Here is a 57,671-nt window from a genome sequence, read left to right on the forward strand (position 1 = left end):
AACTCAAGAAGGCTTGGCTGTTTATTCGGAATATATGTCTGGTTGTTTAACCATTGAGCGCTTAAAAGAATTAGCGTATCGTGTCATTGCTGTAGATACTTTGAATAAAGGATATAATTTTTCGGATACATTTGATTTACTTTACAATCAATACAAACTCAACAGAAATAAGGCATTTACGATTACGCTTCGTGTACATAGAGGTGGTGGTTTTACTAAAGATCATTTATACCTGTCAGGCATTAACAAGGTATATAAATATGCTAAAGAAGATGGTGATTTAGATATATTGTTAACTGGTAAAGTGTCGCTTGAGTACAAGGATAGTATTCTTGAATTACAAAAACTTGGCCTGGCTCACACTTCGAAGTATTATACCGATTCCTATTTAACAAATGACAACTCAAATAAGAATTTGGATTTTATTTTGAAAAGTCTGAAATAAAAACCTCAAAGCAGATATTTTGTCTGATAGCTAAAGCTAAAACTAATTCTGAGGGTAGACTAATGCACAGAAATAAGAACTTGATTCATTCCTGATTAACGGAAACCAGGGTCAAATTAACCAATCTACTTTAAGGTTTTCTAACCTGAAGATATTTTAAAACCTCATGTTTTAAAAGCACCAATGAGTGAATGGTGTTTTTGAATGAGAAAGAAGGACTTCTGAAGGTGTTTTAGGTAACTTGTTTTAAATGAAATAATTAGCATTTCATAGATGATTTTTGCAAAAAATAAATTCTAAACAATTAATTCTACCATTTCATCGAGAAATTAACTGCTTTTTGCAATGTATTTGTAAATTTAATATCAAAATAAGAGTGCTAAAAGCCTAAATATCAGCACTATTTTTTGTTTGTTTAATTTTTTTGGTTAGTTAAGTTATGAAAAAGGTCTTGAGATTATCAAGACCTTTTTCTATTGCTATAACTTTACACTTATTACTTTCTCAATGCATCAGTAATCTTTTTGGTATACTCTGCAGCATTCTTTTGAACGTCTTTAGGATCTTCTATTTGAGAAGTTACTACAACAGCCAATTGTTTACCGTCCTCCTGACTTAAATCATAAGCAACGGTTTCTAATATATACGTTTTAACCGTATAGGTTGTAGACGACATGGGTACATAACTACCATAAGTAGAATAAGAAAATGGATGGTAATAATAACCATAAAAGCCTCCGTAATAAGATGGGTAATAAGAAGGCATGTAAGTAGCACCTGCATAATAACCACCATCTTCCGTAGTTCTCGTGCTTTCTTGATAATCTTTAATGACAGTTAGTACAATGCCATTATAACCCTCGTTATCTAAAAAATCTCGAAAGTTCTTTTTTTGTTCTTCGGTTAATTCCTTATCCGGATTTAAGTTAGGCAATTCTCTAAAGCTTTCTGTGGCTTTCATACCAATATCGCGCATTTGATTAGAAATCTCTTGCTCAAAAGCAATACGTGCTTGTTTATTATCTGTTCTGGCGATTACTAAAAAATTGTTGTCTTTTATTTCACTCACAGAATCGGATTTCCAAGATGTTAAAACTTTGACATTAGAACAACTCGAAAGTGTTACTACTGCTAATAAGATAGTAAAGAATTTTAGTGTTTGTTTCATTATGAATTTATATGATTAATAGTTATTAAAATGTGTAACCTAGAGCTATTCCATATCTAAATGAAAAAGCTGAAAATTTTGATTGCGACTCTACGTTTGAGAATCTAAAATCACCATTTATGAAATCTAAAATACTATATTCTTCTAGTGCATCATTGAGGTTTTCATAGAATTCGTCAGGTAAGTCTGCTTTGTTTTTTATCTTAAAATTATAATTACCAGCTCCTGGTCCTGCAATTATAAAATCTATATTAAAGCGTTTCGTGATTGGTAATTTATAACCAATCATAAATCCAGTAGAAGAGATATTTAATTTTGCATCAAACTCAATTTGATAAGGGGTATTATCGGATGCAGTATATCTTCCTTTTAAGTCAGAATTGTATTGAGAATATTTAAAATACAGGCCAATATAAAACCCATTTAAATTGTTGCTTGAGGTGTTTTTTAGGTAATATCTTATTTCTGGAATAATTTGAAATCCAGTATAGAATATATCGTTTGTTTTAATATTTCCGCCAAAAGGGCCATAATAATCAATACCAGAAAATCTGACTAAACCTTCTTTTCCTTTATACCCGAAGGCTAAAGCAGCCGAGAAATTTTTCCAAACATAGCGTTCATAAGATAATTGATATACACCGTTTACAAGTTGTAACGCCTCAAATGAAATCTCGTTTTTTACTATACGTTTATTGCTTTTTTCAGCTTCTAATTCTTGGGCGAATATTGTGTTGGTAATTAATGAGAAAAATAGGGCAAGACAGAATATTTTTTTCATAATTAAAGTTTTTTTGATTGGAGGTCTAAAATTACAAATATAATTGATGCTAATTCAAAAATTTTGATTTTAAATTTGGTGTTGGAATCATGCAAGCATCTTTTCTTCCAAACCATTTATACCTATTTTTTGCAATCACATCATACACCCAATTTCTAATGAATGTTGGAACAATAAAAAATAAACCAATCAAATTTCTGGGAAACCCTAATTTTAAACCAATTTTAAGTGCAGCTGTTGACTTAAAATCAAGTCCATGTCCTTCTGAATATAAGATAATTGAGTCGGTTTTAGACGTGTCAATATTATAATGGTTAATTAATTTTTGTCCAGTTTCACTTTGAAGGGGAGCAAACAAAAACAGGTTTTTTTTATCGTGTTTGATAACGTATTGTATTGATGAATTGCACAAATTGCAAACACCGTCAAAAAGAATTAATTTTTTTTCTTTTGGTATCAAGGATAACATATTTAATACGTTAGTTTATGGTTTTTTCATGGATTCGACTAATTCTAATTGGTCTATCGATACATTAGTCGTAAAGATACCATAATTCACAACAGCCTTGTTTTTTTCAATTTTGTCAATACTGCCAATGGCTCTTCCATCCTCTAATCTAACACGATCACCTATTTTTAAAATGGGTTTTGGTTTGGCAGGTTTTAACGCTTCCTTTTTCTTGGCCTCCTTTTTCTTCTTTCTGATAACCGCCATTTTTTTATCAGCTTCATTTTTTACCTGTTGCTCTTTAACTTTGAGGGCTTTTTGTTGTTTGATAGAAACTTTTTTACGTTTAGAATTTTCAATCTGAACAAGCTTAAATAGTTCGTGCATCAATTCGCGCTTTTGTTTATTATTGAAATAACTTTCAGCCAAATCATTTACTTTTTGTCCTAAATAAATTAAGCGTTGGTTGCTATCGTATAATTCTTGATAGCTTTCCAATTTCTTTTGGATTTTGTTGTTTATTTCCTCCAGTTTTTCTGCCTCGCTTTGTTTTTTACGCTCATTGAGTTTTAAGGATTGCTCTGTTTTTTCAAGTTTTGAACGCTCTTTCTGTAATTTTGCAATCGTTCTATCAAATCGCACTTTGCCACGTTCAATTTTCTTTTTTGCCCGATTAATTAAACCATAGGGAATGCCATTTTTTTGAGCGACTTCAAATGTGAACGAGCTACCTGCCTGTCCCAAAGCCAGTTTGAATATGGGCTCTAGTGTTTTTTCATCAAACATCATGTTGGCATTTTGCATATAGGGTAGTTCGTTTGCCAGAATTTTTAAATTGGAATAATGCGTTGTAATAATACCAAATGCTTCTCTGTGGTAAAATTCTTCTAAAAAAGTTTCAGCTAAAGCACCGCCTAATTCTGGATCACTACCAGTTCCAAATTCATCAATTAAAAACAAGGTGTTCTTATTGCATTTTTTTAGGAAATAATTCATTTGTTTTAAACGATAGCTATACGTACTCAAATGATTTTCAATGGATTGATTATCTCCAATATCTGTGATGATACGGTCAAATAAGAATAACTTACTGCGTTCATGTACTGGAACCAATAATCCTGATTGTAACATGATTTGAAGAAGACCTACCGTTTTTAGAGTAATACTTTTACCTCCAGCATTGGGGCCCGATATGACAATAATCCGATTATTTTGATCAAGCTCTACAGTTTGTGGAAAGGTTTTTTCCTTCTTTTTTTTATTGTTTACATATAAAATAGGGTGGAAAGCCTCCCTCAAAAACAAATGACGCTCATTGGTTATTTCAGGTAGAATAGCATTTATGGACTTGGCGTATTTGGCTTTTGCTGAAATAACGTCCATGTCTGTTAAGAAAGCCTGGTAGTTAGACAATAGAGGTTTGTATGGACGTATAAAATCTGTAAGTTCTTTAAGGATTCGAATGACTTCTTCATTTTCTTCATACTCCAAATTGTTCAATTCCCTAGTTTGTTGCAAGGTAGTTTCAGGTTCTATATAAACAATACTGCCCGTTTTGCTACCTCCCATAATAGCACCTTTAACTTTACGTCTATACATGGCTTTGACAGCCAAAACGCGTTTGTTGTCAACAACCGTCTCACGAATATCATCCAGATATTCCAAATTGTGATAAGTGTTTAATGCTGTCGCAAAGCTTTGGTTTATTTTACCTTTAAGTTTATTTATTTGTTGCCTCAAATCAGCTAATAAGGGCGATGCATTATCTTTTAAATCACCAAATCGGTCAATGATGCTATCTATTTGTTCAATAATAGCTTTTGTGAGTTCAATATTTGAATAAAAACCATAAAGGCTTGGATAATATTCCTGAAACTTTTTCAGAAAGATGAGAATGTCATTAGTTGTGATAGATATAGAGGCTATCTTTTTTAAGGCATGTGTTTCTAAAAATGAATTCTCAATACCTAAAAGCTTCAGTTCATTGGTAATCGGCTCAAAACCATGATTAGGTATGCGATTTTCGTTGTAAAATGAAGCTAGGTATTCGTTGGTTAAATTCAGAGCCAGTTTGGTTTCCTCAATATTTTTTAAGGGCGTTATTTGCTGTGCTTTTTCATTTCCCAATGCCGTAACACAGTATTCGCTTACCTGTTCTAAAACGGTTGTAAATTCTAAATCTTGAAGTGTTTTATTGTGAATATTTACCATAGCAATCCATTTCCAATGCGCAAAAGCATTTTAAATGTGATACAAATTTAAGGATTAGTTTAATAGAATTACTAAAGTATTAATTGGAAACTTTTTATTGTGTAGATTTGGAGTGAGTGTAAAATCATACTATGATCAAAAACTGTATTATCGGTGCCTTACTTATGTTATTTTTTGTGAGCTGCCAGACAGAATATTCAAAATTCAAAAAAAAACCAAAATACATCACAAAACCGAATATCGAGCATCAAGCTTATTTTGAAGCTTATGATAAAACGCTCGCGATATGGGATGTACCATTTGAAGAGTTGTACATAACAACAAGTTTTGGCACGGCCCATATAGTAGTTAGTGGACCTGATGATGGTTTTCCTGTGGTGTTGTTACATGGTATGAATGCAAGCTCAACCATGTGGTATCCCAATATGAAGGCATTAGCAGATTCCTATCGAGTTTTTGCAATTGATTTTATTCTAGAGCCAGGTAAATCATTCATTACGAAAGAAATGGAATCTACTGATGATATTGCCTTGTGGTATCATGAAGTTATATCCAAATTGCAATTGGAGAAATATCATATAATTGGTGCTTCACGTGGAGGTTGGCTTGCCGTTAATACAGCATTGCACAATCAAGAAGGAATAAAGAGCATGGTATTATTAAGTCCTGCTCAAACGTTTATTTGGGTTAGACCCAGTACAAATCTATTAAAGAACATAGTTTATGCGTTTTCTTCGAAAGAGAAGCAGATGGAAGAAACCTTGGAGACCATGTCTCGTTACCCTCATAATATCAATAAAACATATTTGGATCAGTATAAAATAGCTGTCGAAAAGGATTCTATTAATAAGTTTACTATTGACATGATGCCTTATACAGCTAACGAATTAAAAAGTTTAAAGATGCCAGTTTATGTATTAATTGGCGATGACGATATGATAAATAATGACAAGACAGTTAGAATGGCAAAAGACATTTTGCCATACGGTAGAGGAGAGACCATCAGTAATGCTGGTCATTTTCTCTCTGTAGACCAAGCAAACATAGTTAACGAAAAAGTTCTTCAGTTTTTAAATGAAATCGATGAATTAGATAACTGATTACTTTTTCTTCTTTATTGCCTTATAATTTAAAAACTCTACAAAGAGGGAGAATGCGATTGCAAAGTACAAGTATCCTTTTGGAATAGCACCAACTGTTTTCCCAAAAAATGATGTGTGCGATAAATGCGCTGCTTCAGTAATTAGCATAAATCCAATGAGAATCAAGAAAGCTAATCCCAAAATTTGAATACTAGGATGGGTGTCAATAAACTTTCGTATCGGGTTTGCAAATCCAATCATCACTGCAATTGAAATAATAACGGCAATAATCATTAACACCAAATTGTAATTGTGATTTTCATGAAGGCCATTGGTCATACCAACAGCTGTTAATATGGAATCAATTGAAAAAATAAAGTCAATGATCAGTATTTGAGTGATGGCTTGGGAAAGCGACTTGATTTTAGCCCCTTTAATCTTGTCTTCATCATGTTCAGGAGTTTCAACCTTCTCACGAATTTCTGAAGTACTTTTATAGATCAGAAATAACCCACCGGCAAATAATATTATGGCCTGCCAACTAATGCCAATATGAAGCCAAGATGTATCAATGGTGTAAAAAGGCTCTTTAAGACCAATAAGAAAAGACACAAAAAACAATAATATAATTCTTTGAAGCATGGCTAATAAGAGACCAATATTAGTGGCTTTTGAGCGCTGATTTTCTGGAAGCTTGTTCGCAGCAATAGAAATAAAAACAATATTGTCAATGCCAAGAATAATTTCTAAAAACGTCAGGGTCAATAGCGCCATAATGGCATCACTGGTCAATAAAAAATCGAGCATATTACTTTATTTTGAAAGCGGTACCTTTTTGTTTATGAGTGTCACCAACATAAGAATATTCGAATGTGTAGCTGGAGTCTGTTGTTGTCAATATTTTCAAATGAATGTCTTTTTTCTCAATACGATTTTTGGGATTAATGGTTTTGAAGATTACCTCACAATCATTTACCCATCTCACTTCAGACGAATCTATAACATGATTATATTTTTCAATTTGCAGCTCTTCTGTTCTGGTGAAGGTTGAAGAGTATATAGAATCATTAATGGAAATTTCGCTTCTAAAAGTACCCAATTTATAATCATTACAGTTTCTTTCAGTTTCGTAACAGCTAAAAAGGAGCATCGAAATTCCAAACAATAATAAACACCTCATAAAATGAATTTTGTACAAAATTACAAACAATTCATCCAACTCATGACATTGAGCATATTAATTTGATATCAATTAAAAAATCATTGATTGTGGAAGTTTTTAAAAGTGCCATCTTTAAAAAAAATGACAATACGCTCTATATCCTTGTCATTAGGGATTTGCGTTTCGAAGGCGTCGCGAGTTTTGGTTTCAGATGTGTTAGATTGATTTTCGAAACTAGCCGTTTGGTTTGGAAAAATTCCTTTGCCGTTTAACAGCCAATATAATTCCACTTCAGGGTAGGCCGAAAGCACCTTTAAAACAAAATCAAGACTGGGCTTATTTCTACCAGAAAGTATATGCGAGATACTCGATCGTTGAACGCCGATTTTTTCGGCAAAAGAAGATGCCGATTCTCCATAAAAATCTATTATTTTTTCAAGTCTTTCAGTGAATTCTTTGCTGTTTATCATTGTAAACTAATATTATAGAATAGGGCTGTTACAAATGTAAAAATTTATTCGATTAATATATGTTAAATACCTAATAATTAATTTAAATAGCTAATATTTTAGTTTAAATAATATGATATAAAATATTGATATTCAACATAATTTAATTGCAAATACAAAAACCACTTGAAATATTAAATAAAATGAAGCTGCTGCAAAAAGAATTGTATACAATTATAAATCAAAGCCCATCATTTGTTGTTCACAAATGTAAATATCTAAATGTTTAACTTTGTAAAACGCAAATAGAAATCATGTTACTGAAAACATTAAAAGAGTCTTTTATTTTACATCAGGAGAAAAGCTTATCGCATAGATATATTTGCTCTGATCATATCAATCCGTTAATTAATAAATTATCCAAAAAATTTACAATTGGTATTATTGGTGAATCCGTAAATGGTGAAGATATTTTTAGTATTCAATACGGATTTGGTAAGAATAAGATTCTTTTTTGGTCTCAAATGCATGGCAATGAGTCGACAACAACCAAAGCATTGTTTGATTTGTTAAATACTTTGCAAGCTGATAATGAAATTTCCAAATCCATTGAATCTACATGTCAAATAACAATTATTCCTATTCTAAATCCTGACGGAGCTCGCTCATATACCAGAGTCAATGCAAACGCTGTTGATTTAAATAGGGATGCGCAGGATTTATCACAACCAGAATCTATCACTTTAAGGCGTTTGTATGATTCATTCAAGCCTGATTATTGCTTTAATTTACACGGACAAAGAACAATATTTGGGGTTGGTAAGACCAATAAACCAGCCACAGTGTCTTTTTTGTCACCTGCTGTAGATGAGAATCGAACCGTGACTTCAAATCGCTTGCGAGCTATGGAACTGATTACGGTATTGAACGACAATCTTCAGGTACAAATTCCAGGTCAAGTCGGTATTTACGATGATTCATTCAACGCAAACTGTGTTGGTGATACTTTTCAGAGTTTAGGCACGCCAACGATTCTTTTTGAAGCAGGTCACTATGCCGATGATTATGCTCGAGATAAGACCAGAGAGTTTATTTATCAGTCTCTTTTACTGTCGCTTGATTTTATTGGTAGGCAGCAAACTGTAGATAATGGTGAAGAAAAATACTTCGCCATTCCTGAAAACGAAAAAAGCTTTTTTGATATCATTATCAGAAATGTTAAGTCAGTTGATGATACTGTTCAAGATATAGGAATCCAATTTCAGGAAACTTTAATCGATAAAACGATAAATTTTATACCAAAAATTGAAAATTTAGGAAATTTGAGTAATTTCTATGCTCACCGTGAAGTTAATGCCAATAGTGGTGTGGTTTTGACACATAAAGGTGAACCGATTTATAAAGGTTTCGAAAACGATTTCGTATTGATAAATAATGAATTATTTTCATTAAAATTAAAAAAATCTTAAAATTTGATATAGAATATTCAGTGATAATGTATTATTTTTGATTTTTATTTAAAATAATAGCAAAAATGGGCAAATTCAAGTTAGACGATATAGATCATCAAATTTTAGATATGTTAATCGATAACACGCGTGTTCCATTCACCGACATTGCCAAAAAATTGGTAATATCCGCTGGTACGGTTCACGTGCGTGTCAAGAAAATGGAGGAAGCTGGCATCATTAAGGGATCTTCCTTGACCTTGGATTATAAGAAGCTAGGATATTCCTTTATAGCCTATGTTGGTGTATTTCTTCAAAAAACTTCCCAAACCAAGTTTGTTCTTGAGCGTATAAATGAAATACCGTTTGTAACTGTTGCTCATATTACGACCGGTAAGTTTAACGTATTTTGTAAAATTAGAGCACGAAATACGGAACACGCCAAAGAGGTTATCTTTATGATAGATGATATTGAAGGTGTTTACAGAACCGAAACCATGATTTCTCTAGAAGAGAGCATTAACGATAAAAAACGATTAATGCACTCTATTTTCAACAACATGTAATCTTAAAATGACAGTTTCGGAATTATCGTTTCAAGAATACCATCCATATTACAAAAATTACATTGACCAAGTTGGAGATGTCAATTTGATTGAAGGGTTGGAGAGTAGTTTTATAAGAACCTTATCGTTTATTAAAGAAATTCCAAACGACAAGTTGACCTATCAATATGCTGAAGGAAAATGGACAATCAAAGAAATAGTTCAGCACCTAATTGATTCGGAATTAATATTTAACTACCGCGCGTTACGATTTGCAAGAAACGATCAAGTTAGTCTTCCAGGATTTGATGAAAATGCCTATGTACCTGCTAGTTTGGCCAACAATAGAGGTCTAGATCAATTACTAAACCATTATGCTTCTGTGCGGCAATCAACAGTAGCTTTATTCAGTAGTTTTGACAAAGACATGCTTTTAAGAATTGGACAGGCGAGCGAATCGAATATGTCAGTAAGGGCTTTAGGATTTGTGATTATTGGGCATGAAATCCATCATTGCAAAATAATCAAGGAACGTTATTTAGATTTGTAAAGACGTATTTATTCTTCTTCGTCCTCAATACGCATGTCTTCATCTACTATAACATGCCCTAAATCGTTTATCTCCAAATCGTCTCCAATCTCAAAATTGGTCATGGTATAATGCAACTTACTGCTCACTTTAACTAAATAAATGCAGTCATGGGTCTTAACTTCAACGGCTTCAATGGTTTCGTTCTTATGATTGTCAAACGTGATGATATCATCATCATCATAACCGTCAGGGAATTTTTCTGTCAGTAGGTTTAAAATTTCTGGGGTAAGTTTTTTATAATCAACGATAACCCTTTTCATTTCAATAATAATTGGCGATTAATAAATTTCAACAATCTGTTTTATAGCATTGTATTAAAGTTACAAATATTTTTTTAATGTTAGCTTAAGTAATAATCAAAGGCTTCCAATATCAAATCATTGTCTACCTGGCAGTTTACCTTGGTTATGCCAATGTCTTCCAATAATACAAAGTTTATCTGCCCATGTTCATTTTTCTTATCAAATTTCAGTAGGTGGATTATAGGATCAAAATCAGTATTATTAAAAGAAACCTTACCGAATATATCGAGTATTACTTTTTTGATAGCATCACATTTATTTTTGTCGAAACCAAGTAATCTATGAGAAATATAAGTGGCCAAAACCATTCCTATAGCAACCGCTTCACCGTGTAATAAGCTGTTTTTGTTAGAGTTTTCCAAAAAATAGGCTTCAATAGCGTGCCCTAAAGTATGTCCATAGTTTAATGTTTTTCTTAAGTTGTTTTCATGAGGATCTTTTTCTACAATATCTTTTTTAATGATTACCGACTCACGAATTAAGTTGTCCATAACATGTGAATCTTGAGATAAAACATTATCTAGCCTGTCCCAGTAGTCTTGGCTTTGTATCAATCCGTGTTTAAGCATTTCGGCTAGACCAGAACGCATTTGATTGTGGGGTAGAGTGGAAAGAAATTGAGTGTCTATTAAAACCATCTCTCCGGCATTGATAACACCAATTTGGTTTTTTAAGTGACCCAAATCGACACCTGTTTTACCGCCAACAGAAGCGTCAACCATAGCTAATAGAGATGTCGGTACGTTTATGTAATCAATCCCTCTTTTAAATGTAGATGCAATAAAGCCGCCAATATCTGTTATAACACCACCACCTAGATTTATCATTAGACTTTTTCTGTCAGCCTCAAGATCGGATAAGGCATGCCATACACCCATGCACGTATCAATGTTCTTATGGATTTCCCCAGATTCAATTTCAATAATTTCGATTTCAACAGTAGTGATTACTTCAGATAGAAATTTTGGAAGGCAAAAATTATGGGTGTTTTCGTCAACTAAAACAAAAATTTTTGAGTAATTTTTATTGTCTAAATGCGCATTTAGCTTTTTATAACATTCTGAATTAAAGTGTATATAGTAATTATTGATTTTAATAGAATCCATGGAAATTTATTGCAGTTTTTCAAGTGAAAAATATGGAGTTTTTTTATAAAAAAGTAGTTGAATGATAATTATCTTTGCATTATTTTCAATTTCATGGAAAACCACAAATTATTTGATAATACAGAAGTAGCTTTTCAGTTGAAGAGTGATACAGAGCTTGAGCGTGCTCATTTTTTATTTAAGATGATATCAATTGAGCCTTTGGTAAAAATAGGGACAGCCGTTACTAATTTTGCTATCAAAGCTCATTTGCCAGTCGAGGGCTTAATTAGGTCCACTGTATTTGATCATTTTTGTGGAGGCGTTAGTGAAGACGATTGTTTGGATATTATTGAGCGCATGTATGACAAAGGTGTGAGTTCTGTTTTGGATTTTTCAGTTGAAGGTAAAGAAACTGAAGACCATTTTGATGCTGCCATGGAAAAAACCCTAAAAATTATCCGATTTGCCGCCGAAAAGGATTCTATGCCTATTGCTGTTTTTAAACCAACAGGATTTGGTAGGTTTTATTTATATCAAAAGAAAGGAGAGGGAAAATCATTTACTTCACAAGAACAAACTGAATGGGATCGTGTTGTGGCACGCTATGATGCGGTTTGCAAACTAGCTAAGGAAAAAGATGTAGAAGTTTTGATTGATGCCGAAGAAAGCTGGATGCAAGATGCTGCAGATGATTTGGTAACTGATATGATGCGTAAGTACAACACCGATGTAACCATAGTTTACAATACCTTGCAAATGTATAGACATGATAGAATGGAGTTTTTAAGAAAACAACATGAAATGGCTATAAAAGAAGGGTTTACTTTGGGATATAAAATTGTCAGGGGTGCTTATATGGAAAAGGAAAATGACCGTGCATTGGACAAAGGTTATCCATCACCAATTTGTGAAAGCAAGCAAGCAACTGATATTAATTTTAATGAAGCTGCCAAATATATTTTAGATAATCTGTCTGAAATTTCACTTTTCGTGGGAACCCATAATGAGGAAAGTAGCTATATGGTAATGGATATCATGAAAGAGAAAGGTGTTGCAAACAATGATAACCGCGTTTGGTTTGGTCAATTATTTGGCATGAGTGACAACATTAGTTTTAATTTGGCAAATTTAGGTTATAATGTTGCCAAATATGTTCCTTTTGGACCAGTTAAAGATGTTATGCCTTATTTAATTAGACGCGCTGAAGAAAATACATCCGTAGCAGGGCAAACCGGAAGAGAGCTTATGCTAATAAAAAGAGAGAAGGAGAGACGTAAATTAAAATAACTTTATTTAGAAAACTTCCACCATTTTTTCTTGTTAGGATTCTTACCATATCCATAACCGTACCCAGTTCCTTTTTTATGGTTGACATTGTTTAGTAATACAGCCATATTCGGTAATCGTTTTTCTTTGTACATAGTTTCAGCTAATTTTAGCTGTCTGGTTTCTAAATAATTAGCTCTTATGACGTAAATAAATAAATCAGCATGACTACTAATCAACATAGTATCAGTGACCAATCCAACAGCTGCGGTATCTACAATGATGTAGTCATATTTTTTCTCAACTAACTTAAAGAGTTTTTGCATCCGATCACTCATCAATAATTCAGCTGGATTAGGAGGAATCACTCCAGATGGGATGACATCAAAATAATCATTACCATCTAGGTTGACAATGATATCCTTTAAAGTTAATTTTGGGTCACTAATATAATTTGTTAAACCAATTTCATTCTTGACGTTGAGATAATCTGTAGCCTTGGGAACACGAATATCCGTTTCTATCAATAGCGTTTTCTTTTCAGAGAAGGATAAAGATAAAGCCAAGTTTATCGATGTATGCGATTTTCCTTCTTTGCTCGTAGTAGAAGTTACAAATATTGTTTTTGCTCGGCCTTCAATACTTTTGAGCATAAAGTCAATATTCGTCCTGACCATTCTAAAAGCCTCTGCTTTTGGAGAATAATCTACTTTGGAAACCAATTGTTTTTTCTTACTTGAACGTGGAATATCCCCAATAAATGGCACATCAATGGCCTTTTTGACATCATTAATATTATGCACTTTAGTATCTAGTAAATTCAATAAATAAATTATTGCTATCGGGAAACTAAATCCTAATATTAATGCTGCTAACAAAATAATTGTTTTTTTAGGAGCCACTGGTGCTGAAGAAGCATAAGCTTTGTCAACAATTTTGGCATTGGGTGATGAAACACCGTGTGTAATGGCTGATTCTTCGCGTTTTTCTAAAAGATATAAATACAGTGACTCTTTAATATCCTGCTGCCTCTTGATGTCTCTAAACTGTCTTTCTTTAATTGGAGCAGAATATATTCTTGAACTTATTCTCGCATTTTCCTCAATTAAACTGTTGTAAGTTATTTCATTGGAAGATTTAACACTATTCAAACTTTGTGTTAAATTGTTTTTAAGTTGATTAATTTGGTTGGTCAGGTTAATCACCGTGGGATTTTTTTCACTAGAGTTTTTAAGTATCCTGTTACGCTCTAATACCAAATCGTTATGTCTTTGGGTAACTTGTGCTATACTATTATCGTTAATACCAATATTAGTTGGTAATAAATCACTAGGTGCATTTTTTTCAGCCAAATGATCACGCATGTAATCTACAAGTTGTATCTGATTGGCAGCTGCGACAAGCTTGGCTTCGTTTTCACGTTCATTTTGTAAAACAAGGGTCGATTGGGTTTGAAGGTCTGTCAATTTGTTGGCCTGTTGCAGGTCTTCTGCTGTTAAATCTACCTGACCTAACTCTTTCGAAACAATTTCCAATCGATTATTAATAAATTCAGATGTAGTCTCAACAACTAAATTTTTATCATTAACAACATCTTCATTGTACTTTTCAATTAGTTTGTCTAAAAACAGTCGCGCTTTCTCTTTAACATTGTCGCGAATGGTTAGCTTAATAATACTTGACAGCTCATTACTTTCAATTTGTAATTTTGCTTTATAGTTACTTGTTATGCCATTAATTGGTGATATTTTTATCTTAATGTTGGAGCCTATTTTAGTCGCATATTGTCCAATGTTTGGTGTAATGATAATATCTCCGAAACTTGTTGGTACACCTTGTCCAAAATCATATAAATCACCACCAATGTCTTTAGAACCCTTAATTTCTTTGAGAAGCTTATTTTCTTCTACCAAGCCTTGTATGTAGAAATCTTTTGAGGAGTTAATTCTAATATTTAGTGTTGTATCAATTTTCTGTAAAATAGAATCAGTAGCACTAAAGTTAATGTTAAGAGGTGGATTTTTATAAACTTCATGGTCTTGGATTCGTCCTTCAACAAAATATTGAATGTTGAATTTTAAATCCTTAATAACACTTTCAATTAAGTTACGAGATTTAATGATTTCAATTTCATCTAATACATTATTCTGGTCTTGACTGAAAAGGCCATAGTTTTGTAAAGATGATATTTCTGGAAGTTTATTTTTGGATTTATCATCCTTTATTTTAATGGTTGCGTTGGCTTCATATTCATAATCAGCGTATCTTAAATAAAGAAAAGCGCAGACGATTGCCGCAAAAACACATAAAACAACAAATTTCCATCTGTGTAAATAAGGTTGTATTAAATCTCTGAAATCTTCCCTTTGTTTCATAAAAGATAGCTTAATTCGCTAAAAATATAGCAGCAATGGTTGCCAAAGTAGCCACTGCAGAAATGATAATACCGTTGTTTTCATTATAGGAAGCAGAGCGGACTTTAGCTTTATTTGGTTCAATATACAAAACATCGTTTTGCTGAAGATAATAGGATGGTGAATTTAATGCACTAACAGATGTCAAGTCAATTTTGGTATATTGCTTTTTTCCATCATTTTCGCGAATTAAAAATACGTTTTCACGTTTTCCGTGAATAGTCAAATCGCCTGCCAAACCAAGGGCCTCAGTTAAGGAAATACGCTCATCTTCAATAGTGAATGTTCCAGGATTGTTAACTTCTCCCAATACAGTAACTGTAAAATTAATTAGTCTGATGTTGACTATGGGGTCTTTAACATATTCAGAAATTCTGTTTTTTAAGTACATCGTAGCCTGTTCTCTTGTTAATCCTCCAAGTGTTAAGGTGCCTAAAACAGGATATTCAATATTTCCATTGTTGTCAACTAAATAGGTAGGCATTTTTAAATCACCATTTGCTGCAACAGAAGATGTGCTGTAAGAAATGGCAGGTAAATTAAAAGGTGCTACGGCATCTTTATCGCCACCAATACTGATAAAAAGTAAGTCGTTTGGTTTATAGATTATTGCCGATTGCAAGTTCACTTGATTACTTTTTGATAGGGCTTCGTCCTGAAAATAAACAATTTCTTTACTGGTAGCACATGAAAAAGAAATGACAGCCACTAATATTACTAGAGCAATCCTTATCTGTTTAATTAAGTAATTTCTTAAAGTCATCATACTTTAGTGTGGTTTAGTTTAATACGTCGTAAGTAGAGTTATTAGGGTTATATTCTTTTACAATTTCCTTTATTTTTGATACAATTTCGATATTTTGAGAATTAGAACCAAGTAAACAAAGATCTTTTATTAATTTTTCAACATTATCTATATCAATGGTTTTACACTTTGCAATCATAATTTTCTCATTATAGGTTGGTTTCGTGTTTTCTCCATCAATTAGGAGTTCTTCATAAATTTTTTCGCCTGGTCGCAGACCTATGATTTTAATGTCTATATCATCAGGATAGTTAAGTCCAGAAAGTGTTATCATATTAACCGCCAAATCAAATATTTTTACAGGCTTACCCATGTCAAAAACAAAAATCTCATGTCCCAGACCCATAGCAGCGGCTTCTAAAACCAATAAACTGGCTTCTGGTATGGTCATAAAATAGCGAATAATATCTTTGTGTGTTACTGTAACGGGACCGCCAGACTCGATTTGTTTCTTAAAGAGTGGAATCACAGAACCATTTGAACCCAAGACATTTCCAAAACGTGTCGTTATAAATTTGGTTTTACAGTTTTCAAGGTTTTTTTGACAACAGATAATCATTTCGGCTATTCGTTTTGTTGCTCCCATTACATTGGTTGGGTTTACCGCTTTGTCTGTAGAAACAAGTATAAATTTATCTACACCATGTTTTACCGATAGATTTACCACATTAAGCGTACCTCGAACGTTAACACTAACGGCTTCAAAGGGATTTTGTTCCATTAATGGCACATGCTTGTAAGCCGCGGCATGAAAAATGATTTCAGGTTTATAGCTATTGAACAAATTGTCTAATCTTACCATATTCCTGATATCGGCTACAATAGCGTGTACATTATTAATTTGGTTCCGTTCTAATTCTTGTTGCAAATCGTATAGAGCAGATTCTGCATTATCCAGTAAGATGATTTTTTTAAATTTAAAATTGGTTAATTTTCTGACCAATTCACTACCAATAGATCCTGCTGCTCCTGTAACGAGAATGGTCTTTCCGGAATATTCATCAATTAAAAGTGGATTGTCAATATTTATAGGTTCTCTACCAAGTAAATCCTCTATTTTGATTTCCTTGATTTGCCCAATACTCAAATCGCCATCAATCCAGTTTTGGACAGCTGGTACAATCTTTACTTTTAGATTAAGTGCAAAAAGGGAACTGGTAATTTGAAGTAACCTGTTTGAACTGATATTTTGAATGGAAATAATAACTTCATCAATTTCGTGTTTGCTTATAAACTCTTTAGTGATTTTCTTTGGGTGATAAACATTTAACAGATTGATTTTTTTTCCAACTTTTCTGTCATTATCATCAATAAAACCAAAAACTTCAATGTTGCTTTTGGCATCATTAATTATGGCATTATAAGTAATCATTCCAGAATCACCAGCTCCATAAATAAGCACTTTGCTTAACACGTCATAATCAGTAACCAAACTGCGATATACGGATTTGATAAAGAATTTAGCCCCTATTAAAAAGAAGATGTTGAGTAGTAGGTGAATGTAAATTATAGATCCAGGAATATCGAAAACATTATGAAACTCATATTTACGACTCATAAAAGTTGAAATAATGAGCATGGTAGCTAAAATGTTCACTCCAATTATAATATTTACAACATCCTTAAAGCCTGTAAATCTGACAACCCCTTTATGAGAACTTACAATTAAAAAACTGATAATGGCACCTAAAACAACAAAAGGAATCTGTTTTATAAACATGGCAAAATCAAAATCAATCCGGAAATTATATCGGATTAAATAAGCCAAAAAGAAAGTGAAAGCCACAATGCATGAATCAAATAACAGCACAAGCCATTTTGATGCATAGCGATTGGAAAGCTTTCTTAATATGTTATAAACTTTATCCAAAATAGCTTTTGATTAGTTCAGTAATCCTTGTCAAATCATGTGTCGTTAAACTAGATCCACTCGGTAAACATAGCCCACGCTTATATAAATCATCGGCAGTTCCGTTGATATAGGCTGGCAACCCTTTAAAAAGTTCTTGTTGATGCATGGGTTTCCATGACGGCCTTGCTTCAATATTGTTTTTAGCTAATAGATTTAAAATGTCATCTCGCATTGTTTCTGTCTTCAGTAAAACACAAGTTAGCCATCTATTGGAAAAACAGCCCTCTGATTCTTGCAAAAAAGAAATGTTGTCATTTTTGTTTAATGAATTATAATAAAAATCATAATTCCTTCTTCTTAATGCTATATGTTCATTTAACACGGTCATTTGACCACGACCAATGCCAGCTAAAATATTAGACATGCGGTAATTGTATCCAGTCTCTGAATGGGAATAGGACACCCCTTCATTTTTTGCCTGTGTAGCTAAAAAAAGGGCTCTTTTTTTTGTTTTTTCATCTTTGGTAATCAAAGCACCACCACCTGATGTTGTAATTATTTTATTGCCATTAAAAGATAATACAGAAATATCACCAAAAGTGCCAGATGGTCTATCGTAGTATCTGCTACCAAGCGCTTCAGCACTATCTTCAATAACAGGTATCTGATATTTGACTGATATTTGTTGTATTCTATTCACATTATAAGGCATGCCATATAAATTAATTACTATTATTGCCTTTGGCTTTCTGCCAATGGTTATTCTGTCTTCAATAGCTTTTTCAAGTAAATCTGGACACATATTCCAGGTGTTTGGTTCACTATCTATAAAAATTGGGTTGGCACCAACATAAGTGACTGGGTTGACAGACGCTACAAACGTTTTAGTTTGACATAATACATCATCACCTTTACTAATATTCAAAAGGATCAAAGCCAAATGAATGGCTGCTGTTCCAGATGTCAATGCAACCACATGCGCATCATGTTCTAAATAGTTTTCAAGGTCTTCTTCAAAACCATTTATGTTTGAGCCCATTGGTGCAATCCAATTGGATTTAAAAGCCTCATTTATGAACTCTTGTTCATTCCCACTCATGTGTGGAGCGGATAACCAAATTCTTGAATTCAAATTTTCAGCATTTTTAACCATAGTAAATATCATTGTTTCCGTAGGATTCATCAAATAAATACGATAAATAACTAATTTCTACGATTTTTGATTTTTTTTAATTTTGATGAATACTTTGAACCTTTTTTTGAGGCATTTAATCGTATTCAACTAGTTGTATTTTTAATTAGATAAAAATAGTTAATTAATTGAAGTCATCATTTTTATATTACTATATAGTTTAAATCTTTCATACTTCCTTTAGTGGGATAATAATTTGCCTTTTGAACATACTTTTTTTAATTACATCTAAAAAAACATAATCTGTTCCATATTGTTATTTTTTAGTACTAATTTTAATTGTTGAAATAGTAACCCAAAAATGACAAAAAACCCATTTATTACTGAAACTTTCATTAAAACATGGTGTAACCATTTTTACGATTCTAAATTACCAAACGGTTTTCAGTTTATTAAAGATATCGTTTTTGTAAAGCATGCTTTTTTCCCTTATTATGTAAACATTGGAAAGAACTTGACCAATGGTATTACCTGTAACTTACAGGATGATGTTTATGACGATTTTAAGGGAAAGACTTTTTTGATACGAGATTTGCCAACATATCAAAACTTTGATAAGCCAAAAGGAAAGCGATTAAAGCTAAAAAAAGTTTCTCAATATCAAGGATATATAACCCAAGTAAAAAAGTATGATTCTTTAGATCATTATCTAAAAACGATCTATAAATCTAATTCCCGTTCTAAACTACGTAGAAATGTGAGTAGGCTAGAGGCATGTTTTAAAGTTGATTATACCATGTATCATGGCCATATTTCAGAAACAGAATTTGAAAATGTTTTTGATACTTTTTATAAACTTTTGGAAAAACGTTATAGCGATAAAGGGGAACCTTGTGGTGAATTAGACCCATTAATCTGGAATTATTATTGTGACTTGGCCTATAAAATGATTAATGAAAAAACAGCATCGTTGTTCGTGATTTATTGTGATGACCTGCCTATTGGTGTTACATTTAGCTATCATTTTGGGAACATTTTAATTGAAGCTTTGACCGTTTTTGATATAGATTATTATCGCTTTAATATTGGTCATACCACCATTTTAAAAATGCTGGAATGGAGTTTTGAAAATGGCATTGAAATATTTGATTATACTCAAGGTGATTTTGATTATAAAAAGCGTTGGAGCGACGAAACTTATGACACTTATTATTATATCTTATACGATTCTAAATCTTTAAAAAGTATCTTAACTGCTGGCTTTCTTCAAAATTATTTTTATCTGAAGCGATTCTTACGGGATAAAAAATTCAATGAAAAATACCATCATATAAAGCATAAATTATTCCCAAGGTATGCAGCAAATCATATGTCATCAGAGTCATTTTCTGTTGAGGTAATGACTGATAGTATTCCAGATTTTGAAACTTTGGAGCCTATAGACTTTTATTCGGATTACTACAATTCAGAGAGAAGAGCCTTATATGATTTTTTATATATGAATCCAGAACGAGCGAGTTTTTTGAAAATATATGAAAAGGATGGTATATATTATGTGAGCGGAAAAAAACAAGCATTTAAAATTTATAAAAATGATTGATAATCCGTTTACAAGCTCAACCTATCAAAAGATTTGGATTAATCATTTTATGATTAACAAAAGCATAAGATCAGTTGGACTTATAGACAGTTTGAATTTCTACAAAACTTCTTGGATGCCACTTTATGTAAATTGTGGTAGAAATATGACAAATGGAATAACTTACCGTTTTTTTAATAATGGAAGCTTGATAAAGAACAGTGCTGTTTTAATTTTTGATGTTCCTAGCTTTCATTTAGTTGAGTTACAAAACCAGAGTTACCGTTTAAAAAAAATAGCTCAATATTCAGGTCACTTATTGAATCTTAAAAATTATGACTCGATCAATGCATTTTTGAAAAATCATTTTAATGCCAAAAGTAGAGGAAAGTTTAGAGGGTATTTTAATAAGCTAGAGAAGGATCATGAAGTTGAATATGAGGTTTTGGGTGCTGATGTTTTGTATGATACCTATATGGAAATCATGCAAGAGTTTAAAGTTTTGCTGGAAACCCGTTTTGATGATTTAGGCGTTGAGAATGATATTTTAACCAAATGGGCATTCTATATGGATTTAGTTTATCCAATGCTTCAAGAAAAAAAGGCCATTTTGAATGTTATCCGTGTTGATGGTAAGGTGGGTGCCATATCGCTGGCATTTTTATCTAAAGACTCTGTTATTGGTGCTATAAAGGCTTTTGACATTACCTTTGGTAAATATAGTCTGGGAGTTTTGGAACTGATAAAATTATTAGAATGGAGTATTGACAACGGTTATGATATTTTTGATTTTTCTAAAGGAGATCAAGATTATAAAAAGCGTTTTGCTACTGATAGTTATATCTTTGATTGCCACATTATCTATGATTCTAAAAACTTCAAAAGCCTAATGATTGCTAATGGAGTGAGCACTTTTTATAAGTTTAAGCAATACTTACGCAAAAAGAATTTCAACAAACGGTATTGGAAATTGAAACATAGATTACGATTCCGTTAACCAGTTTTTATAATTTCAGCAAGTTCTCCCATGGTTTCATTACTAAAGTTATACTGTTGGTTTAAACTCTTATAATGTTTAAAAAGTTGTTCCAGATTTTTGAAATTAGCTTCCGTATTATCACCAAAATTGTGAGGATGCCACCAAATGTGATATACCTCATTATTTTTGGCAGCATGTGTCATGCCTTTTTTTATTCTAGAAATTCTCATAGGCTCCAAAAAGGCTAATACTTTGGAATAAGGTCTAAAGAATTTGCTGGAAGATATACTTACTATACCTGAATAATTTTTGACATTGGACAGACTATAAGTATTGTATCCTGAAAGATTAATATAAGTATCCAAAAGCCTAAATGCCTTGTGAGCAGGACTTTCGAGCTTCTTCGTGTTTTGAGTGTCAAACATCCAATGTTTTTCAGTGCCTCTAAAATTTGTGATACCATATTTTTTACAAATTTCTAAACAAGATTCGTTTATTTGATTTCTCGGGAAAACAATACTTTTTAGCGTTACTTGATTTTTCTTGGCGATTGCAAGGGCAGCTTTAAGATCTTCTTCAAATTGTTCAGTAGTTTGACCAGCTTCATTAACATAGTAATGACTGAAAGTATGACAGGCTATTTCATGGTTCCCATTCTCTTGAATTAATTTAATTAATGAATTGGCATAGTGGTATGGGTCAGCACTTTCATCGATTCCTATACTCTCAATTAGCCTATAAGGATCAAAATTTTGATTATCGTATGTTGGTTTAATATCTGGAATCGACTCTAAAAGTTCTTGTTTATTTTTTGCAAATAGAAAACCAATGGTGGCAAAGCTTAATTTAATGTTATACTTGTCGGCAAGTTCAAGAAGCCTTGGAATAACCACCCTAACATTTTCAATGTTTCTTTTGTAATCTTTTAATTTTTTTACATCAAAAACACCCCAAAATAATTCGAAGTCCAAAGAAACAATAAAATAACCATTGGTTGGGTTCATTAGTTAATGATGGTTAAAAGCGTTTTAAAAATAATTTTAATGTCGGTTAAAAGACTATTTTGCTCAATATATTTTTTGTTTAAGGCTATTTTATCTGGTAAAATATGTTCAATATAAAATTTTTCAGGGTTTTCAGATTCTCTTAACAGCTCAACTTCGTTCCTAAAATGAATGGAAGCATAATCTGTAATTCCTGGTTTAACAGAAAGGATTTTTAAATCACTTTCCGAATAAAAATTAACATAATGCCTTACTTCGGGTCTAGGCCCAACAAAGCTCATATTACCAAGTAATACATTAATTAATTGCGGGAGTTCGTCTAATTTATACTTTCGTAAAAAATATCCAACTTTGGTAACTCTAGGGTCTCTATTACCAACAGTTAGTAGACCTTTTTTGTCAGAACCAATAAACATGGTTCTAAATTTAAAAATCTTAAAATCCCGATTATTTTTTCCAACGCGACTTTGCCTGAAGAAAATAGGACCTTGAGATTCTAATTTTATTAAAAATGCTATTATTAAAAGTAAAGGTAAGAATAAAATTAATCCCAAGGAAGAAAAAACAATATCAAAACTCCGCTTTATCATAAATGCATTTCTACAGCTTGTTCCACTGATTTTACTATGTATTCCAATTCTTTTCTAGTAAGTTGCGGGTAAATAGGTAATGATATTTCCGCTTTGTAATTGTCATAGGCAATTGGATAATCTGAAATTTGATATCCCATATTTTTAAATAAACTCAATAACGGAAGAGGTTGAAAGTGTACGTTTACTGCAACCCCTTTTTCTGAAATACTATTAATGATATTATCTCGGGTTTCTTCTGAAATGCCCTTAATTCGCAAAGCATAAAGATGACAGGATGATGTTTTCAATTCAGATTTAAAAGGAGGGAGGATCGCCCAACTTTTGGTTTTGAAAAAATCCTGATAAAATCGATAAATGTTTTCTCTTTCCTTTAAAATGCTTGAAAAGTATGTCGGTAATTGTGCCACACCAATAGCCGCAAGAACATCGGGCATATTGATTTTGAGTCCAGGATAAATAATATCATAACGCCAACCACCAGCTTTAGATTTAGTAAAAGCATCTTTTGTTTGCCCGTTTAAAGCATAACAGCGTAAATAACTGTATTCATCTTGGTTATCAAAGGGTTTCGGAAGATTTAAACAGACTACACCACCTTCGGCCGTTGTCACATTTTTTACAGCATGAAACGAAAAAACGGTAATATCAGAACACAATCCCAAATAATCTGTTCCATATTTGGCGCCAATGGCGTGAGCAGAATCGGATATCAATATAATTCTGTTTAACTGTTTTTGTTTCTCATTGACTGGTTTAAATAAATGCTTTTTGCTTTCAATAATTGTATTAATTTCCTCATAGTCACAAGGCCATCCAGCAAAATCAACAGGTATAATAGCTTTTGTTTTAGGCGAAATTGCCTTATTGATTTTTTCGGAAGAAATATTGAAATCATCATTTATGTCGACCATAACCGGAGTAGCTCCCACATGAATGACAGCCAAAGCTGTAGCAGCATAGGTATAGGCTGGTATAATAACTTCGTCTCCTTCGCCAATACCATACCATTTTAATGCCAGCATTAATCCTGACGTAGCAGAATTTACACAAAGAGCATTAGGAACACCTATGTAAGCGCACACCAAGTCTTCCAATTTTTTAACTTTTGGTCCTGTTGTTATCCATCCGGAATTCAAGGCATCGGTAACTTCTTCAATAACTGAAGAATCGATATATGGTGGTGAGAAAGGAATCTTCATTTTGATCAATTATTAATAGCGTCTTCAAAGATAGTTATATATTGTTTGGATACATTTTCAAGACTGAACTGTTCAACCCTTTTTAAGGCGTTTTCAACTAATTTATTACTCAAGTCTTTATTCGTAGCAATAGTAATCATGGCTTGCGACAGACCTTCAGAATCTTTGGGTTCTATTAAAATGGCTTCTTGATTGTGTCTTACAAAATCGCGCACACCCGTGACATTAGTTGATATAATTGGTAACCCAATGGCAGCTGCCTCCAATAAAACTCTTGAAAAACCTTCTCTGAACGTTGGCAATACAAATGCATCAGATTTTAAAAGTAGCTCCAATACATCTTGACGCTCACCCAAAACTGTAACCACGTCTTTATATTCATCTAATATGTCTTTGTTTAAACGTTTTGTGTTTTCCTCAATTGGACCAACCAAAAGGACTTTGAAATGATATCCAAGGGTTTTACATTTTTCAGAAGCCTCAAGCAAATTGATAATGCCTTTTTCATAGACAACTCTGGCCACACAAATAAATTTAAAAGGGTTGTTTTTTCTTAACGCTCGATCATTAAAATCCTTTAATTCTATGCCGCTACTATATATTAATTTGTAATTAGGTTTTGAAATCAATCCATTATTAAGGTAAACGTCTCTATCATCTAAATTTTGAAAAATGGTTGTGTAAACTCTTGCTTTAACTTTTTTGTGTAAATACTTGTAAATGAATCTTAAACCTGTGCTCAAAACTGATTTCGACATAAAAATAGTCCCCAAACCTGTAATGGTTCTTGTAATAGGTGTGTTGGTGTTTTTTAAGGCCAACGGCACTAAAAACGCTGGTTTTGTGTCAAATGTATGGATGAGATCAAAATGATTTCGATTAAAAAAATCTCTGTACCAAACAATAGTTTTATAATCATTAATAGGCGAGAGGTTTCTTTTTAAATTGTAGTTTACATAAGTTACATTATCAGGAAACGATTGTTTGCTGGTTCCAATAATGGTTACATCAAAACCGGCATCAATAAGATACTGTGATAATTGAATTCTTTTGTGGACGTCCTCGCCACCTACTAAACATATTTTCCTGCTCATAACATCATAGTTTAGAATAAATGTTTAGATACCATTTTTGAAAGGTATAAAAAGTCCAAATTTGATAACTACTATCTCTCTTTCCAGATATATGGTCATTAACCAGATTCTTAATGTAATTTTTATTAAAGATGTTTTGCTTATCAAGTATATTATCCTCAACATAACTTTTTAATTCATCTTTTAGGCCTTGTCGGAGCCAATCACCAACAGGTACAACAAATCCTTTTTTTGATTTGTTAAGGAAGTCATCAGGAAACTCATGCTTAAAAGCTTCTTTTAAGATATGTTTTTTCTCCCATTTATTGATGAGGAAGTTTTCTGGGAGACCATTTGAAAATTCCCAAAGTGATTTGTTGAGAAAAGGCGATCGGCATTCCAATGAATTCAGCATACTAGTTCGATCAACCTTGACAAGCATATCGCCTTCCAAACTCATTCTTCTATCAACTTCCCGGAAATCATGAATGTTTTTAGGGTTGGCTATTTCTTTAGAATATTGAGAAAACAAATTGGTGGAAGAATAATCGCTTGATAACAACATCGCTGTATTTTGAAAGCCCAATGAAATGATGTTCCAATAGTTGTTTCCTGAATAATCAACTGCATCGACAAATTTTTTCAATTTGAAACGTTTTCCGCGATTATCATCTTTGGTGCTCAAGAGTTTTTTGAGAACTGGCTTGAACGAATGATGTAAAAATTTCGGTACATACTGGGTGTATTGTGTATTTAATTTACCCATGTAATATTTGTTATAACCTCCAAACACTTCATCACCACCATCACCAGTTAAGGCTACTTTCACATATTGCCGTGTTAGTTTGGACACTAAATAGGTGGGAAGAGCGGAGGAATCTGCAAACGGCTCGTCAAAATTTAATAATACTGAATCGATATCCGATATGATATCAGATTCTTTTAACACAAATTCATGATGGTTGCTATTAATAAGTTTAGCGACAAGTCGCGACTTATCAGTTTCATCAAAAGAGGCTTTCTCAAAACCTATTGAAAACGTATCAATTTTTGAATCAATTAATTTTGAAAGCCCTAAACTTATAATGGATGAATCAACACCACCAGATAAAAATGTACCCAAAGGAACATCACTCACAGATCTGCTTTCAATGCTCTTCATGAGTAAGTCATGCAGCTTTAATTTTGCTTCATTAAATGATAAATCAGAATGATTGTTTACAAGGTGATTGATTTTATTTATTTGATAGGATTTGTTAGTAACATCATATTCTATAAAATGATTTGCTTCAAGTTTAAAAATATCTTGATAAATACTAAATGGAGCGGGTATGTAAGTGAGTTTGAAATAAAGATTCAACCCCTGTTTTGATAAATTGGGTTTAGTAGGTAAGACAGAAACAATAGACTTTAATTCGGAAGCCCATAAAAAATTGTTACCAGTTTGCGTGTAGTAGAGGGGTTTTTCTCCAAAAAAATCACGAGCAATATAAACCTTGTTCAGCTTTGTATCGTGAATACTGAAAGCATACATACCATCGAGCATTTTAAAACTTGATGTTCCATATTTCTCATAAAGCCTCAAAATGACTTCAGTATCACTTTTTGTTGTGAAATGAACACCTTCCGATTCTAATTTGCTTCGAAGCGTTTTGTAATTATAAATTTCCCCATTAAATACTATGGTAATGCTGTTGTCATCATTGGAAATAGGTTGTTTTCCAGTGCTTAGATCGATAATGGATAATCTTCTCATGGCCATATATACATTATTGTCATGATAAAAACCATCATCGTCAGGTCCACGATGATAAATTAATGAGTTCATCTTATGAATCAACTTGGCCAAATCTTGACTGGATGCCTGGGTATTTCCTATTATGCCATTAATGCCACACATATCTTCAAATTAAAGGCTGTCAATTAAATTTTTAACGTGAATCCCAATGTTGGAAATATCATATGTTTTAGCCCTTTCATAACTCAATCTGCTATATTGATCTCGATATTCTTTGTTTTTTTGCAAAAATTTAATGGCCTGTGATAGTCCTACAGCGTCATCAACATTAACCAATAAACCATATTTTGCTTTCACAAATGATCCAGATAAGATGGTCACGTTTTCATTGTCATTTAAAAGTTCCAGTGGGCCAGACATACAATTTGTACAAATAACTGGCAATCCAACAGACATAGCTTCTAATACGACATTCGGAAACCCTTCGGTTAGGGAACTCAACACAAAACAATGATTTTCCACAATATGAGATTTTACATTATCTACATTACCATGAAAAGTAACTCGTTGGTCGATTTCTAATGCTTTGGCTTGTTCGTTTAAATCGTTCATTAACGGTCCATCACCATAGACGTCCAAATAGAAATTACTTGGAAGCATTCCTATGCTTTCAATAACACTTTTTTGGTTTTTTACTGGTATCAATCTTCCAACGGTAACCGCTTTGAATATTTTTTCAGTATCAGCGTAAGTTTTTAATCTGGGTTTTCTGTTTTCGGTTAAAATAGGATTGTAGATAACCGAAGTATCAATCTTGATATTGTAGTTAGAGACTAAGTCATTGTTGATGTAAATGGAATTGGAAAATAGTTTATCGTTTTTGTTATAAAAAAATGGGATTAAGAGTTTCGTTAAAAAGGATGTAGCTCTATCGTGACTATACATGATTGAAGGGAAACACCTTTCGCTTATAATGGTTTTAAGATTAGGGTTGAACATCTTCGCTATACCATTAAGGATATTCTGTCTCACTAAAAACGACACAGCAACATCTATTTTTTCAGCTTTTAAAGCCTTTTGATATTTTGAGATAAATTTAATATCGTCAATAAGTCTCAAAAATGATGACGACTTGAATGTTTCACCTTTTTTGGACAGTATAACTACTTTAGCATTCTTGGCAATGGGTAGTTTTATTTCGTCATACAATAATATGAGGGTTACATCAAAGTATTTTGTTAGCTCATCAAGTAACAAACTCACTACTTTTTCAGCACCACCAAAACCAATGGCAGAAACAAATAAGGCTATTTTTCTTTTATGTTCCATAAATAGTTATTCCATTAAGGCTTTAAAAAGATTCTCATACTTTTCAATAATGACCATTTTATCAAAACGATCTTTAACTACTTGACTCACTGATTCTGGTTTAAAAATAAAGTCCGAATATAAATTATTAAGATAGTCAATAAATTCTTCTATACCATGAGCTATAAAACCATTTTCACCGTGTTCAATAATCTCATTTAGACCGCCTGGAGCATTAAATGCCAGAATTGGTGTACCAACAATGCAACTTTCTAAAAGCACATTAGGAAAGCCTTCTACATAGGAGCCTTGTAAAAACAAATCACTGTCCGAAAGATAGTCACTAACATTATCAGTATATTTGATAAATCTCACATGGTCTTCCAATTGATATTGCTTTACTAAATTTAAAATTGTGCTTTTCTCAATTCCATCGCCAATTATAGTATAAGAAAATTTGAATGAAATGTTCGATAAGGCTCTTAAAAGCCTGTCATGTCCTTTCTCTTTACTTAATCTAGCAACAGTGATTAATTTTAGGCTATTATCATCGATTCTGTTAACTTTTTTAAGAGGATGATATTTAGTGATCGGATTGTTAATTAAAACCGTTTTGCTTTTTAAAACACCATAATTTGTTATCATATCATCTTGCATATCTTTTGATTGACAAATTATGGTATCTACTAATTTATAGGCTGTTTTTACAAGAAATTTAGGGAAAATGGACTTGGTGTAGGGATTGTATCTACTTAAAGTTGAAAGTACATTTGCCTCTCTTGCAACAAATTTAATTTTTGGAAATCTAACTGAAATTAGAGCAGCCATTGTGTTGAGGTGCACAATTGATGTAACAACAATGTTCGGTTTATGTTGTTTTAAATAATTAGTTATGGAGAATATTGATTTTAAAACACGTGGTTTGTTTAAATAAACAACATTTAAATCTTTTAGCGTATACACGGTATCTTTTTCATAACCTGTAACCAAAAGCGTGGTATCAAAAAGAGTTTTATCTATTTCTTGAGCAACAAAGGATAAAATGCGTTCAGCACCACCAGCAGCTAATGATGGAAGAATAAACAATATTTTTATTTTATTATTAGTCATTAAGCAATACTATAACCTTGTCCATTTTTGTTTAACCATTGTTTTAATACCAATAATTTCCATATCAAGGGATATCTGTTCCAGCTTCCTTCCATATGCTGCTTAATACGCAGTTTTACCTCGCTAACATTAATGTTAGGTATTTGATGAAGTCCATCATCATTTAATTCCGACAAAACCATATCCTTAAGCTCTTTTCGGAACCAATCCGAAAACGGCATGGTAAATCCAGCTTTCGGTCTATTGAAGTATTCTTGAGGCACATGGTCATAAAGTATATCTTTGAGAATAATTTTTTGCTTACTACCTCTATATTTAAAATGAGTGGGCAACGATTGAGCAAGTTCGACAACACGATAGTCCATTAAAGGTGCTCTTCCCTCTAATGAGTAAGCCATGGTTGCTCTGTCTACTTTGGTATTGATATCCCAATTTAAATATGCCTTAATATCAAAATCTGACATGCGCTCATAAATATTTTTATCGTTATGTTCAAGATAAGACCGTTCTGAAACATTTAAATAATCATAATCAGTTTGAATCCAACTGGCATCAATTCCTGTTACCGAAGCCAGATATAAACTATCTAAATCATCAAAACGAAGACCTTTGGCGATGGTTTTTAATTTATAATGAGGTAATGCATTTAAAAGAAATGCCGTTATATGTCGAAATTGTTTTGGTGTTTTGTATAAGGCACTGACTTGCTTCATCCAATGGTATCTTTGATAACCAATAAACATTTCATCACCACCATCTCCTGACAGTGCTACCGTAACCTGTTTTCTTGTGTATTTAGATAATAACATCGATGGTATGGCTGATGAGTCGGCAAATGGTTCATCATAGTAATGACTGAAACTGTCGATCAAGTCAAGACCTTCATTATAGTTACAAGAAATAACATGATGATCAGTTTTTAAGTGATTGGCTACTTTTTGTGCATAAACACTTTCATCAAATCCTTTTTCATTAAATTTTACAGAAAATGTCTTTACTTGACTATTGGTGGTAGTTTGCGCCATAGCTGCTACTAACGAAGAGTCAATACCACCAGATAAAAATACACCAACGGGAACATCAGCATATAACCTAATTTTTACAGCATCTTGGACCAATTCTGAAAGAGCAGATTTGGCTTCTTGGTAAGTTCCAGTAAATAGTTCATTACGTTCATTATTAATATCCCAATATTGCGTAATGTTCAAGGAATTACTATCTAAATCTAGAGTAAAGCAATTACCGGCAGGTAGTTTTTGTACTTCATTAAAAATAGTATAAGGATCGGGAACAACACCCCAAGCAAAATATTGAGTTATAGATTTACGCGAGATGGTTAGATTACTATTATATTTTTGAATGGTGGACAATTGACTCGCAAATTCAAAGCCATCTCGGTTTAACAAATAGTAAAACGGTTTTTGTCCAAGTCTATCTCGAGCACCAAATAATCGATTATTGATACTGTCATAAATTACAAAGGCAAACATACCGTTTAATTTATTGGGTAAATTCTCTCCAAATTCGAGATAGGCTGCACAAATAACTTCCGTATCACTTTCAGTGCGAAATTGATATCCTTTTTTAATCAATTCGGATTTTAATATTTTGAAATTGTAAATCTCACCATTGAATACTATATGGATTTTTTCTTCAAAAGCAAAAGGCTGATTGGAGCGAGGGTCTAAATCTATGATTGATAAACGGTTGTGCCCGAAAACGATACGATTGTCAAATGTTTTTTGCGCACTTTGGTCAGGACCTCTAAAATCCATGCGCTTAAGTTTTTCTGAAATCTGTTCAGAAGTATATTTTGAATATGTTATGCCATAAATTCCACACATATTAAACCGTATTAAGTAAAAGTTCGTTTTGCGATTTTATTTTATCATATAACCATACTGTCATAAAGAGTAATAAAAAATTATCAAAATAATTATGACTAACCATCAAATATGACAGCAGCAAAATAGAAATAATGAGATATAGAGGTTCTTGATTAAAAATCATAAAACTCCTAATAAGCATGGATATGTAAAGAACTACCACAATAATAAAGGGGATAATACCAGCCTCTCCAATAATCATTAAAAATGAATTATGGACACCTACATCAACATTGTTATAATAGCCCTTTGGTTTGCCATGTAGCTTTTTATAACCCTGCCCAAAAACGGGATTGGTTATTATGCCTTCCATGTAATTTGCCCAGGTTTCATCTCTAGTTTCTTTTGTGATTGTCGTGGTGTCTACATTATCAGAAAATATACTCTTCAAGGCATTGAATCTATCAGTATTAAGCTTTATTGAGGATAAACTTAAAATTAGAACCAAGGCAATGACACCAGAGATAAGGGTGAAAATGTTTTTCTTATCAATTATAATTGAAATAATATTGACTAATAAAAACAATAATATAAACGACCGCGACAATGTCATCAGCCCTGCTATGGCAAACAGAAACTGCGCTGCTAATTTAATTCCCTTTTGCTTAATACTGAATGTTAAGGCAAAACCAATGATACACACAAATCCAGCTTTATTCGGATTTATATAGAAACCACTATAGCGACCAAAAGCGTTACTGAAAAATAATGCATTAATGATGATACTAATAGCACCAATCAGCAAAATATAGCAAACTTCTTGTTTTGAAGTAAGAGACGCTAATTTTCGAATTCCTAAAATAAAAATGAAATATCGAATTAAATCCTTGAGAAATTCAGAGGTGTTTTCTGTATAACTTAAACTGGATATCATGTAGTAGCTTAAACCTAAAACCACCAATGGCACAACAGGGCGTAGCTTTTCTTCAAAAAAATAAAAAACAATAACACAAAGCAATAATAGCATGCTAGTGGCACTTCCCAGGCCTGAACTAATATTGGCAATGCTAAACGTAGGAATGTTAAGCAATATTAATATGAGTAATATATATTTTAATATTTTCATATTAAGTTATAGGTAATTGTTGTTGCTTTCTAGCATATTGAATAAAAATAAGCACTTTTAGTATTTGAACTACAGTTGTGCAAATAGCAATTCCTAAAATACCATAATACTGCATAAAAATATAATCAAGTATAAAATTGAATATCATGGTCCCAAAAGAGACATAGGCCAAAAACGCATTTTTGTTGATGCTTGTTAAAAATCTAACAATCGCATCACCACAAATGGTAAACGGTATACTGATTAAAAAAATCATTTGAATATTTGCAACAAGTATGGTGTCATCAGCTTTAAAAGCATTGCGCTCAAAAAGTATAGCAATAATTGGTGTTGAAAAAATGATTAATGGTATCACAATTATAATTAGTGAAATAAACAACACTTTTAAAATGGTCATGAGTTTTTTAAAAGCCAATTCTCTATTATCATAATTCAAATTAGAAAAGTAGGGTAGTAAAACACTTCCCAAAGCCATGACTATGATAGACGAAAAAAAAGCAGGTATTTTCATGCCATAGTTAAGAGCAGCAATAGATCCCACAGCCAGTGTTGCTGCAAAATATTGGTCTGTTACTGGAATTAGTCCAGTTAAAAAACCCGATGAAACCCTAGCGGGTAATTGATTGAACATCATCTTAACATTCTTATTTTGAAAATCAACCTTTTTCAAATTAATAATTTGTTTGCGCAGGCAAACAATTATAAGTAATAATAGTTCTAAAGAAGACCCTATTAACATACCAACGGCCAAAACTTTTTCTTGTAGTTCTTCTTTGAAAATTAACAAGCAAACTAGCATCGAAATGGATGTTAATATTGGATGAATTGAGGCAAATTTAAATTCGTTATATATATTGAGCATACCTTCCAAAAGAGCACAAAACCCCCAAATAACAATACAAGGGGCAAGGTAATAGAATTGCGTTTTAACAAGCTGATAGTAATCTTCCGAATGGCCATTAAAAAAGGTTTCTAAAAAAACATCGGTAAATAAGAAGGCTACTAACGTAAATACTAACCCAGCACCAAGGGTTATTAGAAAACTAGTGGATTGAACCGTTCCTGTATTATCACCTCCTTTTAGTTCAGCTACATAATTTGGTATGAAAACGGATTTAAATGCAATTAAAAATACTTGATTGATAAAACCAGGGAGTAGTAATGCAATAAAAAACGTATCTAATAACTCCGATAAACCAATATTTGACGCAACGACAACTTCCTTGTAGAAACCAAATCCTTTAACTAAAATAGTTATCAATGCTACGGTTGTAATATTGACAACCAAAGAACTTTTAAAGGTTTTTTGGATGATGGACTTTATGTCGTTAAAATTTATCAATTATGAAATGGGTTTTGCAGTGATAAAAACTCTAAAAGGCCAGCAAATGTTAAATAGAGATTTCAACAAATTACTATTGAGGGCTTTACTGTAATCGCGTCTATTGAAATCTAAATACTTTGATGATAGTAAAAGCAAATAAACTTGCTTGAAAAAAAGAATTGGGTTTTTGTAAAAATAGTTTTTATAAAACCAGTTAGCATTGGCTAATGAGTAAATAGCTAATCCAAGAGCATTATTTTTTATTTGCCCTGATGATATGTTGTTTTCGGTGTCTATGTAGTAAATTCGTAATATCTCATTAAAATAGAGGGTTTTGTAGTTTTCTTTTGAAAACAAATTCCAAATGACACCTTCAGGAATATACCCTTTTGCGAATAAAAACTCATTAACTGAAATTCCTTTTAAAACATCTGTTTTGGTAAATCCCCATTTTTCAGACTTAAATCTGTCCATTAGCATATTACCAAATGTCGAACTATAAAATAAATCTGTATCAAATTTTTCTCCAACCAAATTACCAAATTGATCTTGGCACAAACACGTTAAGCTACAAACGGATTCTTTTTGGTTATCTGGAATAGCATCATAAGTATTTTTAAATGCCTCTAAAGCATTTTCGGTACATTCGTCATCCGAATCAAAAGTCAAGAAAAACTTCCCATTTGCCAATTGTACACCTTGCAGCAAGCAGGCCATTTTGTGTTTATTCTCTTTATTGTTGACGTAACGCACTGGAAAATCACATGATTTAATGAGGTCTTCAATAACGTCATGGGAATTATCGGTGGAGCCATCATTGATAATAAGCAACTCAAAATCTCGATATGTTTGTGCATTCAACGAGTCAAATACACGCTTAATGGTATCTGCACGATTGTAAACGGGCGTAAAAACGGTGAAGGTGTAATCATATTGACCGTTTTTCTGTTTGGTGTAAGTTGGTATTAAAGACTTTAAATCCATAAATTAATTAAGTAGATTATTTATAATTTTTTGCCATTGTTGGGACACATTTTCAACATTAAATTTATCAATATTATTTTCAGTTGCGATACTAATTTTTGATCTTAATTCAGGGTTGGATATTAAAAGTTGTAATTTTTCTTCTAATGCTAATTGATCTTCTGAAGGAATCAAAAGTCCATTGACTGAATCATCAATAAGTTCTGATGGGCCAGATGGACAATCAGTTGCAATACAAGGTAAACCAAAAAACATGGCTTCAGTCAGAGCATTTGGAAACCCTTCATATCTTGATGTAAAAGCAAACAGGCTCGCTTTGTTATAGTATTCTGCAATATTATTGGTATTGCCTACTAACGTAATTTTGCCGTTAAGGTTTAACTCGTTTATTAAGGATTTATAATGTTCTTTCTCTTGTCCATCGCCAACAATGACCAACTTCCAATTGTCGGCATTGATGTTAGCAAATGCCTTGATAAGCATCTCTTGGTTTTTTTGATAATCTAATCTACCAACATTTAAAATAATATTCTCCTTTAAAACTTGCTGGTCACGCTTTTCGACTAAACTAGGGTTTAATGGATTTAAAATTATCTGTATTTTTTTTGGATTGACAAATTTGGAAAAGTAATCTGCAATATCTTGGGTTTGTACAATTAAATTATCGGCTATTGGGTACAAACGTCTTCTTAATTTAAACCAAAACTTTGACGTATCAATATATTCTGGATGAACACGTTCACTAATAATGCATGGTATTTTGACTAGGCGTGAGGCAAGTACAGCATAAATGTTAGGGGTAGTCATAAAGCCTATAATTAAATCAATATTGTGGGTCTTTAATAAACTCACTATTTTTCGAGTAAGTCTAATATGTGTTTTAAATGAATGTTTAAGGCTATATATAGGCTTGTAGGAATCACCACAAAACACAACCTGAATTCTTGGATCTAAATCAAAAAAAATGGGGCTTTTGTATAGTACCAATATCGTAACATCAAAAAAATCAATTAAATGATTGGAGAGTGTTGCTACAACACGTTCTGCACCTCCCGTTTCTAGGCTTGGTATTAAAAAAGCAATTCTTGGTCTTTGCAATTGAATTTAAATTTTGATATCAATCAGATTTCAGGTTAAAAGTAGATATTTTTTGTTTCTGCACCTGATTGAAATGATGATATTAGACTAAATACCATATTTAATATATCAAGTGTATTTGTAGCCATTTTTTTGTTAAAATACAACTGTTAACTCTTTTGTTCATAAGGTGTTAATATCTTATTATGTTAAAATATCTTAATCGAAATCTAAAACTGATATGTAAACGTATATTTGGCAATTCTTTTTTTTCAGAGAATAGCTATAATCAATATTTTAATCGATAAAATGTAATAAAACAACTATAAAATGCATGTTTTGTAGTATTTGTTTTACAAAAATGTTGTATTTCATCGAATTTTTACCCTTTAGTATAATTTAAAAAAGACTGAAACTATAGTTTAGCACTAATTAATAGCAAATAGCCCCAAATGAAGAATTATTATCTCAAATGGGAATTTCTGAAAATCAGGAATTTCATAATAACCACATGTTTTTTTTGTGGGATTTTATCGATGAACGGTCAGAATTATCCGACACAAGACCAATTGCCTGACGTACAATATCAAAATTATCAACCTCCTACGGAATCAATGCCAGAGTATTTAGAGGCTTTTACTGAAGGATTATCTGGAAGTATTATTAGAAGGATTGGTGATCGAAATGTCTTTGGAACGAGTTCCAATAGAATTCGGCATAATTATTCAAAAGACCAGACATGGAATTCTGATGAGACTCTTATAAAGTTATCTGGTCATCCAGCAGCTATATTAGATGCTGAAACTTATGAATTTTTATACTGGGCCAATATTCCTGGGTACGGTCGTTGGAGTAATACGCAACCCAATATTATGTATGGAGCGAGTAATAATAACTTCCAATCCTTTGACGTAACAACCAATCAGCGAACAACGCTTCGCACGTTTACAGAATATTCCAATGTTGATTTTGGTTATGGTGAAGGTAATCAATCTAACGATGATCGATACGTTGGTTTGATTGGACAAAATGGAAGTACAAAAACGGTTTTTGTTTACGATATTCAAAATGATGTTGTTACTGGTTCCATGGTCATTCCAAGTGGTGACCTAGACTGGTTTTCAGTATCGCAATCTGGCGAGTATGCTGTTTTGTGCTGGAGAACAGATGGTTCTGGTCCCAATCAAGGATTAAAATCATATGATATTAACATGCAGAATGAAAGACACCTTGCCGATACAACGCCTCATGGAGATCTTGGGTACGATACCTATGGCAATGAGGTATTTGTGGGTTATGGTGATCAAGCCCAATGGGATGCTGGCTATAGTATGTATATGGTTCGTTTAGATGGTGGTGGAATGACTAACTTATTCCCATATATTAATGGACGTGGAATTTGGGGAGGTCATGTGAGCTGCAGAAATTTAGACAGGCCAGGATGGGCTTATGTAAGTGAACAATGTTGTTCTTCAAATCCAGTTGCTCCAAGAGAAATATTTGCTATAAAATTGGACAACTCTGGAATTATTGAGCGATATGCCAAACATCATTCGGCGCCAACAGGGTATTTACATGAAACCCAAGTCGTACCAAACAGAAATGGAACTAAAATGATTTTTGCAAGTAATTGGAACGATCCTACACAAACCAATCAAACTAGTGCACCAGCTTTTGTTTTGGAATATCCACAAGGTAATGTTGGAATGACAGTCAATGCTGGTAATGACATTACAATTTGTGAAGGTGAATCTACAAATCTTACAGCTTTTGGAACAGGAGGAAATGATTTTTCTTGGAACACAGGCGAAAATTCACAAAACATCGAAGTTTCCCCATCGGAAACAACAACGTATACGGTTACTTTGTCGGACAATGAAGGAAACAGTGTAACTGATTCCGTAACGGTAACTGTTAATCCTTTACCTGTTGCCAACGCAGGAAACGATGTGACAATCAATGAAGGCGATTCGGTCACGTTAGCGGCTACTGGTGGAAGCAACTATTCTTGGAGCACGAATGAAACAACTCAAGAAATTACCGTTAGTCCGACCGTAACAACAACATATACAGTAACTGTCATACAAAATGGTTGTATGTCTGAAGATACTGTCACCGTAACAGTTATACCGACTCCCATAGAAGCCGATGCAGGCCAGGACGTAATCATTTGTGAGAATGATACTGTGGTACTAACTGCATCAGGAGGATCGAATTATGCGTGGAGTAACGGTGAAACGACACAAAGCATAACGGTCAGTCCCAGTGAAACGACAACCTATTCGGTAACGGTAAGTGAAGGTGATGTATCAGATTCAGATTCTGTTACGGTAACAGTCAAACCGATACCAGTAGCCAATGCAGGAAATGATGTAACGATAACTGCAGGTGAGAGTACGACCTTAACAGCTACAGGAGGAGATACTTATCAATGGAACACAGGAGCCACAACACCAAGTATCACAGTCAATCCAAGTGAGACTACAACCTATAGTGTAGTAGTGACCTCAAATGGATGTACCAGTAGTGATACGGTAGAGGTGACTGTAGAGCCTAATGTGACCGTAACTGCAAATGCTGGTCAAGATGTGAGTATCTGTGAAAACGACAGCACAACGTTAACTGCATCCGGTGGTTCTAGTTACCAGTGGAGTACAGGTGCAACGACGCAAAGTATTACAGTAAGTCCAAATAGCACCACAACCTATACGGTAACGGTAAGTGAAGGTGAAGTATCTGATTCAGATTCTGTGACGGTAACAGTTAACCCGATACCAGTAGCCAATGCAGGAAATGATATAACCATAACTGCAGGTGAGAGTACAACCTTAACAGCCACAGGAGGTGACACCTATCAATGGAACACAGGAGCCACAACACCAAGTATCACAGTAAATCCAAGTGAGACTACAACCTATAGTGTAGTAGTATCCTCAAATGGATGTACCAGCAGTGATACAGTAGAGGTGACTGTGGAGCCTAATGTGACCGTAACTGCCAACGCTGGTCAAGATGTGAGTATCTGTGAAAACGAAAGCACAACATTAACCGCATCCGGAGGATCCAGTTACCAATGGAGTACAGGTGCAACGACGCAAAGTATTACAGTAAGTCCAAATAGCACCACAACCTATACGGTAACGGTAAGTGAAGGTGAAGTATCTGATTCAGATTCTGTGACGGTAACAGTTAACCCGATACCAGTAGCCAATGCAGGAAATGATATAACCATAACTGCAGGTGAGAGTACAACCTTAACAGCCACAGGAGGTGACACCTATCAATGGAACACAGGAGCCACAACACCAAGTATCACAGTAAATCCAAGTGAGACTACAACCTATAGTGTAGTAGTATCCTCAAATGGATGTACCAGCAGTGATACAGTAGAGGTGACTGTGGAGCCTAATGTGACCGTAACTGCCAACGCTGGTCAAGATGTGAGTATCTGTGAAAACGAAAGCACAACATTAACCGCATCCGGAGGATCCAGTTACCAATGGAGTACAGGTGCAACGACGCAAAGTATTACAGTAAGTCCAAATAGCACAACAACCTATACGGTAACGGTAAGTGAAGGTGATGTATCAGATTCAGATTCTGTTATAGTAACAGTCAACCCGATACCAGTAGCCAATGCTGGCAACGATGTAACTATTGAAAATGGAGATTCTGTTGTATTAGAAGCTTCAGGTGGTACAGGGTATGTTTGGAATACTGGAGAAACATCTTCCAATATTACGGTTAGTCCAACTGAAACAACAACTTATTCAGTAACAGTTTACATGAATGGTTGTTCAAGTACCGATTCGGTTACGGTTCATGTAATTGAGCCAGTTAATGCTACTGTTAACGATAACAATTTTGAGATTTGTTTTGGAGAAACAACAACTTTAACCGCGTTTGGAGGTACAGAATATTATTGGAGTACTGGAGAAACAACGCAAAGTATTGATGTGTCCCCAGAAGATTCTACCACACATTATAGCGTAACGGTTTCTAATGGGATTTCATCAGAAACCTTAACAGTGCAAGTAATTGCAACTGATTGTGATAGTACCACTGAAGAAGTAGAAGAAACGGTTTATGATGCATCTATAACCGTTTACCCAAATCCGGCTAGAAATAATGTTAACATTAAAATAACGGGTTTTACAGGTGTTGCCAGTTTACAACTGTTTGATTTTTCCGGAAGACAACTTATAAACAAAGCTATTCAACCCAGTACCAGACCTGTAACGCATAAATTAGATGTTAGTGATTTGCCAAGAGGTATTTATCTTGTAACAATAACTCAAAATGGTGAGTCTTTCTCAAAGCGATTGATTTTAAAGTAAATCAAGCCATTTAGAAATGCTTAACAAACAAAAAGACCTGATTATATTCAGGTCTTTTTGTTTATATCAATTAGTCTTATTTATTATTTCCAGATAATTTCAGTAATGGTCGCAACACTATCACAATTTTCAATTTTTAAATCTAATTTAGAATCGTCGGCAGAGTTCTCTAAATAATAAATACCACATGGTTCTTTACGAGTATCGCTTTCTGCAAAAAGCACATGGGCATATTTTAAAATTTCACGAATTTGTATGGAGTCGATTTGATTTGCGTTAAATTCTTGTTGAATATTTTGAGGTATTGCCAATGATTTGTTGTTAATACTCTTCAATACGCGAGCTTCGGGACCATAATCACATGAGACTTTTTTCCCATTTAAAAAAAAAGCCAAAACAATAAGTCCAATTGAAAACCCACCTAGGTAATAACCAATTCTGTGTAATAATTTCACGTAATGTATTTTGTGTTAAAAACGAGATTAAAAAATCAGCAAATTGATATCGCTATGTTTTAAATCAAACCATTCGCCAACAGATTTGTTGGTCAAAATGCCGTGGTAAAAATACAATCCATTTTTTAAACCTCTATCAAATCGTAAAGAATTTTCCAATCCACCTTCTTCACCTATTTTTAAGAGATAGGGTGTGAAAATATTACTAATGGAAATGGACGCAGACCGTGAATAACGCGCCGGAATATTGGGCACACAGTAATGCGTAACCCCATGTTTTACAAATGTTGGATTCTTGTGTGTGGTCACTTCACTAGTTTCAAAGCAACCTCCCATATCAATACTCACATCAATAATGACAGCGCCAGATTTCATGTTTTCAACCATGGTTTCTCCTACAATTACGGGTGCTCTATTTTTTCCACGGACAGCTCCAATGGCCACATCACAACGCTTTAATGCCTTTGACAAGTTTTTAGGTTGTAAAGTTGATGTAAATATGGTACGCCCTAAATTGGTTTGGATACAACGTAATTTGGTTATGGAATTATCAAAGACTTTAACATTAGCCCCTAATCCAATGGCACTTCTGGCAGCAAATTCACCCACAGTACCAGCACCCAATATAACAACTTCAACAGGAGGTACACCACTAATGTTTCCAAACATTAATCCATTACCACTATTAACGTTGCTCAACAATTCCGAAGCAATTAGAACAGATGCCGTTCCAGCGATTTCACTTAACGATCTTACTGCTGGATAAGCACCATCTTCATCTCTAATAAATTCGAACGCCAAGGCCGTTATGCGTTTAGCAGCCAAGGCTTCAAAATATTTTTTGGATTGTGTTTTTAATTGTAAAGCAGAAATTAATATGGTCTGCGGATTGATTAATCTAATTTGTTCAAGAGTAGGAGGTTCTACTTTTAAGATAATGGGACAGCCATAAACTTTTGCCGCATCTTTGGAAATTTCGGCACCAGCTTCACTGTAATCCTTATCACTAAAATTAGCACCTTTTCCAGCGCCAGATTCCAACAGAATTCTATGACCATTGGTTACCAAGGCAGAAACGGCATCTGGAGTTAAACACACGCGTTTTTCCTGATAGGCTGTTTCTTTTGGAATACCTATAAACAATTCACCTTTTTGTTTTAAAACCTCTAATGTTTCTTCTTGAGGTAATAATTGTAGTTTGGTAAACGGTGATAAAGATTTAGACATCGTTATTGACTAGTTAAATGGTTAGTCAAATTACGAATTAATTTTTGAAATTATAAAGCAAGAACTAAAAATACTGCTTAATTTTTCCCCAAAGGGTAGTGGGTTTTAATTTGAACTCGTCTTCCAATTCTTCCATTGATTTATTGGCAGTATTTATTTTATCAAACATACGTGCCCTTAATAAGTATATAGAAGGCACAACAATAGCCATGATAGGTACCAAATGTAAAAGCTGAAATTCATCAATATAGTTAACACTATCATTAAAAAAATTAAGTATTTGATACAAATACATAGCAATCGGTACCAATAGAGTATGATACCACCAATGTCGGCAGGTAAAGAACCATATAAACAACAATAATAACGGGATTAGTTTACCTGTGAGAATCCACATGGCGTAATTAGCATATTCCCAAGCACCAGCATCATAAGTAAATAGAAAGGTGTTCCATGTTTGAGTATCAGGAACACCTTCATATAAATAATAGAAGTAGGGAGTCAAAGCAATAAAAGTTGCTATAAAACTTCCTACTAATAACCCTTTTCTATCCCGCTGATGGAATTTTACCAGGTCTTTTTTCGATTTTTGTTGTTTGTTGTCCATCTAAATCAATAATGTTAGTTGCTTGCGCTGTGAACAACATACCGCCAAAAATTGCGATTGCTAATACATACTTTTTTGCTTTCATCTTATTAAGGGATTAATTAATTAATAATCCAAATGTATAGCCGAAGCATGTACTAAATAGGGTCGAAATGTTAAAATTATGTTAAAATCAACGATTTCTAATTTTTTCGTTACGGTTTTTCCGTAAAACGAGACAATTTAGGGCAATTTGTTGTTTCTGATCTTATATAAATTTCTTATTTCAGCGTTACTTTTCGTTTATTATTATCTGATATTGACAACCAAATTTCATGGTAATCACTATCAAGATGGGTTTTAATTATTTCAGGCCATTCAATAAACAACCATCCAGTTGTTTGCAAATAATCTTCGATTCCAAAATCGAAAGCCTCTTCAACAGACTTTAAGCGATATAAGTCAAAATGATAGATTATATCTTGGCTCAAAGCATATTCATTGACTAGAGAGTAGGTTGGGCTACTAACGTCATCTTCACTTCCCAGAGCCTGTATTAAAGCTTTAATTAATGTGGTTTTCCCAGTTCCCATGTCACCATGAAATAAAATCGTTTTAGATTTCACAGATTTAAGGATCTGGTTAGCAACATTATCAAGCTCTTCTAAACTATATTCTATAGTCAATTCACATCTTGTTTGCATGCAATATTAAGTATAAATATTGAGAAAAACTAATAAAAAGTGTATTTCGTCGGATTTTTTTGCATTACACAGAGTTATTTTGGGCTCAAAACAACAAGTGGAATAATCATTTCTTCCAGTGAAACACCACCATGTTGATAGGTGTTTCTATAATAGCTTACGTAATGATTGTAATTGTTTGGATACGCAAAGAAGAGATCATTTTTTGCAAAAATAAAGGAGCTACTCATGGATATTGAGGGCAAGTGAATGGTTTTTGGGTCTTTAGCCACCAAAACATCTTTGTCTTCATAGGTAAGGCTTCTACCCGTTTTATAACGCAAGTTCAGACTAGTATCTTTATCACCAATCACTTTGGATGGGTTTTTAACATTTATAGTGCCATGATCTGTAGTCATGATAAGTTTGAAGCCCAATTGTTGGGCCTGCTGAACCATTTCTAATAAAGGCGAGTTTTTAAACCAACTTTGGGTCAAAGATCGATAGGCCTTGTCATTACTCGCTAATTCCTTAACAACATCCATTTCAGTTTTGGAATGCGAGAGCATATCTACAAAATTGTAAACGACCACAGTCAAATCATTATCCTTCAAGCCTTTAAAATTATCCACCAATTTTTTACCATTCTTTAAGTTGGTAATCTTGTAGTATTCATGTTTGAGGTGTGTTAATCCCAATCGCTTCATTTGAGCTTCTAAAAATTCAGCTTCGTGAAGATTTTTACCACCTTCGTCCGTATCATTTTTCCATAAGTTCGGGTGCATTTTTTCCATATCAGCTGGCATTAATCCCGAGAATATGGCATTTCTGGCATATTGAGTTGCCGTTGGCAGAATACTGAAAAATGGTGTTTCTTGCTCTTTTTTGTAGTAATTATTGACAATTGGTTCAAAGGCCTTCCATTGGTCATAGCGCAAATTATCAATGACTACCAGCAGTGTGGGTTGTTCTTTACTTAACTCTGGGACCACTTTATTTTTAAACAAGGTGTGCGACATCGTAGGAGCATCAACATGTGGTTCAAACCAACTCGGATAATTTTTATCAATAAATTTTCCGAATTGTGTATTAGCCTCATTTTTTTGGGATTCTAGAATTTCAAACATCCCAGTATCTTCAATATCCTCAAGTTGCATTTCCCAATAAATCAATTTTTGATACAGATTTGCCCATTCTTCAAAAGAATTGACCATAGTTAAATCCATAGCAATCTTTCTAAATTCCTGTTGATAGTTGGATGTGGTTTTTTCTGAAACCAGTCGGGAGTGGTCCAAATTCTTTTTAATACTCAATAGTATTTGATTTGGATTCACAGGTTTTATTAGATAATCGGCTATTTTATTACCAATAGCTTCTTCCATAATATATTCTTCTTCACTCTTGGTAATCATCACAACAGGAAGCGTATCGCGTTTTTCCTTAATTTCATTCAGCGTTTCCAATCCCGTTAGACCAGGCATGTTTTCATCTAAAAAAACAATATCAAAATTTTGATCATCCAAAATTTCTACGGCTTCTGTACCACTCTTACACGTGGTAACCTGATAATTTTTTTGTTCCAAAAAGAGAATATGGGGTTTTAATAAATCGATTTCATCATCAACCCAAAGAATATTTATATTGTTCATGTATATTTGTTTATATAATTAAAGTAATAAGTCAGCTTGATTCCAAAAAACAAACTTAAAATATTTAACGACCCAATTTACGGTTTTATTACAATACCAAATTCGGATATTTTTAATTTAATTGAGCATAAATATTTTCAAAGACTGCGCCGAATTTCGCAAATGGGCATGTCTTATTTAGTCTATCCAGGAGCACATCACACACGTTTTCATCATGCGCTGGGATGCATGCATCTCATGCAAAAATCAGTCCAGACACTTCGTTTTAAAGGTGTTAGTATTTCAAAGGAAGAAGAAGTAGCTTTATATATTGCCATTTTGTTGCATGATATTGGTCATGGCCCTTTTTCACATGCCATGGAACATAGCATTGTAAATGGCGTTAGTCATGAGCAAATTTCCTTGCTTTTCATGGAACATTTGAATGCTGAATTTAACGGAACTTTAACGCTTGCCATAGACATTTTTAAAGGAACCTATAAGCGAAAATTCTTGTGTCAGTTGATTTCTGGTCAATTGGATATGGATCGTGCTGATTATTTAAAACGGGATAGTTTTTATACAGGTGTTTCTGAAGGAAATATTAATACCGAGCGTTTGATAACGATGTTGAATGTGGTAGATGACTCTTTGGTAGTAGAAGAAAAAGGTATTTACAGCGTTGAAAAATTTTTAGTGGCTCGACGGTTTATGTACTGGCAGGTATATTTACATAAAACGGGTTTGGTAGCAGAGCAATTATTGACTAGGATGTTGCAACGGGCTAAAGAACTCACCAATAATGGTATAAAGCTTCAGGCTAGTAAAGCACTAGAATACTTTTTGGAACATGATGTATCAATCAAGGAATTTGATGGAAACACGTTAAACTTGTTTTCACAATTAGATGATTACGATATTATTTCGGCTATGAAAGCTTGGCAATTTCATGATGATTTTGTGCTTAAAAATTTATGTGAAATGATCATCAATCGTGATTTATTAAAAATAAAGATTAAAAAGAAACCCATTAAGAACCAATTACTTGAGGAACATCTTCAAAAACTGATGGATAAATACCAAATTTCAAAAGCTGAAGCAAAATACTTTGTATTCAAAGGTGAGATTTCCAATCAGGCTTATGAAGAAAAGTCTCAAAATATCAACATTTTATTCAAATCTGGAAAAATTCAAGATATTGTTAAAGCATCTGACCAACTGAACCTAAAAGCATTAACAAAACCTGTCACCAAATATTTTATATGCTATCCCAAAGATAAAATGTGACACATTTTTTCTATTTTTGCGCTTAATGAAATTCACAGCAGAACAAATAGCCGGTATTTTAGAAGGAGACATCGTAGGTAATGCCCAAGTAGAAGTCTCCAAGCTTTCTAAAATAGAGGAGGGAACCGAAGGTTCCTTAACCTTTTTGGCTAATCCAAAATACACACCGTATATATACACTACTAAAGCATCGATTGCTATAGTCAATAAAAGCTTTGTTCCAGAACATCAAGTGAATTCGACTTTAATAAAAGTTGATGATGCTTATAAATCGTTCTCTAAATTATTGGAATACTACAACCAAATAAAGTTCAATAAATCAGGAATTGATGAACCAACTTCTATTTCAGATTCTGCTAAATTAGGAGACAATATTTATTTGGGTGCTTTTACATTTGTAGGTGACAATGTGAAAATAGGTGATAATGTTAAAATTTTCCCCAACTGTTATATTGGTGATAATGTCGTTATAAAGGATAACACCATTGTATTTTCAGGAGTGAAAATTTATTCAGAATGTGTTGTTGGGAGTAATTGCGTGATTAATTCTGGTGCTATTATTGGAGCTGATGGATTTGGATTTACACCAAATGAAAAAGGCGAATATAGCAAGGTACCACAAATTGGAAATGTTATTCTGGAAGATTTTGTGGATGTTGGTGCTGCCACTACCATTGATAGGGCTACTTTGGGTTCTACAATTATAAGACAAGGTGTGAAGCTTGATAATCAAATTCAAATAGCCCATAATGTAGAAATAGGTAAGAATACGGTTATTGCAGCACAAACAGGCATTGCTGGATCTACAAAAATTGGCGAAAATTGTCAAATTGGAGGACAAGTTGGCATTGTGGGTCATATAACCATAGGTAATAATGTTAAGATTCAGGCGCAATCTGGTATTGGAAGAAATGTAAAAGATAACGAAGTGCTTCAAGGATCACCAGCCTTAAACTATGGTGATTTCAATAAGTCCTATGTTCATTTTAAGAATTTACCTAGACTAGTTAAAACTGTAAACGATATAGAAAAAAAAGTAGATGGGAATAATTAATACAGGAATCAAGCAAAAGACCATTGGGAGTGAAGTTTCGCTCAAAGGTGTTGGGTTACATACTGGTAAGGAAGTTACCTTGACATTCAAGCCCGCTTCTGAAAATACGGGCTTTGCGTTTAAACGTATTGATTTGGAAGGCAGTCCTATAATTGAAGCTGATGCTGTTTATGTTACAAATACTCAAAGAGGTACTTGTCTGGAAAAAAATGGTGTGATGATTCAAACATGTGAGCATGTGTTGGCTGCTTTAGTTGGTTTAGACATTGACAATGCCATTTTAGAATTGGACGCATCGGAACCACCTATCATGGATGGCTCATCAAAATTCTTTGTTGAGGCCCTTGAAAAAGCAGGTATAGTGGAGCAGGAAGCGACAAGGGAAGTTTATGAAGTTACCGATGTTATTTCGTATACCGATGAAGATTCTGGTAGTGAAATTTTGGTAATGCCATCAACGGAATACCAAATTACGACTATGGTTGATTTTGGAACCAAAGTTTTAGGTACTCAAAACGCTTCTATTAAAACGATTTCTGAATTTAAAGATGAAATTTCAGATTCTAGGACATTCAGTTTTCTACATGAAATAGAAATGCTTTTGGAGCACGGACTAATCAAAGGAGGTGACCTTAATAATGCCATTGTTTACGTTGATAAGGAATTATCTCCTGAAACTATGGAGAAATTGCGTATAGCCTTCAAAAAAGATAATATAGCTGTTAAACCCAATGGCATATTGGATAATTTAACGCTACATCATCCTAATGAAGCGGCTAGACATAAGCTATTGGATGTTGTGGGCGATTTAGCCTTAATAAGAACACACATTAAAGGTAAGGTTATAGCCAATAAGCCTGGACATTTTGTAAACACGCAGTTTGCAAAAAAAATGTCCAAGATTATTAAAAATGAGCGCCGTAATAACGTACCAAATATTGATTTGAATCAGGATCCATTAATGGATGTCAATCAAATTATGAATATGTTACCGCATCGTCAGCCGTTTTTATTGATTGATAAAATATTTGAGTTAAGCGACTCGCATGTTATTGGTGTCAAAAACGTTACCATGAACGAACCGTTTTTTGAGGGACATTTTCCAGGTGCACCAGTCATGCCTGGTGTTTTGATTGTTGAAGCTATGGCACAAACAGGCGGTATTTTAGTGTTAAGTACGGTTCCTGATCCTGAAAATTATCTCACCTTTTTTATGAAAATTGACAATGTCAAGTTCAAGCAAAAAGTGGTTCCGGGCGACACGCTAATTTTTAAGTGTGATTTAATTTCACCAATTCGTCGTGGTATTTGCCACATGCAAGGTTATGCTTATGCCAATGGTAAGCTTTGCGCTGAAGCAGAACTAATGGCACAAATCTCAAAAGTAAAATAAATATGAACCGAGCCAATACTTATATTTTAAGTTATTCGGTTAACCTAATAGGCGAACACATTTTCTCCTATTTATCAAAAACAAAATTACGAAAATGAACCAACCTTTAGCATACGTTCACCCAGGAGCAAAAATTGCCAAAAACGTGGTCATTGAACCGTTCACGACCATTCATAACAATGTAGTGATTGGTGAAGGCACATGGATAGGAAGCAATGTTACAATCATGGAAGGTGCCAGGATAGGCAAGAATTGTAATATTTTTCCAGGTGCGGTTATATCTGCTGTGCCTCAAGATTTAAAGTACAATGATGAGGACACTACTGTAGAAATTGGTGATAACGTAACCATTCGTGAGTGTGTCACTATCAATAGAGGCACCACCGACAAAATGAAAACAGTAATTGGAAACAATTGCCTCATTATGGCTTATTGCCATATTGCACATGATTGCGTTGTGGGCAACAATTGTATTTTTTCTAATAACAGTACTTTAGCAGGTCACATTACAGTGGGTGATTATGTTGTTTTAGCAGGAATGACTGCTGTTCATCAATTCTGTTCAGTCGGGAATCATGCTTTTGTTACAGGGGGATCTTTAGTACGTAAAGATGTACCTCCTTTTGTAAAAGCAGCCCGTGAACCTTTATCTTATGTCGGTATTAACTCTGTAGGATTAAGAAGACGTGGTTTTTCAACTGAAAAAATTAGAGAAATTCAAGATATATATAGAATCTTATATCAAAAAAACTATAACAATACCCAAGCTGCAGAAATCATTGAAGCGGAAATGGAGGCTACTCCAGAGCGCGATGAAATTCTTCAATTTATTAAGGATTCGCAGCGTGGTATAATGAAAGGATATTTTAAATCAAATTAATTTATGGCTAGTACTTCAGATATTAGAAACGGATTGTGCATAAGATACAATCATGATATTTTTAAAATTATAGAGTTTTTACACGTAAAACCAGGTAAAGGACCTGCGTTTGTGAGAACGAAACTAAAAAGTGTTACCACAGGTAAAGTTATTGACAATACATTTTCAGCAGGACATAAAATTGAAGATGTTCGGGTTGAGACGCATAAGTTCCAGTTTTTATATCATGATGGTGAATTTTACCATTTCATGAATCAAGAAGACTATACCCAAATCCGGTTAATGGAGGCTGCTTTAGATAGACCAGACCTAATGAAAGAAGGTGAAGTTGTGACTATTCTGATTAATGCGGAAGACAACATGCCGTTATCCGTTGAGATGCCTGCTAGTGTTATTTTGGAAGTCACCCACACGGAACCAGGAGTTAAGGGAAATACGGCTACCAATGCAACCAAGCCAGCAACTGTTGAAACCGGAGCAGAAGTGAATGTGCCTTTATTTATCAACGAAGGCGATAAGATAAAAATAGAGACCGAAAAAGGCACTTACAAAGAGCGTATTAAGGAATAGAGTGAAATTTCCGCATAAACATACTTTAAAAGAAATTGCCAATTTAATTGATGTCGATTATGTTGGGGCAGATGATTTTCCGGTTTTAGGCATGAATGAAATTCATGTAGTTGAGCCAGGAGATATTGTTTTTGTTGACCATCCTAAATACTATGACAAAGCTTTAAATTCTGCAGCGACCATTGTTTTAATAAACAAAAAGGTGGATTGTCCTGAAGGTAAGGCCTTATTGATTAGTGATGATCCGTTTCGTGATTTTAATAAGTTAACACGCCATTTTAAGCCCTTTAACTCGACAACAAGTTCAATTTCACAAAGTGCGGTTATTGGCGATGGTACCATTATTCAGCCCAACTGCTTTATAGGCAATAATGTTGTCATTGGAAAAAATTGTGTTATTCATTCTAACGTCAGTATTTATGACGATGCCATTATTGGAGACCATGTGACCATTCATGCAGGTTCGGTTTTAGGAGCCAATGCGTTTTATTACAAGAAAAGACCTGAAGGATATGACAGATTATTATCTGGAGGAAGAGTCATCATAGAAAACCATGTGGATATTGGTGCATTGTGTACTATTGATCGTGGCGTAACGGGTGATACGACTATTGGAGAAGGCTCTAAATTAGACAACCTGATTCAGGTTGGTCATGATACCGTTATTGGAAAAAAATGCCTTTTAGCATCACAGGTTGGTATTGCAGGCTGCGTAGTTGTTGAAGATGAAGTGACCCTTTGGGGCCAAGTAGGTGTTAAAAGTGGTATTACCATATCGAAAGGAACCGTTTTATATGCACAGTCTGGTTTAGGCCATACTACCGAACCAGGCAAAACCTATTTTGGTTCGCCAGCTGGAGAGGCTCGAGAGAAGTTTAAAGAAATGGCATACATCAAACAAATTCCGGAAATCCTTAAAAAATTAAAAGAAAAATAAATGGCTTCCAAAAAGATTATCAAGAAGTTTTTCAATTCGGATTTGGCCAATGATTTGAGCTTAATTGAAAAATTTTATCATAAAGATTGTGAGGTTCATTGGAATAGTAGTAAAGGTTACAGATTCAGGGACTTCAAGGGCACATTAGAATTTTTTAAAGGTATAACAGAATCGTATAGTAATCTACGGTTTGATACAACCCATTTATTGAAGGATAAAAATGCTGTTGTTGCCAGATACACGCTATATGGAACCACAATTGAATCTGCAGATGAAATGCCATTGGCACATTATGTTTCAATCATTGAGTTCAAGGATGACAAAATATATCGTGTTTATGAAATGAGTCAACCAGCGGATCAGGTTACCTTAAATTCCAATTCATTTTAAAAAAGAAATCCAAAAATACTTTTATAAATACTGTTCAAAAGATTACTTTTGTAACGTTTTAAAAACATTAAAAATTCAACTTAAATGAGCGTTTTAGTCAACAAAGATTCAAAAATAATTGTACAAGGTTTTACAGGTAGTGAAGGAACATTTCACGCAGGTCAAATGATAGAATATGGAACCAACGTTGTTGGTGGTGTAACACCAGGTAAAGGTGGTCAAACCCATTTAGATAAACCTGTTTTCAATACTGTTGAAGAAGCTGTAAAACAAGTTGGTGCTGACACGACTATCATTTTCGTTCCACCTGCTTTTGCGGCCGATGCTATAATGGAAGCTGCAGATGCTGGAATTAAAGTTATTATCACCATTACTGAAGGTATTCCGGTTGCTGATATGATTACAGCAGCAAATTATATTAAAGGGAAGGATTGCCGATTGATTGGCCCTAATTGCCCAGGTGTTATTACACCAGAAGAAGCAAAAGTTGGTATCATGCCAGGTTTTGTTTTCAAAAAAGGAAAAGTAGGAATTGTGTCAAAATCAGGAACCTTAACATATGAAGCTGCTGATCAAGTTGTCAAGCAAGGTTTAGGTATTACTACTGCTATTGGAATAGGTGGAGACCCAATCATTGGTACAACTACAAAAGAAGCTGTAGAGCTGTTAATTAATGACCCAGAAACTGAAGCGGTTGTGATGATTGGTGAAATAGGGGGTCAATTGGAAGCTGATGCTGCTAACTGGTATAAAGAAAGCGGTAGCAAAAAACCCGTAGTGGGATTCATTGCTGGTGAAACGGCACCCGCTGGTCGTACTATGGGTCACGCTGGAGCCATTGTTGGAGGAAGTGATGATACGGCTCAAGCCAAGAAAAAAATCATGAGAGCTTGTGGAATTCACGTTGTAGATTCACCTGCTGAAATAGGTAGAAAAGTAGCCGAAGTATTGGCTTAATATAATAACATAAAGTGTTAAAAACCTTACAAAATCTTGTAAGGTTTTTTTATTTGGTGCAACTTGTATTTATTATATTTGACAAACAACTAATCTCAACAACAGAAAATGAAATTATTAGAAGGTAAAACAGCTATAATTACAGGAGCCAGTAGGGGAATTGGACGTGGTATTGCTCAAGTATTTGCTCAGCAAGGGGCCAATGTTGCCTTTACATATAGCTCTTCGGTTGAAGCAGCAAATGAATTAGAGAATGAATTAAATGCTTTGGGTATCAAGGCTAAAGGTTATAAAAGTAATGCCGCCAGTTTTCAAGAAGCCCAAGATCTAGCTGAATCTGTAGTAAATGAATTTGGTTCGATTGATATATTGGTTAATAATGCGGGCATTACAAAAGATAACCTGTTAATGCGTATCAGTGAAGAAGATTTTGATAAAGTTATAGAAGTCAATTTAAAGTCGGTATTTAATATGACCAAAGCGGTACAACGCACTATGCTTAAACAACGCCAAGGTTCTATCATTAATATGAGTTCTGTTGTTGGTGTTAAGGGTAATGCTGGTCAGACGAATTACGCAGCTTCAAAAGCAGGTATTATAGGATTTTCAAAATCAGTTGCTTTAGAGTTGGGTTCTCGTAACATTAGAAGTAATGTCATTGCACCAGGGTTTATAGAAACGGAAATGACAGCTAAACTAGATGAAGATACCGTGAAGGGCTGGAGAGATGCCATTCCTTTAAAAAGAGGAGGGACACCAGAAGACATTGCAAATGCATGTGTATTTTTAGCTAGTGATATGTCATCTTATATTACGGGTCAAACCCTGAATGTAGATGGCGGCATGTTAACCTAATCATTTTTGAATATTTTAATGGGTTCATACACTCTTTTATTGATAATATTATCTGGAATCATAGCGCTATTACTAGCGCTTTTTCAGTATTGGTATCAATCTAAAAAGCGTTCGCATACTTACAGAGTGCTTACTTTTTTAAGATTTATAACATTTTTTCTGATTCTACTGCTTTTAATAAATCCAAAAGTTGAAAAAGAAACCTTTTATAATGAAAAACCCAAACTAGTAATTGCCGCAGATAACTCAAGCTCCATAGAATTTTTGAATCAAAAGAATGCGGTTTCTGGAATTATACAAGCCATTAAAAATAATAAAGATCTTAATGATAAGTTTGATTTAGAATTTTTTGCTTTTAGTGATGATGTTACTCTGACTGACAGCCTAAATTATTCAGGAGGTCAAACTAATGTATCAAATGCCTTTAAAAAGCTTAAGGATATTTATAAAAGTGATATTGCACCCACCATTTTAATATCAGATGGCAATCAAACCTATGGTTCGGATTATGAATACGAATCTTTGAAATATAATCAGCCTGTATTTCCTGTAGTTGTTGGTGATACAACTGTTCACGCTGATATTAAATTACAACAACTTAATGTTAATAAGTATGCTTTCTATAAAAATAAATTTCCAGTTGAAGCCATACTGACCTATAATGGAGAAAAAAGCATTGCGACATCTTTTAAAATTCTTAATGGAAATACAACGGTTTGGTCAGAAAATATAGAATTTAATAAGACCGACAATTCCAGGGTTATCAATCTGACACTACCCGCTAATCAAATAGGGGTGTTTACTTACAAAGCCCTTGTAGAACCCTTGGATAATGAAAAAAATACGGTTAACAATCATAAGGAGTTCGCTATGGAAGTGGTCAATGAGAAATCAAATATTGCTATTGTCAGTGATTTTATTCATCCTGATTTAGGAATGCTCAAGAAGAGTATTGAAACTAATGAGCAGCGTACGGCAACTATTATGGATATGAATCAGTTTGTTTCTAAAATTTCTGATTTTCAAATGGTTATATTATATCAACCCAACAATAGATTTAGACCGGTCTTTGAAGCCCTTAACACGATTCCATTAAATAAATTGATCATATCAGGAACCAGAACTGACTGGAATTTTCTCAACAGTGTTTCCAACGCATTCCAGCATGATATCAATTCACAAATAGAAGATTTTCAGGCTATTTCAAATACTAATTATTCTGAATTTATTCTGTCAGATTTAGACTTTCAGTCATTTCCGCCTTTAAGAGGGAAATTTGGAAACTTAAATTTTTCAGTTCCATTTCAAACAATCTTGTTTAAACAAATTGGTAGTATTACAACTGAAGACGTTTTGTTGGCCACTATGGAACAAAATACAAACAGACAGGCTATTTTACTTGGAGAAGATTTATGGAGGTGGCGAGCGCAGAGTTTTCTAAATAACGATTCTTTTAATCAGTTTGATGATTTTATTGGTAAACTCATTCAATATTTAGCTTCCAAAAAAAGAAAGGAACGATTGAATGTGGAGTTTGAGTCTTTTTACAATGGTAATACGAGTGTTATCATAAGTGCGCAATACTTTAATAAAACCTATGAGTTTGACAATCGAGAGAATTTAATTATTGAAGTTACAGATGATATTTCGGGTGATAAACAATCATTCCCATTTGTATTGAAGAACAATAGTTATGAAGTTAATTTAAGTAATTTAAAAGCTTCGGACTATAGTTTTAAAGTAACAGCAGTAAACAGTAATATTTCAAAATCTGGAAAATTTAAAATATTGGCTTATAATATTGAAGAGCAGTTTTTAAATGCTAATGTTTCGAAGTTAAATTCTACGGCAATGAATACAAATGGAAAGCTCTATTTTCCCGATACCTTCTCAAAGTTAATTGATGATTTATTGAATGATACGCGTTTTGCTACTATTGAAAAAAGTACAAAAAATACAGTATCTTTGATAAGTTGGAAATATCTTCTGGCTCTAATTGCCTTATGTTTAGCTTCAGAATGGTTTATTAGAAAATATAACGGACTTATTTAAATAAAAAAGAGATTATGGAAAGATTACCTAAAATAGGATTACCTATTATTATTACAATAATTGTATTAATTGTTGTCGTAGCAAAGTCTGCAGTAACGATTGACTCTGGTGAAGCAGGAGTGTTGTTTAAGACTTTTGGAGAGGGTGTTGTAATTGATGAGCCACCAATGGGCGAAGGATTTCATATTGTAGCACCATGGAACAAGGTGTTTGTTTATGAAGTAAGACAACAAGAAGTACTTGAAAAAATGAACGTGTTGTCATCAAATGGATTGGATATCAAGCTAGAAGCATCTGTTTGGTTTCAACCAAAATATTCGGATTTAGGAAAGTTGCACCAAGAAAAAAGTGAAATGTACAAAGAGCGTGTATTGCTTCCTGCCATTCGTTCAGCAGCTCGGAGTGTAGTTGGACGTTATACTCCTGAACAGTTGTACTCCACAAAGCGTGATGCCATTCAACAGGAAATATTTGAAGAAACCAAAAAAATCGTTGAAGATCAATACATTCAATTAAACGAGGTGCTAGTTCGTGATGTGACGCTACCGCCAACCATAAAAGATGCCATTGAACGTAAATTAAAACAAGAACAAGAATCTTTGGAATATGAGTTTAGGTTAGTTACTGCTGAAAAGGAGGCTGAAAAAGTTCGAATTGAAGCACAGGGTAAGGCTGATGCTAACAGAATATTAAGCGCTTCATTGACTGATAAAATTTTGCAAGACAAAGGGATTGACGCGACAATTAAGCTATCCGAATCAAATAATTCCAAAGTGATTGTAATAGGTTCAGGAGATTCTGGAATGCCTATAATATTAGGGAATCAATAAAATATATAATTGACCAAATAAAAAGGCACTGAAATCAGTGCCTTCTTTTTATTAATATTTGTTTATTAGGATATCCAGCCTTTTGCAATGGCTTGTTTTGAGAGCCAAATCAAGAACAAGCAAACAATAATAATTATAATAGGCATAATAACGCTAGGCATATCCACATTCATAAATAGGTAGACATGTTGAACAATAGCACCAATAGCTGAAAGGACCAATAGACCATATGCCCATTTTTTTCTTAAAAGTAAAGCTAAACAGCCCAAAGCACCTGCAAAAACAGCAATTGCGAAAGCTGCTGTATACCATGCAGGATAGTCTACTAAAAACTCTGCTTGTTGTTCTTCTGGCATAGCAGCAATCATTTCATCAGTTGCGAAAGCTCGAGCCAAATAGGCCATAACTCCCATTCCATTCCAGATAAGAGCTACTACACTTACAATCCAAAACCACACTGGTGGTTTGTTAGTTGAATCTGTCATATTTTAAAAAATTTAGTTAGTTTATATATAACAAGTTATAAAAAATTTGTGAGATGTGTAAAATAAAGTAATTTCGAACCTTCAAAAGCAAATCAAGTGTTTGAGAACAAACGATATTATTATCTGGTAAAATGTCAATATCTGGGTTACAGATTTCATGGTTGGCAAAAACAGCCCAATCTGAAAACCTTGCATTTGATGATTGATAAAACACTGCGATACATTCTTGAGGGCAAAAAGTTCAAAACATTAACTGCTGGTAGAACAGATGCCATGGTATCAGCTAACGAAGCGGCTTTTGAATTGTTTCTTTATCATAAAATTGAGGATTTAGATACTTTTTTGGAGTTGTTTAATTTTAATTTACCGCAAGATATTCGAGTATTAAGCCTTACTGAAGTATCTAGTGATTTCAATATTATTCAAGGATCAAAGGTTAAGGAATACTTATATATTTTTGCATTTGGTGGCAAATTTCATCCGTTTTGTGCTCCCATAATGACAACCATTTTAACAGATTTGGATATCGAACTCATGAAGGAAGGTGCCAAACTTTTTCAAGGCTCACATTATTTTAAATCGTATTGTTTCAAACCCACAGATAAAGGTGTTTATGATAGAGAAATTGATGTTTGCGAAATAGTTGAAAACACCCAATTAACAGCCAATTTTTTTCCTGAAAAATCGTACATTTTACGTGTAAAAGGTAAAGGGTTTATGCGTAATCAAATACGATTGATGATGGGTGCACTTATTAACCTTGGTAAAGGCGAATTGACACTTTCGGATATTGAAGCGAGCTTACTTCCTAATAATAATATAGCCATAGATTATATCGCTCCAGCTTCAGGATTAATTCTTAATAAAGTTGATTTTCAAGAGTGATATAATCGCTTTATTCTGTTAAAAACCATTAAGAATTCCCATAATTATTTAACATAATTTATGTTAAAAG

General features: G+C 33.6%; 53 protein-coding genes (1 of these 53 only partly in view). 21 read left to right on the forward strand and 32 right to left on the reverse strand.

The window, feature by feature from the left end; genetic code table 11:
• On the forward strand, nucleotides 1–445 hold the 3' portion of the coding sequence (locus tag C1T31_RS08385; RefSeq protein ID WP_103052043.1) for a flavohemoglobin expression-modulating QEGLA motif protein. It extends 716 nt beyond the left edge of the window; 445 of the gene's 1,161 nt are visible here — the last part of the coding sequence; its start codon lies off the left edge, out of view; its stop codon occupies nucleotides 443–445.
• Nucleotides 446–941: 496 nt separating this feature from the next.
• On the opposite strand, the gene C1T31_RS08390 is transcribed toward C1T31_RS08385, so the two are convergent.
• The 4 genes from C1T31_RS08390 to C1T31_RS08405 are packed head-to-tail and all read right to left on the reverse strand — an operon-like array spanning nucleotide 942 to nucleotide 5,053.
• Nucleotides 942–1,613 carry a hypothetical protein gene (locus C1T31_RS08390; RefSeq protein WP_103052044.1) on the reverse strand — a complete coding sequence of 224 codons (672 nt, stop codon included), beginning with the start codon at nucleotides 1,611–1,613 and terminating at the stop codon, nucleotides 942–944.
• A 25-nt stretch (nucleotides 1,614–1,638) separates the two neighbouring features.
• Entirely contained in the window at nucleotides 1,639–2,394 is a 756-nt protein-coding gene (locus C1T31_RS08395; RefSeq protein ID WP_103052045.1) for a DUF3575 domain-containing protein, read from the reverse strand.
• 49 nt (nucleotides 2,395–2,443) lie between these two features.
• Nucleotides 2,444–2,863 carry a thiol-disulfide oxidoreductase DCC family protein gene (locus C1T31_RS08400; protein ID WP_103052046.1) on the reverse strand — a complete coding sequence of 140 codons (420 nt, stop codon included), beginning with the start codon at nucleotides 2,861–2,863 and terminating at the stop codon, nucleotides 2,444–2,446.
• Nucleotides 2,864–2,878: 15 nt separating this feature from the next.
• Nucleotides 2,879–5,053 carry an endonuclease MutS2 gene (locus tag C1T31_RS08405; protein ID WP_103052047.1) on the reverse strand — a complete coding sequence of 725 codons (2,175 nt, stop codon included), beginning with the start codon at nucleotides 5,051–5,053 and terminating at the stop codon, nucleotides 2,879–2,881.
• Between the two features lie 131 nt (nucleotides 5,054–5,184).
• Here C1T31_RS08405 and C1T31_RS08410 point away from each other — a divergent pair, with 131 nt between their 5' ends.
• On the forward strand, nucleotides 5,185–6,153 hold the full coding sequence (locus C1T31_RS08410) for an alpha/beta fold hydrolase (protein WP_103052048.1): 969 nt from the start codon (nucleotides 5,185–5,187) through the stop codon (nucleotides 6,151–6,153).
• On the opposite strand, the gene C1T31_RS08415 is transcribed toward C1T31_RS08410, so the two are convergent.
• From C1T31_RS08415 to C1T31_RS08425, 3 genes are all read right to left on the reverse strand, one after another.
• Nucleotides 6,154–6,942 (reverse strand): TerC family protein, encoded by a 789-nt coding sequence (locus C1T31_RS08415; RefSeq protein ID WP_103052049.1) that lies wholly within the window; start codon nucleotides 6,940–6,942, stop codon nucleotides 6,154–6,156.
• A 1-nt stretch (nucleotide 6,943) separates the two neighbouring features.
• Nucleotides 6,944–7,315: a DNA topoisomerase IV gene (locus C1T31_RS08420; RefSeq protein WP_103052050.1), complete on the reverse strand. Its 372-nt coding sequence runs from the start codon at nucleotides 7,313–7,315 to the stop codon at nucleotides 6,944–6,946.
• 80 nt (nucleotides 7,316–7,395) lie between these two features.
• Entirely contained in the window at nucleotides 7,396–7,767 is a 372-nt protein-coding gene (locus tag C1T31_RS08425) for a helix-turn-helix domain-containing protein (RefSeq protein ID WP_103052051.1), read from the reverse strand.
• Nucleotides 7,768–8,060: 293 nt separating this feature from the next.
• Between C1T31_RS08425 and C1T31_RS08430 the strand changes: the two genes are divergently transcribed.
• From C1T31_RS08430 to C1T31_RS08440, 3 genes are all read left to right on the forward strand, one after another.
• The gene (locus C1T31_RS08430; protein ID WP_103052052.1) at nucleotides 8,061–9,215 is read left to right on the forward strand and encodes a M14 family metallopeptidase; all 1,155 of its coding nucleotides are present in this window, start codon (nucleotides 8,061–8,063) and stop codon (nucleotides 9,213–9,215) included.
• A 65-nt stretch (nucleotides 9,216–9,280) separates the two neighbouring features.
• On the forward strand, nucleotides 9,281–9,760 hold the full coding sequence (locus C1T31_RS08435; RefSeq protein ID WP_103052053.1) for an Lrp/AsnC family transcriptional regulator: 480 nt from the start codon (nucleotides 9,281–9,283) through the stop codon (nucleotides 9,758–9,760).
• 7 nt (nucleotides 9,761–9,767) lie between these two features.
• A complete protein-coding gene (locus C1T31_RS08440; RefSeq protein ID WP_103052054.1) occupies nucleotides 9,768–10,289 on the forward strand; it encodes a DinB family protein in 522 nt (173 codons plus the stop codon).
• Nucleotides 10,290–10,297: 8 nt separating this feature from the next.
• Here the strand turns inward: C1T31_RS08440 and C1T31_RS08445 are convergent, their stop codons facing one another.
• Together C1T31_RS08445 and aroB are read right to left on the reverse strand one after the other, a co-directional pair.
• Nucleotides 10,298–10,591, reverse strand: coding sequence for a hypothetical protein (locus tag C1T31_RS08445; protein ID WP_103052055.1), 294 nt, complete (start codon nucleotides 10,589–10,591; stop codon nucleotides 10,298–10,300).
• An 80-nt stretch (nucleotides 10,592–10,671) separates the two neighbouring features.
• The gene (gene aroB / locus C1T31_RS08450; RefSeq protein WP_103052056.1) at nucleotides 10,672–11,739 is read right to left on the reverse strand and encodes a 3-dehydroquinate synthase; all 1,068 of its coding nucleotides are present in this window, start codon (nucleotides 11,737–11,739) and stop codon (nucleotides 10,672–10,674) included.
• A gap of 93 nt (nucleotides 11,740–11,832) precedes the next feature.
• On the opposite strand from aroB, the gene C1T31_RS08455 reads away from it, so the two are divergent.
• Nucleotides 11,833–13,008 carry a proline dehydrogenase family protein gene (locus C1T31_RS08455; RefSeq protein ID WP_103052057.1) on the forward strand — a complete coding sequence of 392 codons (1,176 nt, stop codon included), beginning with the start codon at nucleotides 11,833–11,835 and terminating at the stop codon, nucleotides 13,006–13,008.
• A 2-nt stretch (nucleotides 13,009–13,010) separates the two neighbouring features.
• Here the strand turns inward: C1T31_RS08455 and C1T31_RS08460 are convergent, their stop codons facing one another.
• From C1T31_RS08460 to C1T31_RS08475, 4 genes are read right to left on the reverse strand one after another with little or no spacing between them, the layout of a single operon-like run.
• Entirely contained in the window at nucleotides 13,011–15,362 is a 2,352-nt protein-coding gene (locus tag C1T31_RS08460) for a GumC family protein (protein WP_103052058.1), read from the reverse strand.
• A 10-nt stretch (nucleotides 15,363–15,372) separates the two neighbouring features.
• Complete coding sequence (locus C1T31_RS08465) at nucleotides 15,373–16,167, reverse strand: polysaccharide biosynthesis/export family protein (RefSeq protein WP_103052059.1); 795 nt, start codon at nucleotides 16,165–16,167, stop codon at nucleotides 15,373–15,375.
• 13 nt (nucleotides 16,168–16,180) lie between these two features.
• Complete coding sequence (locus C1T31_RS08470; RefSeq protein WP_207764270.1) at nucleotides 16,181–18,076, reverse strand: polysaccharide biosynthesis protein; 1,896 nt, start codon at nucleotides 18,074–18,076, stop codon at nucleotides 16,181–16,183.
• Nucleotides 18,069–19,190: a DegT/DnrJ/EryC1/StrS family aminotransferase gene (locus tag C1T31_RS08475; protein ID WP_123912646.1), complete on the reverse strand. Its 1,122-nt coding sequence runs from the start codon at nucleotides 19,188–19,190 to the stop codon at nucleotides 18,069–18,071. The genes C1T31_RS08470 and C1T31_RS08475 overlap by 8 nt, the downstream gene beginning before the upstream one ends.
• Before the next feature lie 361 nt (nucleotides 19,191–19,551).
• On the opposite strand from C1T31_RS08475, the gene C1T31_RS08480 reads away from it, so the two are divergent.
• Entirely contained in the window at nucleotides 19,552–20,790 is a 1,239-nt protein-coding gene (locus C1T31_RS08480) for a GNAT family N-acetyltransferase (protein WP_103052060.1), read from the forward strand.
• The gene (locus C1T31_RS08485) at nucleotides 20,783–21,766 is read left to right on the forward strand and encodes a GNAT family N-acetyltransferase (protein WP_103052061.1); all 984 of its coding nucleotides are present in this window, start codon (nucleotides 20,783–20,785) and stop codon (nucleotides 21,764–21,766) included. Before C1T31_RS08480 ends, C1T31_RS08485 begins: the two co-directional genes overlap by 8 nt.
• Here C1T31_RS08485 and C1T31_RS08490 read toward each other — a convergent pair.
• The 12 genes from C1T31_RS08490 to C1T31_RS08545 are packed head-to-tail and all read right to left on the reverse strand — an operon-like array spanning nucleotide 21,763 to nucleotide 36,131.
• Complete coding sequence (locus C1T31_RS08490; RefSeq protein ID WP_103052062.1) at nucleotides 21,763–22,752, reverse strand: polysaccharide deacetylase family protein; 990 nt, start codon at nucleotides 22,750–22,752, stop codon at nucleotides 21,763–21,765. The genes C1T31_RS08485 and C1T31_RS08490 overlap by 4 nt on opposite strands.
• A complete protein-coding gene (locus C1T31_RS08495) occupies nucleotides 22,752–23,342 on the reverse strand; it encodes a sugar transferase (RefSeq protein ID WP_103052063.1) in 591 nt (196 codons plus the stop codon). Before C1T31_RS08495 ends, C1T31_RS08490 begins: the two co-directional genes overlap by 1 nt.
• A complete protein-coding gene (locus C1T31_RS08500) occupies nucleotides 23,339–24,544 on the reverse strand; it encodes a DegT/DnrJ/EryC1/StrS family aminotransferase (protein ID WP_103052064.1) in 1,206 nt (401 codons plus the stop codon). Before C1T31_RS08500 ends, C1T31_RS08495 begins: the two co-directional genes overlap by 4 nt.
• A gap of 5 nt (nucleotides 24,545–24,549) precedes the next feature.
• A complete protein-coding gene (locus tag C1T31_RS08505) occupies nucleotides 24,550–25,638 on the reverse strand; it encodes a glycosyltransferase (protein WP_103052065.1) in 1,089 nt (362 codons plus the stop codon).
• A 4-nt stretch (nucleotides 25,639–25,642) separates the two neighbouring features.
• Nucleotides 25,643–27,517, reverse strand: a complete 1,875-nt coding sequence (gene asnB, locus C1T31_RS08510) for an asparagine synthase (glutamine-hydrolyzing) (protein WP_103052066.1) — start codon at nucleotides 27,515–27,517, stop codon at nucleotides 25,643–25,645.
• Between the two features lie 9 nt (nucleotides 27,518–27,526).
• A complete protein-coding gene (locus C1T31_RS08515; RefSeq protein WP_103052067.1) occupies nucleotides 27,527–28,684 on the reverse strand; it encodes a glycosyltransferase in 1,158 nt (385 codons plus the stop codon).
• A gap of 6 nt (nucleotides 28,685–28,690) precedes the next feature.
• Nucleotides 28,691–29,773, reverse strand: coding sequence for a glycosyltransferase (locus C1T31_RS08520; protein WP_103052068.1), 1,083 nt, complete (start codon nucleotides 29,771–29,773; stop codon nucleotides 28,691–28,693).
• Nucleotides 29,773–31,617, reverse strand: a complete 1,845-nt coding sequence (gene asnB / locus C1T31_RS08525) for an asparagine synthase (glutamine-hydrolyzing) (protein ID WP_103052069.1) — start codon at nucleotides 31,615–31,617, stop codon at nucleotides 29,773–29,775. The genes C1T31_RS08520 and asnB (C1T31_RS08525) overlap by 1 nt, the downstream gene beginning before the upstream one ends.
• Nucleotide 31,618: 1 nt before the next feature.
• Complete coding sequence (locus C1T31_RS08530; RefSeq protein WP_103052070.1) at nucleotides 31,619–32,725, reverse strand: O-antigen ligase family protein; 1,107 nt, start codon at nucleotides 32,723–32,725, stop codon at nucleotides 31,619–31,621.
• A 1-nt stretch (nucleotide 32,726) separates the two neighbouring features.
• Nucleotides 32,727–34,067, reverse strand: a complete 1,341-nt coding sequence (gene murJ / locus C1T31_RS08535) for a murein biosynthesis integral membrane protein MurJ (RefSeq protein WP_243398913.1) — start codon at nucleotides 34,065–34,067, stop codon at nucleotides 32,727–32,729.
• Nucleotides 34,068–35,033: a glycosyltransferase family 2 protein gene (locus C1T31_RS08540; protein WP_103052071.1), complete on the reverse strand. Its 966-nt coding sequence runs from the start codon at nucleotides 35,031–35,033 to the stop codon at nucleotides 34,068–34,070.
• Nucleotides 35,034–35,036: 3 nt separating this feature from the next.
• Entirely contained in the window at nucleotides 35,037–36,131 is a 1,095-nt protein-coding gene (locus C1T31_RS08545; protein WP_103052072.1) for a glycosyltransferase family 4 protein, read from the reverse strand.
• Between the two features lie 431 nt (nucleotides 36,132–36,562).
• Between C1T31_RS08545 and C1T31_RS08550 the strand changes: the two genes are divergently transcribed.
• Nucleotides 36,563–40,447, forward strand: a complete 3,885-nt coding sequence (locus C1T31_RS08550) for a T9SS type A sorting domain-containing protein (RefSeq protein WP_103052073.1) — start codon at nucleotides 36,563–36,565, stop codon at nucleotides 40,445–40,447.
• Between the two features lie 83 nt (nucleotides 40,448–40,530).
• Here C1T31_RS08550 and C1T31_RS08555 read toward each other — a convergent pair whose 3' ends face one another.
• From C1T31_RS08555 to porX, 6 genes are all read right to left on the reverse strand, one after another.
• On the reverse strand, nucleotides 40,531–40,902 hold the full coding sequence (locus C1T31_RS08555; protein WP_103052074.1) for a hypothetical protein: 372 nt from the start codon (nucleotides 40,900–40,902) through the stop codon (nucleotides 40,531–40,533).
• 27 nt (nucleotides 40,903–40,929) lie between these two features.
• Nucleotides 40,930–42,129, reverse strand: a complete 1,200-nt coding sequence (locus C1T31_RS08560) for an alanine dehydrogenase (protein WP_103052075.1) — start codon at nucleotides 42,127–42,129, stop codon at nucleotides 40,930–40,932.
• Nucleotides 42,130–42,193: 64 nt separating this feature from the next.
• The gene (locus C1T31_RS08565; protein ID WP_243398914.1) at nucleotides 42,194–42,634 is read right to left on the reverse strand and encodes a hypothetical protein; all 441 of its coding nucleotides are present in this window, start codon (nucleotides 42,632–42,634) and stop codon (nucleotides 42,194–42,196) included.
• A gap of 43 nt (nucleotides 42,635–42,677) precedes the next feature.
• Nucleotides 42,678–42,821 carry a hypothetical protein gene (locus C1T31_RS14060; protein WP_165780091.1) on the reverse strand — a complete coding sequence of 48 codons (144 nt, stop codon included), beginning with the start codon at nucleotides 42,819–42,821 and terminating at the stop codon, nucleotides 42,678–42,680.
• Between the two features lie 175 nt (nucleotides 42,822–42,996).
• Nucleotides 42,997–43,419: a tRNA (adenosine(37)-N6)-threonylcarbamoyltransferase complex ATPase subunit type 1 TsaE gene (gene tsaE, locus C1T31_RS08570; protein ID WP_243398915.1), complete on the reverse strand. Its 423-nt coding sequence runs from the start codon at nucleotides 43,417–43,419 to the stop codon at nucleotides 42,997–42,999.
• Between the two features lie 74 nt (nucleotides 43,420–43,493).
• Nucleotides 43,494–45,047 carry a T9SS response regulator signal transducer PorX gene (porX, locus tag C1T31_RS08575; RefSeq protein WP_103052077.1) on the reverse strand — a complete coding sequence of 518 codons (1,554 nt, stop codon included), beginning with the start codon at nucleotides 45,045–45,047 and terminating at the stop codon, nucleotides 43,494–43,496.
• A 36-nt stretch (nucleotides 45,048–45,083) separates the two neighbouring features.
• On the opposite strand from porX, the gene C1T31_RS08580 reads away from it, so the two are divergent.
• The 11 genes from C1T31_RS08580 (at nucleotide 45,084) to C1T31_RS08630 (ending at nucleotide 56,231) form a co-directional block, all read left to right on the forward strand.
• Nucleotides 45,084–46,313: an HD domain-containing protein gene (locus C1T31_RS08580; protein ID WP_103052078.1), complete on the forward strand. Its 1,230-nt coding sequence runs from the start codon at nucleotides 45,084–45,086 to the stop codon at nucleotides 46,311–46,313.
• A gap of 25 nt (nucleotides 46,314–46,338) precedes the next feature.
• Entirely contained in the window at nucleotides 46,339–47,367 is a 1,029-nt protein-coding gene (gene lpxD, locus C1T31_RS08585) for a UDP-3-O-(3-hydroxymyristoyl)glucosamine N-acyltransferase (RefSeq protein ID WP_103052079.1), read from the forward strand.
• Nucleotides 47,354–48,760: a bifunctional UDP-3-O-[3-hydroxymyristoyl] N-acetylglucosamine deacetylase/3-hydroxyacyl-ACP dehydratase gene (locus C1T31_RS08590; RefSeq protein ID WP_103052080.1), complete on the forward strand. Its 1,407-nt coding sequence runs from the start codon at nucleotides 47,354–47,356 to the stop codon at nucleotides 48,758–48,760. The genes lpxD and C1T31_RS08590 overlap by 14 nt, the downstream gene beginning before the upstream one ends.
• Before the next feature lie 94 nt (nucleotides 48,761–48,854).
• Entirely contained in the window at nucleotides 48,855–49,640 is a 786-nt protein-coding gene (gene lpxA / locus C1T31_RS08595; RefSeq protein ID WP_103052081.1) for an acyl-ACP--UDP-N-acetylglucosamine O-acyltransferase, read from the forward strand.
• A 3-nt stretch (nucleotides 49,641–49,643) separates the two neighbouring features.
• Complete coding sequence (gene efp, locus C1T31_RS08600; protein ID WP_103052082.1) at nucleotides 49,644–50,210, forward strand: elongation factor P; 567 nt, start codon at nucleotides 49,644–49,646, stop codon at nucleotides 50,208–50,210.
• 1 nt (nucleotide 50,211) lies between these two features.
• Nucleotides 50,212–51,147 (forward strand): UDP-3-O-(3-hydroxymyristoyl)glucosamine N-acyltransferase, encoded by a 936-nt coding sequence (locus tag C1T31_RS08605; protein WP_103052083.1) that lies wholly within the window; start codon nucleotides 50,212–50,214, stop codon nucleotides 51,145–51,147.
• Entirely contained in the window at nucleotides 51,148–51,537 is a 390-nt protein-coding gene (locus C1T31_RS08610) for a nuclear transport factor 2 family protein (protein ID WP_103052084.1), read from the forward strand.
• An 84-nt stretch (nucleotides 51,538–51,621) separates the two neighbouring features.
• On the forward strand, nucleotides 51,622–52,494 hold the full coding sequence (gene sucD / locus C1T31_RS08615) for a succinate--CoA ligase subunit alpha (protein ID WP_103052085.1): 873 nt from the start codon (nucleotides 51,622–51,624) through the stop codon (nucleotides 52,492–52,494).
• A 108-nt stretch (nucleotides 52,495–52,602) separates the two neighbouring features.
• Entirely contained in the window at nucleotides 52,603–53,349 is a 747-nt protein-coding gene (gene fabG, locus C1T31_RS08620; protein WP_103052086.1) for a 3-oxoacyl-[acyl-carrier-protein] reductase, read from the forward strand.
• A gap of 18 nt (nucleotides 53,350–53,367) precedes the next feature.
• Nucleotides 53,368–55,401, forward strand: a complete 2,034-nt coding sequence (locus C1T31_RS08625) for a vWA domain-containing protein (protein WP_103052087.1) — start codon at nucleotides 53,368–53,370, stop codon at nucleotides 55,399–55,401.
• A gap of 14 nt (nucleotides 55,402–55,415) precedes the next feature.
• Nucleotides 55,416–56,231 (forward strand): prohibitin family protein, encoded by an 816-nt coding sequence (locus C1T31_RS08630; RefSeq protein WP_103052088.1) that lies wholly within the window; start codon nucleotides 55,416–55,418, stop codon nucleotides 56,229–56,231.
• A gap of 65 nt (nucleotides 56,232–56,296) precedes the next feature.
• On the opposite strand, the gene C1T31_RS08635 is transcribed toward C1T31_RS08630, so the two are convergent.
• Entirely contained in the window at nucleotides 56,297–56,716 is a 420-nt protein-coding gene (locus C1T31_RS08635; protein WP_103052089.1) for a hypothetical protein, read from the reverse strand.
• A 96-nt stretch (nucleotides 56,717–56,812) separates the two neighbouring features.
• Between C1T31_RS08635 and C1T31_RS08640 the strand changes: the two genes are divergently transcribed.
• Nucleotides 56,813–57,601: a tRNA pseudouridine synthase A gene (locus C1T31_RS08640; RefSeq protein ID WP_103052090.1), complete on the forward strand. Its 789-nt coding sequence runs from the start codon at nucleotides 56,813–56,815 to the stop codon at nucleotides 57,599–57,601.
• Nucleotides 57,602–57,671: the final 70 nt, after the last annotated feature.

The organism is Hanstruepera neustonica, assembly GCF_002895005.1.
In the GTDB taxonomy this organism is placed as follows: domain Bacteria; phylum Bacteroidota; class Bacteroidia; order Flavobacteriales; family Flavobacteriaceae; genus Hanstruepera; species Hanstruepera neustonica.

Excerpts from the sequence above, each read along its gene's own strand:
- C1T31_RS08520 (WP_103052068.1), bottom strand. The coding sequence starts at position 29,773 with ATGACTAATAATAAAATAAAAATATTGTTTATTCTTCCATCATTAGCT.
- sucD (WP_103052085.1), top strand. The coding sequence starts at position 51,622 with ATGAGCGTTTTAGTCAACAAAGATTCAAAAATAATTGTACAAGGTTTT.
- C1T31_RS08485 (WP_103052061.1), top strand. The coding sequence starts at position 20,783 with ATGATTGATAATCCGTTTACAAGCTCAACCTATCAAAAGATTTGGATT.
- C1T31_RS08465 (WP_103052059.1), bottom strand. The coding sequence starts at position 16,167 with ATGATGACTTTAAGAAATTACTTAATTAAACAGATAAGGATTGCTCTA.
- C1T31_RS08445 (WP_103052055.1), bottom strand. The coding sequence starts at position 10,591 with ATGAAAAGGGTTATCGTTGATTATAAAAAACTTACCCCAGAAATTTTA.
- C1T31_RS08420 (WP_103052050.1), bottom strand. The coding sequence starts at position 7,315 with ATGAGGTGTTTATTATTGTTTGGAATTTCGATGCTCCTTTTTAGCTGT.
- C1T31_RS08405 (WP_103052047.1), bottom strand. The coding sequence starts at position 5,053 with ATGGTAAATATTCACAATAAAACACTTCAAGATTTAGAATTTACAACC.
- asnB (WP_103052069.1), bottom strand. The coding sequence starts at position 31,617 with ATGTGTGGAATTTATGGCATAACATATTCAAAATATACTTCTGAACAG.
- C1T31_RS08390 (WP_103052044.1), bottom strand. The coding sequence starts at position 1,613 with ATGAAACAAACACTAAAATTCTTTACTATCTTATTAGCAGTAGTAACA.
- C1T31_RS08480 (WP_103052060.1), top strand. The coding sequence starts at position 19,552 with ATGACAAAAAACCCATTTATTACTGAAACTTTCATTAAAACATGGTGT.
- tsaE (WP_243398915.1), bottom strand. The coding sequence starts at position 43,419 with ATGCAAACAAGATGTGAATTGACTATAGAATATAGTTTAGAAGAGCTT.
- C1T31_RS08415 (WP_103052049.1), bottom strand. The coding sequence starts at position 6,942 with ATGCTCGATTTTTTATTGACCAGTGATGCCATTATGGCGCTATTGACC.
- C1T31_RS08455 (WP_103052057.1), top strand. The coding sequence starts at position 11,833 with ATGGAAAACCACAAATTATTTGATAATACAGAAGTAGCTTTTCAGTTG.
- C1T31_RS08400 (WP_103052046.1), bottom strand. The coding sequence starts at position 2,863 with ATGTTATCCTTGATACCAAAAGAAAAAAAATTAATTCTTTTTGACGGT.
- C1T31_RS08635 (WP_103052089.1), bottom strand. The coding sequence starts at position 56,716 with ATGACAGATTCAACTAACAAACCACCAGTGTGGTTTTGGATTGTAAGT.
- C1T31_RS08435 (WP_103052053.1), top strand. The coding sequence starts at position 9,281 with ATGGGCAAATTCAAGTTAGACGATATAGATCATCAAATTTTAGATATG.
- asnB (WP_103052066.1), bottom strand. The coding sequence starts at position 27,517 with ATGTGTGGCATTAATGGCATAATAGGAAATACCCAGGCATCCAGTCAA.
- C1T31_RS08440 (WP_103052054.1), top strand. The coding sequence starts at position 9,768 with ATGACAGTTTCGGAATTATCGTTTCAAGAATACCATCCATATTACAAA.
- C1T31_RS08515 (WP_103052067.1), bottom strand. The coding sequence starts at position 28,684 with ATGGAACATAAAAGAAAAATAGCCTTATTTGTTTCTGCCATTGGTTTT.
- C1T31_RS08625 (WP_103052087.1), top strand. The coding sequence starts at position 53,368 with ATGGGTTCATACACTCTTTTATTGATAATATTATCTGGAATCATAGCG.
- fabG (WP_103052086.1), top strand. The coding sequence starts at position 52,603 with ATGAAATTATTAGAAGGTAAAACAGCTATAATTACAGGAGCCAGTAGG.
- porX (WP_103052077.1), bottom strand. The coding sequence starts at position 45,047 with ATGAACAATATAAATATTCTTTGGGTTGATGATGAAATCGATTTATTA.
- C1T31_RS08425 (WP_103052051.1), bottom strand. The coding sequence starts at position 7,767 with ATGATAAACAGCAAAGAATTCACTGAAAGACTTGAAAAAATAATAGAT.
- C1T31_RS08395 (WP_103052045.1), bottom strand. The coding sequence starts at position 2,394 with ATGAAAAAAATATTCTGTCTTGCCCTATTTTTCTCATTAATTACCAAC.
- C1T31_RS08505 (WP_103052065.1), bottom strand. The coding sequence starts at position 25,638 with ATGAGCAGGAAAATATGTTTAGTAGGTGGCGAGGACGTCCACAAAAGA.
- C1T31_RS08430 (WP_103052052.1), top strand. The coding sequence starts at position 8,061 with ATGTTACTGAAAACATTAAAAGAGTCTTTTATTTTACATCAGGAGAAA.
- C1T31_RS08495 (WP_103052063.1), bottom strand. The coding sequence starts at position 23,342 with ATGATAAAGCGGAGTTTTGATATTGTTTTTTCTTCCTTGGGATTAATT.
- C1T31_RS08590 (WP_103052080.1), top strand. The coding sequence starts at position 47,354 with ATGGGAATAATTAATACAGGAATCAAGCAAAAGACCATTGGGAGTGAA.
- C1T31_RS08500 (WP_103052064.1), bottom strand. The coding sequence starts at position 24,544 with ATGAAGATTCCTTTCTCACCACCATATATCGATTCTTCAGTTATTGAA.
- C1T31_RS08410 (WP_103052048.1), top strand. The coding sequence starts at position 5,185 with ATGATCAAAAACTGTATTATCGGTGCCTTACTTATGTTATTTTTTGTG.
- C1T31_RS08460 (WP_103052058.1), bottom strand. The coding sequence starts at position 15,362 with ATGAAACAAAGGGAAGATTTCAGAGATTTAATACAACCTTATTTACAC.
- C1T31_RS08610 (WP_103052084.1), top strand. The coding sequence starts at position 51,148 with ATGGCTTCCAAAAAGATTATCAAGAAGTTTTTCAATTCGGATTTGGCC.
- C1T31_RS08550 (WP_103052073.1), top strand. The coding sequence starts at position 36,563 with ATGAAGAATTATTATCTCAAATGGGAATTTCTGAAAATCAGGAATTTC.
- C1T31_RS08490 (WP_103052062.1), bottom strand. The coding sequence starts at position 22,752 with ATGAACCCAACCAATGGTTATTTTATTGTTTCTTTGGACTTCGAATTA.
- C1T31_RS08630 (WP_103052088.1), top strand. The coding sequence starts at position 55,416 with ATGGAAAGATTACCTAAAATAGGATTACCTATTATTATTACAATAATT.
- lpxD (WP_103052079.1), top strand. The coding sequence starts at position 46,339 with ATGAAATTCACAGCAGAACAAATAGCCGGTATTTTAGAAGGAGACATC.
- lpxA (WP_103052081.1), top strand. The coding sequence starts at position 48,855 with ATGAACCAACCTTTAGCATACGTTCACCCAGGAGCAAAAATTGCCAAA.
- C1T31_RS08540 (WP_103052071.1), bottom strand. The coding sequence starts at position 35,033 with ATGGATTTAAAGTCTTTAATACCAACTTACACCAAACAGAAAAACGGT.
- C1T31_RS08530 (WP_103052070.1), bottom strand. The coding sequence starts at position 32,725 with ATGAAAATATTAAAATATATATTACTCATATTAATATTGCTTAACATT.
- efp (WP_103052082.1), top strand. The coding sequence starts at position 49,644 with ATGGCTAGTACTTCAGATATTAGAAACGGATTGTGCATAAGATACAAT.
- C1T31_RS08560 (WP_103052075.1), bottom strand. The coding sequence starts at position 42,129 with ATGTCTAAATCTTTATCACCGTTTACCAAACTACAATTATTACCTCAA.
- C1T31_RS14060 (WP_165780091.1), bottom strand. The coding sequence starts at position 42,821 with ATGAAAGCAAAAAAGTATGTATTAGCAATCGCAATTTTTGGCGGTATG.
- aroB (WP_103052056.1), bottom strand. The coding sequence starts at position 11,739 with ATGGATTCTATTAAAATCAATAATTACTATATACACTTTAATTCAGAA.